This is a genomic window from Fluviispira multicolorata (assembly GCF_009208585.1).
In the GTDB taxonomy this organism is placed as follows: Bacteria; Bdellovibrionota_B; Oligoflexia; order Silvanigrellales; family Silvanigrellaceae; genus Silvanigrella; species Silvanigrella multicolorata.
This window is the reverse complement of sequence record NZ_WFLN01000005.1, coordinates 1-57,671: the sequence shown is the minus strand read 5'-3', so window position 1 is coordinate 57,671 and position 57,671 is coordinate 1. Positions and strand designations below refer to the sequence as shown.

The window sequence follows — 57,671 nt, the reverse complement described above, 5'->3', positions numbered from 1 at the left end:
GAAGAGAAAAATGAAAATGAAAAATCTGCAGTTCATAATAAGGATGAAAAGAAATAATGCCAACAGGAAGTCAAGAGCAGACATCAATAATTAAATTACTTATAAAAATAATTGTTAATAACTTTTGGCTCAAAGTATTGTCCGTCGTTTTTGCAATCGTTTTATTTTCCATAGTAAGAACAGATAAAGATATGAGTTTTGAAAAGGTTGCAAAAATTAAACTTGTTACCTCTCCAAGTATGATTATTTTAGGAGCTTCAGAAAGAACGGTAGATGTTACTATAAAACACCATAATTCCCTTTTTTCTGTAACACCTACAGATACAGAGCTCACGGGCGAAATTGATATACTCAGTGAAACACCCGGACGCGTTCGCGTTAAAATCACAAAGGATAGTTTTCCAAATTTACCAAAACATTATGCTGTCTTTATTGATCGTCCTTTTATAGATGTTGACATTGATAAATTACAAGAAAAAATTATTCCTATTCAAGCAGTATTAAAAGGAGAGCCACAAGCAGGTCTTACAATTGATAAAGTGACGGTTTCTCCCGATCAAATTAAAGTAACAGGTGCTCGCCAAGAATTAATAAGAACTCAAGGACTTTTCACAATTCCAATAATTATTGAAGGAATTAAAAATACTCTTTCGACTGAAGCAAATATTGAACTCGAAGAAAACTCTTCATTAACTGCAGCTGAAAAAAATGTTCGTGTGACAGTTTCTTTATCTCCCCGAAAATACAATCGAACATTTAGATCTGTACCTATTGAGTTTAAAGGACATTCAAAAAATATTATTTCAAAATTACAAATCAGACCAAGAGCTGTGGATATTGAAGTTTCTGGGAAAAAAGATATCTTAAAAAACCTAGATCCATCAGATGTAAGAGTTTTTCTCGATACATCCGATCTAGAAACAGGCTGGCAGGACAAGCGGATTATATTAAAAATTCCAGATAATATAACTCTTGTTAAAATGAATCCAGATACAATCTCAGTTCATCTTAATCCTTGAAGGTTTAATTTTCTATGGCTAAATATTTCGGAACAGACGGCATAAGAGGCGAAGCCAATTTTGGAGTAATGACACCCAAAAATATTTTGAGAATTGCGCAATCTTTTGGTATTGCCCTCAAAAAAAGAACGGACCGTCCTAAAGTCCTTATTGGTAAAGACACGCGCGTGAGCGGCTATATGATTGAAGGGCTCTTTTCCTCAGGACTTTGTAGTGTAGGTGTTGATGTGCTTTTTGTCGGCCCTCTCCCCACACCCGGCATTGCATATTTAACCAGAGGAATGCGAGCTGATGCAGGAGTGATGATTTCAGCAAGTCATAATCCATATCACGATAATGGAATCAAGCTCTTTGATCACAATGGATTTAAACTTCCAGATTCAGACGAAGAATTCATAGAAAACCTTATAGACAGTGATGATCTCGAAAAATATTTAGTCTCATCCGACAATATGGGGCGTGCCAAACGTATTGATGATGCCATTGGACAATATGCCGTATTTTTAAAAGAACGATTCCCAAAAAGTTTAAAACTCGATGGAAAAAGAATTGTACTCGACTGCGCACATGGAGCCGGCTATAAAGTTGCTCCGAAAGTTTTTAGTGAACTGGGTGCTGAAGTTATTTGTTTAAATGATGAACCAAATGGATTTAATATTAATTTTGAAAGTGGAGCGATGCATCCTGAAAAATTAAAACAAGAGGTTCTAAATCTACGAGCAGATATTGGATTTGCTCTGGATGGTGACGCAGATAGACTTATTGTTGTTGATGAAAAAGGAAACATTTTAGATGGAGATCACATTTTAGCAATGTGTGCTCTTGAAATGAAATCTCAAAACCAATTAAAAAACAATGCTGTTTGTGTTACCATAATGAGTAATAAAGGTTTTGATATTGCAATGCAAAATGCTGGAATACAGGTTTATAGAACAAACGTTGGTGACCGTAACGTCGTAGAAGAAATGCAAAATCGCAAACTTGTTTTAGGAGGTGAACAATCAGGCCATCTTCTTTTCTTGGATTCAAGCACAACAGGAGATGCCATCATTGCTTGCTTAAAAGTACTCGAAATGATGTGTCATACTGGGAAAAGTATTTCTGAACTCACTTCTGTTATGCAAAAACTCCCGCAAATTACGCGCAATGTTAAAGTATCAGCGAAACCCCCTTTTCAATCACTGCATGCAACAAATTCATTGGTGAAAGAATTTGAAAAGGAACTTGGTGATTCTGGAAGAATTTTATTGAGGTACAGTGGAACAGAACCTCTTGCTCGCATCACTCTGGAAGGTCCTGAACTTTCACGACTCCAAACAATTGCTTTGGAAATAGAACAGGAGCTTCTCAAAGAAATAGGATAAACAAATACAATGAGCTATCTTGGATTAAGTTCAAATATCCTAGCAAAGAATACTAAGCTCAATCGTTTTATTCGACTTAACTTACTAAAATATATTGTTCGCCCCGTTAGAAAAGTCGAAGATCATGACGTAATAAAATCCACTGAAATCCAATTAGATAAAAGTATATCTATTGCATTTAAAAAATATTTAAATGCAATTGGATTTCAGTCAAAAAAAATTCCAACTCAATTTGGAGAAATGCACTACTACGATAGCGCTCCAAATTCTAATTTAACACCATTAATATTTATTCATGGCCTAGGAAGCAGTGCTCAAAGCTGGTGGATATTAGCTCAAATGCTCGAAAATAAAAGACGCATTATAATGCCAGATCTTTTTCATATGGCTGGTTTTAGTAAAGCAAATAATCCTGTAATGGATTTTTTGGAACATTCTAAATCAATTGTCGAATTAATTAAAACAATTACAAATGAAAAAGTTGATATCTGCGGATTGAGTTTGGGTGGTTGGATTTCTCTTCATATTTCTGCAACAGAAAAGGAGCTTATTAATAAAGTTATTTTAATGAATCCGGCAGGATTAAAAATTAATCTTTTTGCTTTAAGAGATACTTTAACATATTTAAGCTGGACAAAATTTCAAACTCTTTATCCAGGTATTATGAAAGCTTTTCCTTATACAGGAGCACTTTTTTTAAGTAAAACTGCTAAAAGAGCCCTATTTAGAAATTTAAAAAGTGAACATGTTAAAGATCTCCTAAAACTTTCAAAACCAGAGCATTTTATGGACAATTTTCTATCTAAAATTAAATGTCCTGTGTTACTTTTATGGGGTAGAGAAGATCAACTTTTATCCAATCAAATACCTTATGTTCTAACTGAAAAAATACCAAATATAAAAGCTCTTTGGGTAGAAAAATGTGCGCATGTACTCTCCTTAGAAGCGCCTATAAATTGTTACCTTGAAATAAATCATTTCTTAAATTTATTTGGAATTAGAGACAATCCATTCACTAAGACTTTGCTTTCTGTTTCCAAACCTTATCCCACAAACCCCATAGAAATAAAAGAGAATAATCATGATTATTGATAAGAATTTTTCTCCTATTATGGAACAAGTCTTTGCTGGTCGCGGTTTTTCAAAAGATGAAACAGAAGCTCTCGTACATAGTATGATCGATGGAACTTTATCAGAAGTGAGAGTTGCAGCTGTCTTAACTGGCTTTCGCTTTATAACTTTAACTGAAGAAATAATTATTGCCATTTTAAGTGCAATTCGTGAAAAAAATCCGGTAACTGAGTCAAATTCACTCGAAAATGTTGTCGATTGCGGAGGGACAGGCGGAGACCACACTTCAACTGTAAATATTTCTACAACAGCTGCAATTGTAGCTGCAGGAGCTGGGGCAAACGTTGCAAAATTTGCGGGGAAAAGCATCTCAAGTAAATCTGGAAGCAGTGATGTTTTAAAAATGTTAGATTTAACACCTGCAAATTCATTAAAAGATGCTTGTGATAATATAAAAAAATATAATATCGCATTTCTTCCGTCAAATTCATATTATCCAAACTTAAAACATCTTGCACATATACGAAAAACTCTTGGTTTTAAAACTATAGTTGACCTAGTATATCCGTTAGCAAATCCAATTAAATTAACAGGCCAACTTGTTGGTGTGTATAGCAAAGACTCTCTTCCTCTTATAATCAACTGCCTCAAAAAATTGGGAAGGAGAAGAGCTATTGTTGCGCATGGAGAAGATGGATTGGACGAGATCTCTGTATGCAGTGCAACCTATATTTCTAAACTTGAAAATGGAAAAATAACCCATGAAGTTCTAAAGCCAACTGAACTTGGTTTTAAAATTCATAAGATAAAAGATCTCGTTGGAAAAGATATTGAGTATAATACAAAAGTTTTAATAGATGTTCTTAAGAATGACGCACACCCAGCTGTCATGGATGCCGTAACAATAAATTCAGCTGCTACTCTTTGGTGTGCTGAAAAATGCAATTCCATTTCCGAAGGAATTGAACTCGCTAAATTATCAATTACCTCTGGAAATGCACTAAGTACTCTTGAAAAATGGAAAAATCATAAATAAAATATTGGAATTCATATGCTTGATTTCTTTCTGTCTCAGCAAAATAATTTAACCAATTTAAAAGAAAAAAATATTTCTCTTGAATTAATAAAAGAGCAGTGCGAAATAAATTATTTCAAAAAAGAAAATTTAAGTTCCTTCTCTCAAGCAATGAAAAGTTCTTGTAAAAGAAAAAATATCCCACATATCATACTTGATCAAGAATTTCGTACTCTTTTCAGTGCAAATAATAACATAAAATTTGATGCTATTGAAGAAAATATATTCTCACTTTTCACTTCAGAACTTTCAAGTCATTGGAAAGATCTTATGATTTGTAAAAGCGAAGAAAGTTTTGTTATTCGAAGCGGATTTTATACAAATGAATACGAAATTTATGAATCTATTCTCTTCGGATTTAATGGTATGATGCTCTATTGTAAAGGACTTGATAAGTTTAAAATTCAATATTTTACCGAAATTGGCCGTGATTTTCATTTCTCAATTTTTTTTATAATCCAAAATAAAACAGAACTACAAACTGTCCTAGAAACAGATGCTCCCTATTTTGCTATTTCTGGCTTTAATCCACTCAGCTTTTCTCCTGACTATAATTTATTATTAAATATTTCTAATTTAATACCAAAAACAGCAGAAATTATTGCTTATATTGGAAAATATGAAGACGATAAAATTAAAATTCTACAAGACATTGGATATGAATATATTATTCATAATTATTAGGACACTAAAAAATACGGCACTATTTATTTTAAATAAAGTTTATTAATTTTATCCACAGTGCCATCATCCTTCATTTCTTTGATTGAAAAATTTAGCTTATTAATGATATTTTGATCTGTATTTAAATTGAATGCAATATAAAGCTCTGTCTTTTTTATTACGTATAATACTTTTAGATTATCTACTTTTTCTACTTTTGCAAGCCAAAACCCTAATTTAGACTCGGTCGCCCACATATCAATGTGACCTTCCTTTAATTTCACTGCATTGAGTCTATCTTTTGGGGTCAATATAATATTTTTTCCTATTGTAAAACCACTTTTCATAAAGTGCTGATAAAGAGCATCTCCATTATAAACACCTATTAAATAATTTTTTGCATCTTCAAATTGATTTATTTTAATTTTTGAACCTTTTAGGGCAATTAAAACCCAATTGTCTTCTGCAATTGGACCTACCCACTTAAATTGCATTTCTCTTTCCGGAGTTTTTACTGCTGAAAAAACCCCGGTGTCCTTTTGCTTTAATGTCATTTGAAAAGCTGTTACCCAAGGATACATTTCAAGGGAATACTCAATATTGGCCCTTTTAAAAGCTTCACGTAGAATATCAGTTGCAATACCTGTAATTTTGCCATTTTCAGTCATATTGAATGGAGGATAGTCTTCAGTGGTTAATATAATTTTTTCTTGAGCCAAGCTTGAAACTTGAATAGCAAAAAGGAATGAAATAATAAGAAGTTGAGTTATATATACTTTTATTTTTCCTAAAAAAATATTACTATTTTTATAAAAAATAAATCTAACTTTTAAGCATTTCATACTACCTCCCAAAATGACAAACACTTCTATAACAACCAGTTTACATTTAACTTGAATTTCATCACTATAATAATTTGACAGTGTTTGGGAAGTATTGAAGTCATCGATCAAAAGGTATTTTTATCACTTTCTCTTAATAAGTTGAAAAATTTGAGTCAAATAAAATATTCGTTTTAGAAAAAAATTTATTTAACGATTGAATAAAAAAATATTTTTATAAATTAATTTTCATATTAATATTAATTTCGTTTAAAAAATGACGATCATGAGATATTACAATTAAAACTCCAGTGTATTTATTTAAGCTTTCTGTTAGAATTTCAATTGACTCAATGTCTAAATTATTTGTTGGTTCATCCAAAATTAATATATCTGGTGAATTACTTGCCGCTAATAGGCAAGCAATTGCAAGACGCAATCTTTCTCCTCCACTTAAAAACTTTACTTTTGCATAAATATCATCACCATAAAACAAAAATCTTCCTGCCCGAATACGCAATTCATACTCTTTCATTTCAATGGGAGCAAAATATTTTAAATTTTCTAAAATACTAAGATCATCATTAACTATTGAGCATTTTTGATCAAGAATTGCAATATTTTTAGAACCAATTTTAATCTCTCCAACAGTAGGAATTATATTTTGCACAATAATATTTATTAAAGTTGTTTTTCCTGAACCATTTTTCCCTGAAATAGATACTCTTTTATTACCAATAATGTTAAAATTTAAATTATTCTCCCATAAAAAATTCTTTTGATCTGAAAATTTATAATTCAAATTTTTGCAAATGATCATTTCCTTTAAGAGTTCTCGATCATGACTCACAATTAAAAATGCATTTTTAGATGATTTAATTGAATTAAAAAACTGTTTTTTACTTTCAGTATCTAAGTTGTTAGTTGGCTCATCTAGTAAAATGAGATCAGGATTTTCAAGTAGGAGGCGCGCAAAAAGAACTCTCATAAGCTCACCTCCACTTAAAGAAGTCACAAGACGATTTAAATTTAACTTAAATAGATTAAGGGAGTCTAAAATGCTTTGAATCTTAAATTTATAGTCCCAATCATCACTAATTTCTATTAAATCTTCAATATTCGCTGTACCTTGATCTGCTTTACTAAGTGCATTTAATTTCTTATATGCATTTAGTGTTTCTACAATCGTATTTTTAGAAAAATCACTTAATTTCTGTGGTAAATAGGATACTTTTCCTTCAATAATAATTGTTCCTGCTGTTGGCTTAATTTCTCCAAATATAATACGCAATAAAGAAGTTTTTCCCAACCCATTCCTTCCAATAATTCCAACTTTCTCTTTACCCAATTGAAAAGTAAAATTTTTAAATAACAAAGTTCCATCCGGCAATTCCAAAGAAATGCCGTGCGCCGAAATTAAAGAAGACATTAAAAGACTCCTATTGAAAATATATATAAATTTTTTAGTAGTTATTGATAGTTACAAAGAAATGAATTAAATATTCATGACACCCTTAATGAATAGAAGTTAAAACCTGCGCTAGGGTATTTGATAATCTTAAAAATGTCAAGATTATAGACTTTATCATTGCACTCCCTCATGAAGTGAATGCTATTTTTTTGACATCTATCTCATCTAATCCTAAAAAAAGTTAATATAAATTTCAATTTCAAAAAATATTTATATATATAAATGAAAATTAATATTTTTATTTATATTATTTTAAATAACAACCAAGAAAAAGGAACTTAGATGTTAAATCAAATCAATATATTTAGAAATATTTCTAAAGAATTTGAGATGTCAGAAGATGATCAAAATAATTTAGAAAAAATTATTTTTTCTTATAAGAATGAATTTAATAATAGTAAATTTAACACGCACGCGTATTTTTCTGAAAATGATCTTAATAGTGATGAATTTGATCCTCATATTATTGATAAAAAAAAATCTATAGAAGAGGTTATCAATTTTTTAAAAATATTTATTGATAAAAGCGGGGTAAATCAACTTTCATCCAACGCTTTTGGACATATTCCAGGTGGAAATTTATACCCCGCAGTACTAGGGGACTACATAGCATCCTTTACAAATAAATTTTCAAGCGTTTATTTTTCTGCTCCTGGTGCTGTAAAATTAGAAAATACTTTAATAAAATGGATTGCAAAATTAATTGGCTTTCCTGAAACTGCGGGGGGAGTATTGACCTCTGGTGGATCCATGGCAAATCTCATCGCACTTACCAGCGCAAGAGAAAGCATTGCCTTAAAAAGCAGAGATTATGAAAGGACAGTTGTTTACGTAACAAATAAAACACATCATTCTATCTTTAAATCGTTAAAAACAATTGGACTTGGCGAAGCACATATTCGTCAAATTAATATTGATAATAAATATCGAATGTGTCCTAATCATTTACAATCTGAAATTGAAAAAGATAAAAATAAAAATCTCATTCCTTGGCTTATTGTGGCATCGGCAGGAAGCACCGATATTGGCTCAGTTGATCCCATTGATGAAATATCAAATATTTCAAACAAATTCAATTTATGGTTGCATATCGATGCAGCTTATGGTGGTTTTTTTATTCTAACAGAAAAAGGAAAACAGCTATTTAAGAACATAAGTTCAGCAAATTCAATTACTCTAGATCCTCATAAAAGTTTCTATATGCCCTATGGCCTTGGTATCATTGTAGTCAAAGATCAACAAAATTTATTAAATACTTTTTCTTCCCAAGCAAGTTATATGCGAGATTGTAAATCAATAAATGAGTGTCCTTCTCCAGCAGACCTATCGCCAGAACTCACTCGAAACTTTCGAAGTCTCAGGCTGTGGCTCCCTTTAAAAATATTCGGGATTGAACCCTTTAAAGCTGCATTAGAAGAGAAACTATTATTAGCCCAATATTTGTACTCAGAATTAAAAAAAATAAATAGAATGGAAGTATTATGTGAACCCGAACTCACCATTGTTGTTTTTCGTTTTCAACCAGAAAATTCCGAAAAAATAAATGACTTTAACGAAATGCTTATGCAAAAAATACAAAAGGATGGCCGCATATTTTTATCTTCAACAAATATTAATAACGATATATATTTACGAATAGCATGTCTCTCATTTCGCACTCACATTGAAAATATAGATTTTTCTCTTAAAATTATTTTTGAAAAAATAGAAGAAATCATAATGAATTCATTATGAATTCATTATGATTTCATTATGATTTCATTATGAATTCATAACAAAAAAGGCTTCACTTAACTGAAGCCTTTTTTAAATTAGTCTTTTTAAATAAATAAAATTAACTCCGCGTTAAAAACTCTTTTAAAGCCTTAGCGCCTTCTGTAACCATTTCAGTGCTGCAGCTAAATGCAAAACGAATCCCATTGGCACAGCTTTCACCAAAGCAATCACCAGGTGCACTGCCAATTCCACATTCTACTAAAAAGTCAGAAAGTTGTGACACAGATTTAATTTTTAGTCTTTCAAGAAGAATAGGTTCAACATCACACCATAAATAGAACGCACCTTGTGGTTTAAATGGAACAAGACCTGGAATTGCTGACGCTGCATTATAAATAATTTCACGACGAATTTTATATTCAGAAAGCATATAATTTAAATGATCACGTGGACCAGTAACAGCAGCTAAGGCGCCCCATTGAGAAATACTATTTATACCGTTAACAGTACATCGTAACAATTTAGGAATGCGTTCCTTTAGCAATGGATTTGTCGTTACAATATATCCAACTCTGAGTCCGCTCATTGCATGAGTTTTTGAGAAGGAATATAATGAAACTGCTTTGTCATAACCTTGTAACCCACTTGCTGGGGAGTAATGTTCTCCTTCATACACAAGATCTTCATAAGCTTCATCTGCAACAAGCCAGAGTCCACGTTCAGCAGCAAGATTTGCTATTTTTTTAAGCTCTTCTTTTGGAACAATTGCACCAGATGGATTTTGTGGAGAGTTAACAAAAATTGCTTTCGTTTTTGGGGTGATTTTATTCAAAATATCTTCATATGAATATTGATAATTTTTTTCTCTTGTTAATGGAACAGATACAGTCACACCACCTGCAAGACGAATATTATCACCAATTTCAGTCCAAAGAGGTTCTGGTACAATAACTTCATCACCTTGAGTAAGCATACACTGAAATACAACAAATAAAGCATGCATTGCCCCATTTGTAATATAAATATCATTTTCTGTTACTTTAATATTATTTTGAAAATGTAATTTTTGCGCCAAAGCTTTGCGCAAATCAGGAATTCCATCATTTGGAATATAATGAGTTTTACCATCTTTTAGAGCTTTGTTTATTGCTTCTGTAATATGAGGTGCGATCGAAAAACTAGGATCGCCTGATTCAAGACGGTAAACTTTTTTTCCGCCCGCTTGAAGTTTGAGAAGATGTTCACGTATTTGCACAATTTTACCAAAACTGATCGAGTCAAGACGGTTCATTATAATACCCCTGAATTTCACGTAAAAAACACACTAGAACATCGCAAAGACAACCAGATCATTGATAAAAAGTCAAGAATTTTACAAGAAGATTGTAAACTGATGTAAAAACAATTCTTTATTTTAATCTCTTAAAAAAAAGAGCTATAAATTAAAACAATTTTAATTAATTTTAAAAAAATTAAAATAAGTTATTGATATTATTTGTATTAAAATATTTTTTTATTTTTTACTCAATTTACTTATTAAGTTCCTGAAAATACCCACGATACCTTCCTCATAGGTCACGGAAACCTCATGGATAACAGAGGAATGGCCTATAAGTTCGCAAAGTACCAAGGTTGGTGCTGCGAACGGTCGTTTGTGTATCAAAAACACAAATTTAGGACCATCAAGGAGGAAAAGTCATGGGACTTCGCATAAGAACCAACGTAGAATCTCTATCTGCACAACGATTTCTATCAAATAATAATTCGGATATGAATTCCAGTATGGAAAAATTATCATCAGGATTAAGAATTAATAAATCTTCTGATGATGCTGCTGGACTTGCAATTTCTGAAGGATTAAGAGCAAAAACAAGAGGATTAATGCAAGCAAAACGAAATGCCAATGATGGTGTTTCACTTGTTCAAGTTGCAGAAGGTGGTCTTAACGAAACAAGTAATATTTTAATTAGAATGAGAGAACTCGCTGTTCAGTCTGCTTCTGATACGGTTGGACCACAAGAAAGAGGATTTCTTGATAAAGAATATCAAAACTTAATGGAAGAAATTGATCGTATATCAGAAACAACTGAATTTAATGGACGTAAATTACTAGGGCCACAATCATCTGAAAATGGAGTTATTTTACAAGTAGGCTATAACGGAACAGCAAATGACATTTTAAAATTACAATTAGGAGATGCACCAGAAGGTATTACAAGTGAAACATTAGGTTTAAAAGAATCAACTCTTGGTGGTGATGATAGAGAAGTAATTGCAGAAAATTTAAATAAAATTGATGCTGGGCTTTATATGGTTGCAAATACGCGTGCAACTCTTGGTGCAACACAATCTCGTCTCAACAGTGCGATCAGTAATATTTCAGTATCAACAGAAAATATGATGGCTGCAAATAGCCGCATACGCGATGCAGATTTCGCTGAAGAAACAGCAAAAATGACCCAAAGTCGCATTTTAAGCCAAGCTGGTTTAGCTGTTCTTTCACAAGCAAATCAACGCCCAGAAATGGCTTTATCACTTCTTCGCTAAATTTTTAAAAATTTAACAAAAGGAATAATGCCATGGGTTTAAGAATTAAATCAAATGTAGAAAGCTTAATTGCTCAAAGAAGACTTAATGAAAACGAAGCTCAATTAAGTGACAGTATAGAAAAATTATCTTCTGGATTAAGAATTAATAAATCCTCTGATGATGCTGCAGGTCTTGCAATATCTGAAACAATGCGCGCTAAAATTCGCGGTTTTGCACAAGCAAAAAGAAATGCATCGGACGGCATATCTTTTTTACAAACAGGTGAAGGCGGATTAAGCGAACTTAATAATTTAATTATTCGAATGAGAGAGTTAACAACACAAGCTGCAAGCGATACGGTGAGTTCAACCGAAAGAAGTTATCTTAACAAAGAATTTCAAGAACTTGGTTCCGAAATAAATAGAATTAAAGATCAAACAGAATTTAATGGAAGAAGTCTTTTTTCTCAGGATGAAAAAAATGATATTGCAATACAAGTTGGTGTCAATTTTAGAAAAGCAAATGGCGAAACGAATAATGAAAATGAAGTAATAAAACTTAAGTTTGAAGACATAAGTGATTTAAATGAATCTCTATCAAACCTTAAAGATTTAAATATTGAAGGTGAATCGGGCAATGAAATTGGTGGTGGAGATACTGAAAATATATTTTCTAATTTAGATGACTCTATGCTAAAGATTACAAAGGCTCGTGCAACTTTTGGAGCTTTGCAAAGCCGACTTAACTCTACGATAACATCAATAGATGTAGGGAGTGAAAACTTGAGTGCAGCACAATCTCGCATAAGAGATGTAGATTATGGATCAGAAAGTGCGCGCTTTATGCAAAGTAAAATACTTGTTACGGCAGGCACCGCTGTACTTGCTCAAGCGAATCAACTTCCAGAACACATATTGCACCTCATAGGGTAGCGGAGAAAAAATGAATGGCTTTGGAAATTAAACAGGGACTTAAAACCTCCCAAAAAATTTCTCTTTCAACAGAATTAAAAAACTCTATTACTGTTTTGACTCTAGGAAGAATTGAATTAGAAAAATTTGTTAATAATGAATTAGAAAAAAACCCTTGCCTTGAAGACGCTTCGTTTTCAAATGAAGTTGAACAAAGGAATCATTATGAAGAGTTAAAGCTTGCTTTACAAAAATCCTTTAATCAAAGTGATTTTCTTGAAAAGTTTAATGATATTAAAAGTTCTGAAAATATTTCTTCGTCTAATCAGAGAAGAGAATTTGCTGATAACTCGAGTACATCTTCTATTCATGATTTTCTTGAAAATCAAATGTCAACTTTACGCTTAAGTCCTTATGAAAAAGAATGTATAAATATTGTTTTACAATATATGGATGACAATGGTTTTATCAATACAGACATAAAAGTAATTTCTGAAAATCATGCCATTCATTTTGATGATCTTATTTTTGCACTTGAAAACATTCAAAAATGCGAACCAGTGGGTGTGGGTGCACGGAGTCTACAAGAATCACTTTTATTACAATATAAAAAGCTTGAAAAAAAATCTAAAATTGTCGAAAAATTACTTGCTGATTATTGGGAAGAATTTCAGAAACAGAATTTTCAAAAAATAGCTAAAAATGAAAAAACCACATTAGAAGAAATAAAAGATGCATTTCGTTTTATAAAATCAAATTTAGATCCAAGACCAGCTCGGCAATTTGGCTCTCAAACAAATCAGATTATTATACCAGATGTTTTTGTATACAAACGAGAAAGTCAGTGGATTTGCAGTCTAAATGAAAATGATTTACCACGCCTAAAGCTTTCAAAAAAATATACTAAACTTATCAAAGAAATTAAAGAAAATATTGGCAAAAAAAATGATAAAGAAACTTACAAATATATTTCTGAAAATATTAAATCTGCAAAATGGCTCGTAAGATCTCTGGCTGAACGTGACAAAACTATTTTAAAAGTCGTTGATACGATCATTAAGTACCAATCTCGTTTTTTTGAATATGGAGTTGATTTTCTCACGCCAATGACCTTAAAAGTTATTGCACAAGAGTTAAATCTTCATGAAAGTACTATCTCTAGAGCAACTTCAGGAAAGTATTTATATTCCCCGAGAGGTATTTTTGAATTAAAATATTTTTTTAATGCATCAGTCGAAAATAATTTTGGTAAAGAGTATACAAATGAAGCGGTAAAACAACAGGTTGCCGAGTTTATTAAAAATGAAAATAAAAACAAGCCCTTATCTGATCAGGAAATTGCAGAAAAAATACATAAAGAAAAAAACATAAAAATCGCTCGCCGAACAGTCTCTAAATATAGAGAATCTTTAGGAATTTCATCATCCTCAAAAAGAATTCAAAAGTTCTGACTGATTAGCCAAAATTCATTGACATTCGTTTTATTTAATGCTACCTTTCGGCAAGATAATAAACAGTAAATATCGTTTATTATCTTGCTGTAGTCATATTTATTTTGGCGGGTAATTTCCGAATATTTTTTAATGTCCTACCCTTATCCCTATGAGGAGGTTACATGCGAGTAGACGTGCAGTTTATAAATTTCCCTAAATCTAAACTAATTAGATTATTAGTAGAAGAAAAAATTCAAGATTGTATAGAAAAATTTTCATCAAATACAACTTCAGTAAGAGCTTTTTTCAGTGTTGATGGCATCGAACACCATGTTAAAATTTCTGTTATTGCAGGAAAAATGAGTACATGTGTCAATGCAAGTGCAACAGATATTGCACATTCAATAGACAAAGTTATTACTAAACTTGAATCTTCATTAAGAAAAGCTTCAAAAAAAGTAAGACATAAGCGTGCTGAGTTTTCATCTGTTAGTGAAATGTCTGACTATAGTGCAACAAATTTAAGGCTACACAAAATTAGAAGTAAAAATAATGAAAATATTTTTGATAAATATGAGACACTTTATGTCTCTGACTTTGAAGATCACGTTCGCAAAGTGAGCTAGAAATTTTAAAAGTGCTTGGTTTTAAGAAGTGCTTCTTTGAGCATCTCGTCTCTCCCACATTGGAAAGAAACTCTTTCTTTCCAATGTGGGAATTTCTTTTACAAATTTTAAAATCTTTTCATTGACTTCATAATTTAATACTTCTTAATGAATAGTGGGCTCAATTTTCCCTCCCATCCCCTTTTTTTTAAAATTAAAAATCATATAATATAATTTAGCTGTAAGACTTCAGATTGACAGAATTGAAATTTTTACCTATCAACAAAACGACTTCTTCGAGGTCACCTATCTTAAGCTCTTCTTCGTTAAGCAGGTGAATTAAACATGGCAAGTGAATTTCTCCGCAATTTAATTAAAGATCAAAATACCTCTCTTCACCTGGAAGCACGCTCTAAACAAGACGTTATTAAAGAAATAGCTTATAAAATTTCGCAGATAAAAAAAAATCTTAAGGAAGACGAAATTTTTGAGGGGCTTCAAGAACGTGAAGCAAAAGCAAGTACAGGAGTTGATCTTGGCGTTGCAATTCCCCACACAAGCCTTAATAAAATTTCAGAAACTGAACTCTATTTTTTTCTTTCTCCTCACGGAATAGAATTTAGCTCAATTGACTCTGAGCTTTCTTATTTATTTTTTGTAATATTATCACCTAAAACACCTAAAAAACCACATATTTCTTCGCTTAAAATCATGGCAGACATTTGCCGCACAATGAGAGTTGATAATGTACGATTCAAAATGAAAGCTGCCAAAGATCTAAATGAAATATTACAGATATTGGAGAGCCCATGAATGATATACTTTTAACTGATTCTCAAAATAAAAAAAAATTAGTCATTGTAACTGGCTTAGCTGGATCTGGAAAAACAATTGCAATCCACGCACTGGAAGACCTAGGTTATTATTGTATAGACAATTTACCTTCAGTTCTTTTAAAATCTTTTACTGATTCTATAAAATCAGAAAAAATTAAATACCCTCATATTGCACTTGCCCTTGACTCTCGCGATAAAGATATTCCAAATACATTTCAAGAAAACTATGAAGTATTATCAGAATTATGTCATTTGCAAATTCTGTATTTAAAAGCTTCAGACGATGTTGTCATTAAAAGATTTCGTGAAACGAGAAGACAACATCCTTTAAATACAAATGAACCTCGGTTGAGTTTAATTGAGGCAATAAATCTTGATATCGTTACTTTAGAACCAATAAAAAATCTTGCAAATCGCATATTAGACACTTCAAATATGTCTACACAAAATTTAAAAAGATTTCTACACAATCATTTTGCATTATCAGATCTTAAAAAACATCTCTTACTTAATATCGTTTCATTCGGATTTAAATATAACTCACCAAATGATCTCGACACCATTTTTGATGTTCGCTGTTTTAAAAATCCTCATTATGAGTCTCATTTACGCGAGTTAACAGGACTTGATCCCTCTGTCAAAAATTATGTTTTTTCTGACAATCGTGTGCAACCTTTTATAGATAAAGTTGTTGATCTCATTCAATTTCTGTATCCTCTATATCTGGATGAAGGAAAACATTACTTTTCAATTGGCATTGGCTGCACAGGAGGAAAACACCGAAGCGTAGCCATTTCTGAAGAACTCGCTCGGATATTCCGCGAGACTCTCCCTTTCGTAAATGTTGAACATCGCCATGCCGAACTTGAGTAAATCGCTCCTTCCCCCTTGACCAAGACTGTCAGCCGATACAACTTATGGGTATGGTTCTTAAACGTTTTGAGCCAATAATTAGAAAGGGAATCCCATGTCCGACTTAGTATCAAAAATTACAGATAAAAACTTTCAAACCGAAGTGCTTGAAAGCAAAATTCCAGTTCTTGTAGACTTTTGGGCTGATTGGTGTGGTCCATGCCTTGCGCTCGCACCAATTCTTGAACAAATAGCTGATGAGCACAAAGATAAAATCAAAGTTTGCAAAGTAAATGTTGAAGAAAATCCACAACTTGCGGCAAAATTTAACATTCGTAACATTCCATTTCTTGCTTTTGTAAAAGATGGACAAAAAGTTGCAGAGCTTGTTGGCAACCAACCTAAAAAAGTCATTTTAAACCAAATTGAAGCCCTTCATAACAGTGAATCTCATTAATTATTAAAATGAATTTACAAAAAAATCGGTTTAAAAATGAAGATATTTTGCTGAAAATTCTTTCTACAGAATTCAGTTCTAAAGACGAATTTTCAGCATTTATAGCTATTGATGAAGTCGGTCGTGGCTGTGTTGCAGGCTCGGTCGTTAGCTGCGCAAGCTTATGGATTTTAAAAGACAGATTAAAGCAATATTCCTTTAAAAAACAAGAATGGCTTTCTGAAATTAAAGACAGTAAAAAAATCTCAGAGAAAAAAAGAAAAGCTTGTTTTCAAAAAATTATTTATGAATATAATTATTCTTTTGAATCTATACCTGTGGAATGTAATTTTCCTAATAATCCAGAAGAAATATTTATTTCAAAAAATAAGAAACACATTTATTTAGATCAATATGAAAATATTGGTAAAGATTTTGAAAGAAAAAGCTCCGCAGCGTTTGAATGCATTTCATTCGCCTTAGGAGAAGTCACCGCAAATGAAATCGATAATTATAATATCTGGAACTCAGTGCAACTGGCCGCAGCACGCGCACTCATTCTATTGAATGAAAGAACGCATTTAAATGAGACTGTTAAAAACTCTATATTATCTTCTGCAGTGATCTTAATGGATGGTAATCATTCTATAAAACTTCCATTAAAATTTATAAATAATTTACAAATAACGGTCATTAAAGCAGACGATCTTTTTGTAAGCGTAGGGTTTTCAAGTATTATTGCTAAAGTTTATCGAGATACTTGTATGGAAAAACAGGACTTTCAATACCCTACTTATGGTTTTTCTAATCATAAGGGCTACGGCACTCCAAAACATCTCAGTCTCATACAACAGATCGGTATTAGCCCAATCCATCGCACAAGCTTTCTAAAAAACTACCTATCTTCCACACTTTTCTAAAGAATTGAGTACAGACTCCGATATCTTCAAAGAAGGTAGAACATATCAATTTCATATAAATAATTGATATTTAAGGGGTTTTTAGTGGTAAAGCAAAGCGCAAATTCAATTAAAATTGATGTCTCATACGAGCTTTATAGAGAGCTAGCAGGAGAAATATGCGCTCCTATTGATGACACGGATCTCACACTTGATTTGAGATACGAGCTATATACAAGCAAATTGACTTATTTATATAATATTCAAGAACAATGTTTCCGTTGTATCAACTCAGACAAAGAATCAGATACCTACACAAAAGAAGACCTTTCAATCATTCAAGATGCCATTGAGATTACAAAAGAATTTTTAAGACAAACGATTCGTGAAGCGCTCAATAACAGTCTAAATTCAGCAGAAAAGAAGGCCCTTCATGCTACCAGAAATTCACAACATTCTTGAAGTGTTTGAACGTATGTCGCTTGATAATAAAGCCTATCTAACCTTTTCCAACGAAGAGAATATGCAGGTTTGCATTTCGTATCACAAGCAAACAGATCAAAGAAATTGGTCCATTTGGTTCTCTCTCAATGAAGAAGCTTCAAGACAAACAATATCAGTGAATCATCTGCAATCTGTATTAAAAGCCTTTAAAGTACAAGAGGAGTTCTTTATTCAAGAGCTTTCTGGACTTTTGTTACTACAGGCTGCGTTTGCAGATGAGTTTATTCGGCAAATGACTGAACTTTTTGGTAAAGAAAAAATCCAAAAAAGCATTTTAGCTACACAAAACTTTATGGATGAATTGTCTATACAAATGAGAAAGTATATTATTGAACAAGATATTGAGAACGCTGCTAAAAGCAAAAATAAAAAAACTTTTAAAATAGTAAAGTAAAAAATATGAATACGGAAAAAAAATCAGAAAGATATAATAATATTGATTTATGGGAAACAAAAGATATTCTCCAAGCAATATTAGAATCTCAATTAAATGCAGTATCCGTTATTGAAAATGTCATAGAAGAAATTGATCTTGTTGTTACTAAATCCATTCCCTTGTTAAAAGCTGGGGGCAGACTTATTTTTGCTGGCGCAGGGACTTCTGGACGCATTGCAGCACAGGAGTGTTCTGAGCTTTTCCCAACATTTTCTTGGCCAAAAGATAAAACAATGTTCTTGCTTGCTGGAGGCCCTAAAGCACTTACTGAAGCAGTTGAAAATGCCGAAGATAATATTGAAAATGGAGAAAAAGAAGCAAAAAAAATTAAAGTAAATCGAAAAGATATTATTATTTGTTTAGCAGCCAGCGGAAGAACTCCATTTACTCTTGGAGTTTTGCGCGAAGCAAATTTAGCAGGAGCTTTAACCATTGGTATTTCCTCAACTGCAAACACACCCCTCCTAAATGAAGCCCTTATTAAACTTTTTATTGATACCGGAGCTGAAGTCATCACAGGCTCTACTCGTATGAAAGCAGGCACAGCGCAAAAGATTTTATTAAACATGATAACAACAACAATTATGATACGCTTACATCATGTATATGATTCTTATATGGTTGACTTGAATGCAACAAATGCAAAACTCATTAAAAGAAGCGTTAATATGGTTTCAGATATCTGTAAAGTTGATAATGAAACAGCGCTTGCGGCAATTGAAAAATGCAAGGGAAATGCAAAGTTAGCCTGTGTTTTTATTAAATATAAAAATTTAAAAACTGCAGAGAAATTATTAAAAGAAAATGATGGAAATTTAAGAAAGTGTTTAGATAAGTAAATTTTATTTAATTACAAATAAATAATTAAAAATTATCGATTTACAACTATTAAAAAAATAAAATTTTTTATTTCTTCTAAAAAATTAATCTAAATAACATAATTTAATAGAGTACCATTCCATTATTCATAGTATATTATCATAAAATTAAGTAAAAAATACAAAAAAATTACTTGATTTTAAATTTTATCTATGGCAACTAAAAATATTATAGGAGTATTATGAAAAAAAAATTTTTAATTCTATTAAGTACTATCATGTTACCAAGCTTATCTTCAAACGCAATTGAAGTAAACTTTGATTTTGCTCTTGGAACCGCATTTGTCGCACGTATTTGCCAAATTGACATGGATACTGCAACCAACGGAAGTCGCAATTGCTCTACTACTCTAGGAGTAGGAAGCACCTATTCAATTAAAAATAAGCAAATAGGAAATACATTTTGTGTATCAATCCTTCGATGGCCAATTCTTATTCCAGTTTTAGATGAATATTATTTTAGGTTTGATAAAAATGAAGATTCCATATTCTATATTTGGGGTGCTTCACTTAATCCCAAATTCAAATATTCCGATTCTATTGCAATGTATGGGAATAGGCTTGTATATGCTCCGAGGGACTATTGCTCATTTATTCCAAGCTTTGATCAAAGCAATAATTAGTTAAAAAAATTATCTGAAAAGGAATGTAAAAACATGCCAAATTTAAGAAAATATTTATTTGTCCTATCGATATTAGTTAGCTCAAATCTTTACGCGAATGAAATTGAAAAGAGGTTCGTATACTGCGTATCTAAAAATGATATATCCTTTTGGTATTGGGTAATGAATCCAAATGGAAGTTATCTTGAAGTAAATGGTATTCAAAGCTTTGGTATTTGTTCACCTTATATTTTTTTCCCTAAAGCAAGACTTGAAAAAAACTTCTTTTTTATAGATGACAATAATTATGAAGTGATTGAAAAAATTTGCGGTGATAATTATTACGCACAGCCAGGAGAAGCAAGAAGTGATTCTTGGTATCGGTTTGCAAAAGGAAATCCAAAATTAAATAATTTTACAGTAATGCCTGGTTATCAGCTTTGCAAAAATAATCTCCCCTTTAATTTAGTAGTATTAAGAGATAATTAGTCGCTATGCTCAGTTGAAAATCTTTTGAAATTTAATTTATCAATTTTAAAATCTCTTCTCTAATCACCTCTTTTGCATATTGAGGAGCTGTCTCAATTAACCATTTTTCAACTTTTTCTTTTATAAACTCTTCTACTTCTTTAGTTGGAGAAAGAAATTCTTTTGTTGGAATATTATCATCAATACCTAATATGAAGTTAACTTTATTAATAAAAGTTGCACCATCAAATGGTTTTTCTATAAAGTTAACGTAACCATCTGCTTGAATATGCGAAATATTATCGCCATTTTCATACATTAGTAATATACTTTCATGGCTCCAATTTTTCTTTTTTATATTGATTTTTTCATCTGTAAATAATTTATCAATATGTGACACAATCAAATCAAAAATATCATCTTTTAGACATAACTCAAATTTTTCTCTACTTTCTACGAAATGAATATCATAAACATCAATATTTGAAAATAGTATCCGAAATGCTCTCTGCAGCGCAGGGCTATTTTCAAAAAAAAGTATTTTTTTCATACACACCCTTACCTTGTCTTTATTAAATTTGCTTTCTCAGTAATGATATTTTATTTTGAATCCTTGCTCAATTATGAAAGAAGGGGTTAAATTCCTCCAGTGGTTTTCCGTGCCACATCTTTGGCATATCAAGATAAAACTTTATTTTTGTCTTGCTTTGAATGAAATTAAAAATGAAGAGTGAACTATGAAATCTTCTGTATATGCTGGATCCTTTGACCCATGGACTTTTGGTCATCAATTTGTACTCGATTCTGCTCTTGAGGTTTTTGATTGCGTACATGTTATCTCAGCAATCAACCCAGCTAAACAAAGCTTGTTAAAACCTGAAGTCAGGGCAAGAGTTATCGCTCATTCTATTGATCCTTTTTCAGACTGGTGGGCACTCGATCCACCCTTTCATATAGGTGATAGAGTCATAGTCAATTCCCAAGAAGGACTCGTAGCTGACTATGCAAAAGAAAATGAAATTGAACACCTTATTCGTGGCCTTCGCTCAACCACCGATTTCGAGGCTGAGTTTAATCTTTACTTTTCAAACCAAGCGATTAACCCAAAAATTCAAACATGGGCTATCATGTGCCCGCCAAGGCTTCTGCATTGTTCTTCAACCTACGTAAAAACAGTCGTTGGAAAACCTCACGTTAAATCGGTGGGATCGAAATTTGTTGCACAGGCGTTGATGCTCAATTGGGTGCGCGTCTTAGGTCAAATTTTTGATCTCATTGAAGTGTGTTCTACCCATCGCTTTGACGTAGATGCATCTAATTTAAGTGAAACGGATCTTTCAGAGTGCTTACAACTTCTATTCTCTTCACTTGTTCATCGCATTGTGCGCATTTCTCGATCTGTCATGGTGAAAACTTCAAAATTAGTTGATTCTTTTTTAAAACAAAATGGTGCACGCTTAAAAGATGAAATTAAAGAAAAAAAGATATATCCCAAAAATGAAGTCAATCAATTGTGGGCAATTTTATCATACTGTATTGAACAAGATGCTATTTTTCCCTCAGATGTAGATTCAGGAGTTGCATACGTTCTTTCTTTAGCAAAAAATTTAGGAAGAACTTCTGTAAAACTATTTAATGAAGTAGATGTCACACTTGCATATGAAAATATTAAAAAATAATATTTAAAGGATTGATCCATGGATATTCTTGCAACAGATTTCTTAGACGCCTTTCAAGAATTAGATGACTCACAAATATTAATTAAAGAAACAGTGCAAAAATTTGTAAAAAATAATTTTTTACCAAATATCACTGATAATTTTGAGAAAGGTCATTTCCCAAAAGAATTAATTAAGGAAATGGGAAAATTAGGTTTACTTGGTTCCAATTTACATGGCTATGGCTGCGCAGGTCTCGATGAAATTTCTTATGGAATCATCATGAAAGAACTTGAGCGGGGTGATAGCGGCTTACGTAGTTTTGCAAGCGTACAAAGCAGTCTTGCTATGTACGCTATTTATGCATTTGGTTCAGAAGAACAAAAAAAATATTTTTTACCTAAAATGGCTGCAGGAGAATGCATTGGCTGTTTTGGTTTGACCGAACCTGATTTTGGTTCAGATCCTGCTGGCATGAAAACATTTGCAAAAAAAGAGGGTGAACATTGGGTCATAAATGGCTCAAAAACATGGATAACAAACGCTCCCATTGCAGATATTGCTATTGTTTGGGCACAAACAGAAAATGGTATACGGGGCTTTTTAGTCGAAAAAGGAGCTAAAGGATTTTCAACCCCTGAGATCCACCATAAATTAAGTCTTAGAGCATCTAAAACAGGATCTCTTTTTTTCGACAATTGCAAAATCCCAAAAGAGAATATACTTGAAAAAACAGTCGGAATAAAGAATGCACTTATGTGTTTAAATCAAGCACGATTTGGTATTGTTTTTGGTGTGCTTGGAGCAGCAGAAGATTGTTTAAATGAAGCTCTAAATTACACTAAAGAACGTATTATGTTTAAAAAACCATTGGCATCATTCCAACTCATTCAAAGAAAATTAGCAATTATGTCAACAGAAATAGCAAAAGGGAATTTAGTTGCTCTTCAACTTGCAAAACTCAAACAAAATAAAAAAATAAAACCTGCTCAAATTAGTATGGGCAAACAAAATAACGTACAAATTGCGCTCGACTGTGCTAGAACAACGCGTGACATTTTAGGAGCGAACGGAATCAGTGGAGAATACCGTTGCATGCGCCATATGTGCAATTTAGAATCAGTTTATACATATGAAGGTACCAACGATATTCATCTACTGATTGTAGGACAACAGCTCACAGGAATTGCTGCCTTTGAGTAAAGGATTTTGTATTTATGCAATTAATTGATACCCATTGCCATCTTGTTTCAGATAAACTCAAAAATAATTTACCAGAAATAATTGAACGAGCAAAAGCATGTGGGGTGCAAAAAATAATAAATATTGCATATGATCCTGCAACTATAACTCTTGCACAAGAACAGATCAAAACTTCAGAAATTTTATATGCAACATTAGGTATTCAACCACACGATGCAAGTCAATTTACAATTGAAGAAGCAGAAAAAATTCGCCCCATTGCTCTAAACAATCAAAAAATTGTAGGAATAGGTGAAATTGGACTTGATGGACATTACACCCTATCCCCAATGGGCAAACAAATAGAATGTTTTGAATACTTTTTACAAATGGCACTCGAATTAAATTTACCTATAGTTGTTCATATGAGAGAAACACATACAGATGTTTATTCAAGAATAAAACAATTTGCAAAGAAAGGCTTAAAAGGTGTAATTCACTGCTTTACAGGAACATTGAGCGAGGCCAAAGATTATCTTGCAGAAGATTTTTATTTATCTTTCTCTGGAATTGTTACTTTTAAAAACGCAATCGATTTACAAGAAGTTGCTAAATATATTCCTGAAAATAGAATCTTAATTGAAACAGACAGTCCTTATTTATCGCCTGTTCCTTTAAGAGGAAAAACCAATGAACCATCACATATTCTTCACACCTGCGAGTTTATTGCTAAGTTAAGAAATATTAATTCTGAAAATTTCGCAAAAGTAACAGCACACAATGCTGAAACTCTTTTTTATAGACTGCGCTCACCTGACTAAGGTTTTTTAATTATGTCAGAAAAAAATGGAAAACTTCCAACAGATGAATTGCTGCCTGCTCTTATAGCTGATTTTCAATTAGAAAACTCTTTGATAGTTCAAGCAACACCTGGGGCAGGAAAAACAACTCGAATTCCAGTAGCACTTATTAATGTAACAAAAAAAACAATTCTTGTGCTTGAGCCACGTCGCCTAGCGGCACGTCTTTCCGCAGAAAGAGTTGCTCACGAAATTGGCGAGCAGTGTGGAGAAACAATAGGCTACCATGTTCGTTATGATAAATGCGAATCAGCAAGAACTCGAGTAAAATACATAACCGAAGGAATTTTTTCTAGACTCATACTAGAAGATCCTGAACTTAAAGATATTTCTTGCGTTATTATTGATGAATTTCATGAACGACATGTCCATACTGATATTGCTCTCATGCTTGTAAATTTATTGCAAAAAAGCATTCGTCCCGATTTAAAACTTATTATTATGTCTGCAACTCTTGATACTTTTGGCTTACAAAATTACTTGCCAAATGCGAAAGTTCATTCCTCTCTCGGAAGAACTTTTCCAATTGAAATTGAACATCTAGAAGCCAATTTATTACATAAAAAGCTTCCCAATTTAATTTATGATGCAATAGAAAGTTTATTAAATAATCCAAAATATTCAGGTGATATTCTTGTCTTTTTAAGTGGTGCGTACGAAATCCAAAAAACACATGAAAATATTAAAAATCTCGCAAATAAATACAATGCAATTATTTTCCAACTCAAGGCAGATCTCTCTCCAGTAGAACAACAAAAAGTCTTTAGAACATCTGAAAAAAGAAAAATTATTTTATCGACAAATGTGGCGGAAACCTCTGTCACAATCGAAGGAGTCACAGGAGTGATTGATTGCGGTCTAGCAAAAATAGCGGGGCATGCAAGTTGGAGCGGTTTGCCAACTTTAGACACACTGCCCATCAGTCAATCCTCCTGCATTCAACGTTCAGGACGAGCAGGTCGCACCCAAGCAGGTATTGCAAAACGATTATATACCTCATTTGATTTTCAAATGCGCCCTACTTTTCAAAAACCAGAAATTCAGAGAGTCGATCTCACGCAAACACTGCTTGAAATGAAAATTATTGAAAAAAAACTGAAATTAAAAAATACAAACACTCATTTTTCATTTCCATGGTTTGACGCTCCACCTCAAAATATTCTGCACTCCTGCTCAGCATTATTACAATTTCTAAATGCTTTCGACGAGAATAATAATATCACAAAAATAGGTATTGAAATTGCTCAATACCCCTTGCACCCAAGGCTCGGACGAATTTTATATGAGGCTCATTCAAAAAATATTTTCTCTCAAGCTATTGTTATCGTTTCTCTAATAAATGAGGGATCCATTTTAAAAAGAGGCATACAAGCACCTGACGTTGGAGAATCCGATCTTTATTTTCAATTTAATTTAATAAAGAATTATGTTTTAAAAAATGAATATTCCCTGTTTGAGAAAAGCATAATAGAGACTCAGTCTCTAAAAAGAGTGGAAACGCATATTAGACACCTCTGTCAGCAAAACAAAATAAAATTTACAGATTGCTTTAAACCGGTGAGTATTGATGATTTAAGCTATATAATTTTAATGGGATATCCAGATAGAGTTTGTCAAATTAGAAAACAAAATAAAGTGAATTTATCTGGCAAAAAAGAACTAAATTTATGCCTTGGTGGTGGAGCATTTTTGTCACAATCAAGCGTTGTGCAAGATTCCGAGTTTTTAATTGCAATAGATGCCGAAGAGTCAACTCAAGCTTTATCCCAAGCAAATTCTACTCAAATAAGAATTTGCCACGGAATTAATCCTGAAATTCTTATTGCAGCTCCTGCCTATTTCATTCAAGAAAGTGAAGATTATATTTGGGATGAAAATGCTCAAAGAGTTCGCTCATCAAAAAAAACTCTTTACGGAAAACTCACTTTAGAAGAAATCCCCATTAGACAACACACAAATAAACATGAAGAAATACTATTAAAAGAACTGGCTTCTGCTTGGCCTAAACCGTTTGAAGATGACAATGCACTTCGATATTTAACAAAACGCATTGGACTTGCAAAATTAGCTGATCTTACGATATATACACCAAATTTTTCAGATGAAGATTTTAAACTTTTATTATGCCATATATGTGAAAATAAAAAAAGTTTTGATGAAATTTTAGATAAAGATCTTGAAGATTATTTAGATGAACTGTTACCGTACGAAACAAAAAAGCTATTAAATGAATTTTTTCCTAGCCATATTGTCATTGGCAAAGGACGAAAAGTAAAAATAAACTATGAAGAGGATAAGCCTCCTTGGGTAGCTTCACGTCTACAAGATTTTTTTGGTACTTTACAGACTCCGCGAATTTGTAAAGAATCAATTCCTTTAGTTGTGCATTTGCTAGCTCCAAATATGCAAGCAGTGCAAGTAACAACCGATTTAGCAGGATTCTGGGCAAGAGGTTACTTAGAAATTAAAAAAGAATTATCCCGTAAATATCCTCGACACTCTTGGCCAGATGATCCAAAAACGGCTGAACCTCCAGAGTATGTAATGAGAAGAAAAAGAAAATGATATTAAAATAGTTTATTTTATTTTTCTGATAAAATACTATCCCAAACCGCTATAGTAATAGTATTTCTCTATTAATTACCTATTTAAAAACTATTTTAATTTATGGAGCAAGTGTATTTCCATCAATTTTAATATGAGGTATGTAACCATTATAAGTTATATCGCCGAGATATCCAGCTTTTCCAGTAAAAGATAATCCTTTAGAGCTAGTTGTAAAATTCCTTAAGGTAAAATAGTCAACGTTTGCAGCTTCATTGCTAAACACAATCCAATATTTTCCAGGTTGCAACAATACTATACTTTCTCCTTTAAAAAAGGCATTCAGTTTATCATTATCACTATAAGGTATGTAAGCACTTACTTTATCGGTTAAAGTTCCAAGCGTAACAACGCTCCCTATTTGATTATTTTTATCTTGATAAATACGAAATTTAGCTGTAGGAAGTTGACTGAAACCATTGACAGAGTTTTGATCAACATCTAACTCCACCGAGTTAATAATAACAATATTATCAATGGAAAATTGATAAGCAGATAAAACATTTATTCTAAATATATTACTTGAATCTGGATTTATATTTAAATTGTTAAACAATGTACTTGCATTTAAATTCTGGAAAAAAACTACTATGAAAAAAATAGAGAAAACTTTAATAAATTTTAACATAAAAATATCCTCCAAAAATGAATTATGAATCTATATTATTTTATACCATGTCTGATTAAAGAACTCAAAGAAATGCTAAATGATATTTTATTTTTAAAATTCAGGTTTTATTGTCGATAATTTAGACAGACTTGCTATGAAAAATATAAATATTTCATCGAAAAAAAATATTCGTATATTCATTTATAAAAACTCAACCAAACCAATTAATTTTTCTCATCACGAAAATGCTCAACTTCAAAATCCATTTCAATTTCTTCAACAAGCTTATCAAGACCTTTTTTTGTTCCATCTGCAATTACAAGAACCGTATCATCCCCTGCAACCGTCCCCATTAATGAGTCATAACGTTTTTTTAATATTTCATTTGTTCCATGTACAATATTTTGATCAAGCTGAAAAGCCAATGAATTCGCATGACCGGGGAGTGTATGTAAAATTAAAATATTGGGGGGTGAGACTTTTATTTCGAGAATTGGAATAAATGTTTTAATTTCTGAATTTAATATTTTGTAACAATTTTGCACTTTCACTACACCTAATTTTTTTAATCTTCTGGATAAAGTAGATTGAGGTATAGATAGCCCGAGTCTTTTTAACTTTGCGACAAGTTCCTGCTGATGGGCAATTTTTTCCGATCGAATTAAATTCAATATCACTTCATCATCTTTTTTATCTGTATTTCTCATAGTTTAAACTTTCTATCCAAACAGTGACACCTGCAATCATTTAGTTAAACATTTCTCAAATTAAAAGAAAAGAAAAACTCCAAATACAACTCATCAGTAAATTAAATTAAATAATATTGAATACTTATATAAATTCTTATCTATTTTTATTATTTTTTTCATAAAAACTTGCACTTATCCCAAAATTTCGGTAGTAAATAAAAATCCATTCAAATGGATTTTTATTCATTTAGCACTGATACGCTTCCTTTTACTGAAAGTTACTTTTTAAATATTGAATGTAAACTATAGAAATAAAAAGGATTTAATTATGAAAACAAATTCATCCCCCGTCTGGGGAGGAAGATTTAAAAAACCTCTCGCTCAAAAGACCGTCAAATTTAATGAATCTATCTCGTTTGATAAAAAACTGGCACAGTTTGATATTTTAGGCAGTCAAGCTCATGCAGAAATGCTAGCAAAACAAGGTATTATTTCAGAATTTGAGTCGCATGCAATCATAAATGGATTAAAAAAAATAAGTAAAAAAATAAATTCAAATAAAATAGAGTTCAGTGAAGAAGCAGAAGATATTCATATGAATATTGAGTTATTCCTTATAAAAGAAATCGGAGATACAGCAAAGAAATTACACACCGGTAGAAGTCGGAACGATCAAGTAGCTCTCGATTTAAGACTCTATGTAAAACATGAAATTCAAAATATCCAAAACCTTTTAAATAATTTAAATATATCGATTGAACACATTGCATATTTTCATAAAGAAACAATTCTTCCTGGCTATACTCATCTACAAAAAGCTCAACCTATTACACTTGAAAAATATTTAAAAGCTTATCAAAGTATGTTTCTAAGAGACACAACAAGGCTAAATGATTGTTTAGTAAGAATGGACTACTCTCCTCTTGGGGCTGGAGCTTTAGCTGGCACATCTCTCCCCATTGATAGAGAATTTACAGCAAAAAAACTTGGTTTTAATGGAGTGATTGAAAACTCTATTGATGCTGTCAGTGATAGAGACTTTATTATTGAATTCATTAGTGCAGCAAGCATTATAATTACTCATCTATCAAGATTTTCAGAAGATATGATCATTTGGGCAACAGAAGAATTTAATTTTATTAAATTAGATGATGCTTATGCAACTGGCTCTTCACTCATGCCAAATAAAAAAAATCCTGACATTCCAGAGCTTATTAGAGGAAAAACAGGAAGAATATTTGGAAATCTAATGGGCATTTTAACAGTTATGAAAGCATTACCACTCGGCTACAATAAAGATCTTCAAGAGGATAAAGAAGGATTATTCGATACAGTTGAAACAATTAAAAATTGTCTTGATATTTTTAATGATTTTTTAAATAGCATTACTTTTCAAACAGATAATATGAAAATTTCTGCTACAAATAGCTATATTTGGTCAACACATTTACTTGAGCAACTCGTAAAACAAGGAATAGCATTTCGTATCGCTCACGAAATAATTGGCAATTTAGTCATTTATTGTCTCGATAACAATAAATACTTTAGTCAACTCACAAAAGAAGAATGTGATAAGATATCACCCCATATATTTTCTTCGATCAAACTAATTCACTAAGAAAGAGAACAAAATGATCATTTCAAAGTTCAAATCTTCAAAAATTGCTTTTTTTCTTTCCTTTTTAAGTTTCTCTTTTTCAGATCATTCAGTCGCTAATGAAGAAGAAAATAAAGAAATTGGTATTTTAAAAGTTTGTACATCAGGTGGATTTATTCCTTTTTCTGTTTATACTAAAGATGGTTGGGAAGGTTTTGATATCGATCTTGCAGAAAATTTTTCCGCCTTTTTAAAAACTAAACTTGAAGTTATTAACTATAGCTTTGATGGCATTATTCCTGCTCTTATCACTAAAAAATGTGATCTTATTTTTTCGGGAATGACTATTACAGATGAAAGAAAAAAAACTGTATTATTTAGTGACCCCTATTTCAAAGATGGCTTAAGTTTTATGTATCTTAAAAACAATGCAAAAATTGAAAATATTAATGACATTGCAGAACTCAACCATAAAAAATATAAAATAGGTGTAAAAGTAGGCTATACAAGTGATTTCTATGTAGGTAAAAATCTAAAAAATGCAACAGTTTTAAAATTCAACGAAACCTCAGACATTATAAATGCCTTAAGAAGTAAGAAAATAGATATAATTGTTACAGATTCTAATCATTCAAATATTTTAGTGAAAAAATTTCCGACAATTATGGACTCTAAAAAAACGGATGTTCAAGAAGAGTACTTTGGTGTAGCAGCTCGCAATGATTCTGCAATCTTAATTGATAAATTTAATACCTTTTTAGCTCAGTGGAAAAAGGACGGAGAATACGACAAGAGTTATAATAAATACTTTTAATCCAACTTATTTATTAAAAATTACAACGCAAAAATGACACTAATATTTTAAATATCACTCTCACAAAGTAAACTTATAAAAGAGTCTTCTTTTTGGGGAAAAAACATGAAAAAATCCGATAGACTTGTCATCACGGCTTCATCACTCGGAACTGTTTTTGAATGGTATGATTTTTATTTGTATGGAAGTCTTGCTGTTTTTTTTGGTACTTTATTCTTTCCTAAAGGCAATGACACTGCTGCTTTTCTGGCAAGTTTAGCCACTTTTGGTGCTGGCTTTGCTGTGAGACCCTTTGGTGCACTTATTTTTGGAAGAATTGGTGACCTTGTTGGTAGAAAATACACCTTTTTAATTACAATTATTGTGATGGGACTTTCCACTGCATTTGTGGGCTTACTGCCAACATATGAGGACATTGGAATTTTAGCACCCATTCTTTTAACATTTTTGCGCTTGGCGCAAGGCCTTGCTTTAGGAGGAGAATATGGCGGAGCGGCTACCTTTGTTGCAGAGCACTCTGAACCAGACAAACGAGGATCAAGCACAAGTTGGATTCAAACCACAGCCACCCTAGGCTTTCTATTATCTCTTGGAGTCATATTAACATGTCGCCTTTATTTTGGAGAAAATGAATTTAAGGCGTGGGGATGGAGAATTCCATTTTTAGTGTCAGTAATACTTTTACTTATTTCTGTTTATATTAGATTAAAGTTACACGAATCACCTCTCTTTCTAAAAATGCAGAGCGCTGGGAAGTTATCAAAATCCCCTTTAAAAGAAAGTTTTGCAAAATTTCAAAACTTAAAAATTGTACTTTTAGCCCTGTTTGGTGCAACGGCTGGTCAGGGAGTCATTTGGTATACGGGTCAATTTTATGCTTTATTTTTTCTACAAAATACTTTAAAAATTGATTTTCAATATTCATATATATTAATTTCAGCATCTTTAATTATTGCAACTCCTTTTTTTATTATATTTGGTAAATTATCCGATAAAATAGGTAGAAAAAAGGTAATGATGACAGGCTGTCTCACTGCTGCATTGGCATTTATACCTATATTTAAAGGTTTAACTCAATTTGGCAATCCTGCATTAAGTGCGGCCGTACAATCTTCCCCAATCGTTATATATTCAAATAATTGCCAAAAAGATTGTAAAGACCTTAAAGATTATTTATCTAAAAAAGGATATAATTATGCATATCAAGCTATCTCTCAAGAAGGATTAATGACAAGAATAGGCAGTATAGAAGTTAAAAATTTTGATACTGTAGTATTTGATACAGTTCTAGCTCAAGCGGGATATCCAGCAAAAGCAAATATAAATGAAATTAATTTCCCAATGGTTATTTTATTACTCACAATATTAGTTTTATTTGTTACCATGATCTATGGTCCCATTGCAGCATTTCTTGTTGAATTATTTCCAACTCAAATTCGCTATACATCTATGTCTCTACCATACCATATAGGCAATGGCTGGTTTGGCGGCTTTCTACCTCTAATAGCTGCCAGTGTTGTTGTGCAGACGGGAAATATATATGCGGGACTTTATTATCCCATTGCAATTGCATTGATGACCTTTATCATTGGCACCTTATTTATTAAAGAGACCAAAGATAATGAATTAGATAGACATTAAATTTTAAATTTAAATGTTTATGAAACAATCCTGATATTTTCGGCTTCAGGTCCTCTGGAGCCGTTTCTTATTTTAAATTCAACCTTCTGACCTTCTACTAAGACTTTATAACCCGCTTCTTCAAGAGTGGTATGCTCAACAAAAATATCACTCCCAACATTACTTCTTTGAATAAAACCAATTCCTTTAGATTCTAAAAACCATCTAACTATCCCACATTGATATTCATCATTGTTTGATGACATATGAGCCCCCTAAAAATAAATTACTTTAAACTAATTGGTCTCTTAAAATACTTGAGAATAAATAACCTGTCAAGGTAACAAAGTATAATAATTAAAATATTATATATTTGAATTTTTTTATTTAAAAATGATATTTAATTAGTTTTTTATTAAAACGATCGATAATAATTTTTTTAGTATGGTTCCACTCATTTTGTATTACACTGTAATAAGCTGAGTTTCTTAAACGACCATCAGACATAATCATGTGGTTTCTAAATAAGCCTTCTTTAACAAACCCAAGTTTTTCCATAGCTAATTTAGAAGCAGTATTTAAATCATCCGATTTAAATTCAACTCGATTTAAATTCAGCACTTCAAATAAATATTGCAATAATAATAATTTTACTTCAACATTATATCCCAATTTTTGATAATCAAACCCAAAAAAAGTTGAACCTATTTCAAGTCTTTTATCGGTTAAAGATACATTCGAAAACGAAGTTGAACCGACTGCTCTTCCTGATTTATTTTCTAATATCAGCAGATGAAAAGATTTATTATGAGCTCTTCTCTCCAAAGATTCACTTATAAAATCTTTACATGTCCTAAAATTAATTGGAAAATACTCAAACAATTTCGGGCTAAATACTTCTGAAAGGAGCCCTTCATCTTCTAGCATAAGAGGTCGTATGAAAACAAGTTGTCCATTTAATTTACAATTCTCAAACTGCTTTAACATTTTATAACCCCAACTTATTAAGATTTATTCCATTCATTTCAAGAAACTTTTTAGCATTTTCTTGAAGTTTCTGAATTTTAGGATTCTTATTAATTTCTTCCTTTATTTTAGTGGAAAGTTCTTTGGTGCCATTCTTTGTAAATCTTGCTTGAAGCAGTGCCGTGTCAAGAAAAACCTCTGGATTTAAGACTGTGCCACCTAAAGTCATATTCAACACAAAATTACCACTTTCATCTAAAAAATATTTTGCATATTTACTTTGTTGAAGCAACTTTTCTTTAGTTTTTTTACTCGCAGTAAAGATCGCAGTTCCACGCAATGTTTCATCAAGTCCAACGTCACCATTAAGTTTTAGAAGTCCATCATCACCATCTATGCTATTTCGAACTAACAATTTTCCGTCTTTAACTTCAAAATCACCTTTTACATTATTTAAATTCTTTTTTGAAGTTTCATCTTCACTCAAACTTAATTTTTTAAGAGTTGAAGAATCGACTTTTAATGCTCCAAATGATGTGTTAGAAATAAAATTATTAAATTGTTCTCCTGCTAAAGCAAGCAAACTCTTTGTATTTAAAAAGCCATTATAAAAGAAAAACGAGCCTTTTGCATTTAATGTTTTTGATAAATTTGGACGAGTCGTTCCAGTCCCATTGAATAGCATATTTATATCTGTAATACCATCTAATGGACTTTTAACTAAATCAGCTTTTACAAAGTGAGCAATTTCTTCAATTCGTACTTTATTTAATGCAATATTTCCAGAAAAATTTATTGGAGAGGCTCCTAAATCAGACTTTAGAATAGAAGATAAACTCCCAGAAAATGCATTCATATTTAATTTACTTATTGCAAGTGAGTAATGTTTAATTCGAGCCATGAATGAAAAATTATTAAAAATTAAATCATCATATGATAAATTCCCAATGTTAATTTCTGTGCTAAAATCAGAATCTGCTAGCAATCTTTTTTCATTTTCAGATAAACTAAATTCTTCGCTATCCACAGATGAAATCGCTACAGGTTTTTTTTCTTTCTCTTCAATTTTTTTTGTTGGAAGAGGTGGGGTTTTTACTAAAAATGGCTTAACAATATCCCCCAATTTTAAATTTTTACTTTGAACTCTTAATAATCCATTAAGTGGCTTAATTGAGTCTGTGGCTAGAGCTAAAGTTAAATCGGAATCTGCTAACTTTGAAGAAAGATCGATATTTAAGTTGAGTTGATTAGGTTGTGACAATGAACCAAATACTTTTGTTATCATATCAACTGAAGCATTTAAAAGCATTTTTTTATGCTGAGGAAAAACAATTCCCATATCAGAAAGATCAGATGAGTTTAAAAATATTTTTATATCGGAATTTAATTTTTGAAAATTATCTAGTGAGATCGTTGCTCGCCCATTTAAAGTATGAAGTAAGAATTTAAAATCTTCTATCATAATATTTTGTGGCTTTGCAATTCCACCAAAGTTAAGATTGAATGAAGTTTTCCCATTTTTAACAAATGCATCTCTGAAGTTTATATCTAATTTATCTAAACTCAATAGTCCGCTAAAAATTGTGCTCTTCCATTCATTTGAACTCATTTCAGTATTAGCAATAATTTTTAAACTTATTGGACCTTTTACAGAATATTCTTGACTATTAATATCAATATCAGAAAAAATCTCGATCTTTGTATCACGATCTAAACCAATATTAGAAACCAATACATTTAAGTCTTTCACCTTTGCAATCTCACGATCATATGCACCAGATGCACTTGAAAAAACGAAAGTTGCATTATGAATAGAAAGTGTTTTAACAACAACACGCTTAGATAAGGAACTCAGATTTGAATTTATTTCAGATGAAGTGTTCTCGGCGGCATATGCCGATAAATCAGAACTTGAATTATTTGAATTTCTTTTTATTAAATTTGAAAGATTAGTTTTATTCCCATTTTTAACTACAGTTATTTCTGGGTTTTTTATGGCAATTTCACCAATTATTTTCCCCTGTAATAACGGTAATAAATCAATTTTAAATTTTACATCCTTTACTCGAAGTAACTGAGTATTAAAAAAATTTTCATCGGTATTATCTAAAGTAACATTTTGTAAATTCACTCCTAGTCCGGAAAAAATAGTCAGGCGAGCCGATGAAAAATTAACTTTAGCATTTAATCTTTGCTCAACTGCATTCTGAATTTGTGGTTTAAATTTGTTAAAATCAATCATAAAAGGGAGAGCAATTAGAATTAAAAAAATTACTAAAAAAAAGCTTGAAATACCAATTAACCATTTTTTCTGAGTGCTCACAAATTATCCTACCTTACTCATTTATAGTTTTTAAATCATAACATTGCTTTATAAAAGTCGAACAATATTTTGGAATCTGATCAGAAAAAGCCATTCGCAAATGTCCTCTTTTTTCATCATTATGTGCAAAAAAGGCAGACGGAATTTCCATCATTAATGATGCAACCTGTGGATATGGTGCAATACGATCTTTCATACCATGCATCCAAAGTACGGGTATTCTTACTTCCCTCAAAATTCTTCTTTTTTCAAATGTCTCATTCACAAAATTTCGTGCTTGATCAACATAACCTATAGCAGTTCTCATACGTAGGGGAAAAGATTTTCTCATAAAAGAACCTGTTGCAGGAAATAACCCATCAAAACCATAGTAAGTAAACTTATTTAAAAAATCCTTTAGCCAAGCACTTGGATATAAATAATTCCAAACTTCACCTGCTGCTTTTGAATAAGAATTTATATTTAAAGCAGGAGATACAGCAATTACGCCACTGATATTTCGTGCAACATCTGGACGTGTTGCTGCAATGAGAGCAAGAGAAGCACCCATAGAATGACCCATAAGAAAACAGGATGGACCATCACGTTTGGCACTCAGTCCACTGCGTGACTCTTCACCAAATAACCGAAAAAGCAATAAAGGAAGGCTTCGAGTCGCTTGTTGAAAATCAAGCACTGAGGATCCACCAACCCCATGTCCATCCCAATCAAAAGATAAAACGGACATTCCATTTGCATTTAACACTCGAATCCAGTGCAAGAGAGGATATGAACAATCATCACCAAGCCCATGCATCAAAATAATAAGAGATCTTTGAGCGCTTTCAAAATATTTTGGGACAGATAGAAATGCATTCCCGCCTCCCGTTGAAAGGGGAACTTCATAATAAGTTACAGAAACTTCATGAAGTTTATTTAAAGAAAAATGTCTTCGCTCTTCTCCGCCAAACCTATTATAGCTAATCTTATTAAGACGTTCTGCAACCCAAGATTCAATTGGATACATGTTTTTTTATCCTCAAAAAACAGTGTTCACTTAACATGAATTAGATTATAGCCTTGAGATATAATGAAACAAAGCCCTGCGCCATGTTTCTTAACTTTATACATCATAAGGAATTTTTTAAATGGAAATTCAATTTAGCAAGCAATCATCCATGCAAGAAGTTGAAACTCATTATCCTTTTGCACGTGCGCTTCTTCATAGCAAATTTCATGTGGGAGGCTGTGCAAGCTGTGGTTATGAACCAACTGAAACAATTGAAGAAGTTGCAACAAAACACAAGAAAGATGGCATTGCCATGATAGAAGCTTTAAATCAAGGACTTCTTGACATGCAAAAAGCTGAAATCACAGTTGAAGAATTTGCGAACATGTATAAACGCAATGCAAAAATACTTATTATCGATGTGAGAGAAGAGTGGGAGTTTGAAATAGCAAAGATACCTAATTCAACATTACTCACTGAAGAAAATTTTGAAATGACCTGTGAGAACTCTAAAAAAGTAGAATGCGTTGTTGTTGTATGCCACCATGGACTCCGCTCAATGAACGCAACTTTATATTTGCGAGAAAATGGTGTTACGAATGCAAGAAGCTTGCAAGGTGGAATTGATCTTTATAGTTCAAAAATAGATGCATCTATTCCAAGATATTAGAAAATAGGATAGGCTTAAATTCAACGGTTTTTTTGTGAAAGAACTTGAAAATGCCTATTATAGTTCCAACTGTTTATCATTTTGACAATCAAGAAATACAACATTCAAATTATACAAAATTAGCAGTTGATTATTCAAAGAGAACGATTTCTTGTGAATTACTTGAAACAGCTTCAAATATAAAAATCTTTCAAAAAAAATGGTTTTTACAAAGCTATGATAAGAAAAGAACAATCGAATCTGATGTTTCATTACTTGATTTTTCACTTGCACAAAAATTTCCTAATGTTACATGTGAAACTATTTTATTTGATGGATTGCTCTTTAAAAAATTAAAAATATCTAACTCATTTTCAAACTTTGAAAATTGGCCTAATCTTGCGCCAGGTATTCAAAAGTTTTCATTATCCAATATTTTTAATTTTTCAATTTCAAACTATTTTAAGAATAAAGAGGATTTTCAATATTATTTCTGTAAAAGTGCGGCAAAACAAGATGCAGAAAATTTTTTTTGCTCGCTCCTTGATAAAGACACTGGAGGTATTGAAAGAAAAAATAATGAAACTCATAAAATTTTAAATATAATTGGTAGTGAAAAATATAAAATTTTAAATCTAAATATTGGAATAAAACAGAAAAATAAAACTATACAAAGTACGGGAATTCAGTTTATAATTCAAAATGATGACACTCAAAAATTTTCAATCCCGCCAAATATTCGATTTAATTCCACATACAACGGAAAAAATTTAGAATGTTTCAGTAACGAGTATCTATATACACCAAACAATGACAAAATCGTTTGGCAAAAAAACAACAAAGAAATACCAGACTATTATTCCTATTTATTACCTGAAAATTTTATACAGCTTGGAAGCTCATACACATGTACAAACAATAATGGCGAATCTGATAAATTTGAAGTTTCAAGGAAATATTTAGAAATAATAGGATTAAAACAAATTGAAATTTTAGAAAATGAAGAAAATAAAATCATTCACTATGATGCGAATTTATACTTACCTGAGAATGAATATGAATGGAGTTGCAAAAACAGCCTAAATATTAAATGTGAAGTTATTAAAGATCAAAAGGATCAAGCAATAAACTTGAAAATCACTCCGTCAAATATTTTTAAAACATCTGTATTTCCTGAAAAAATTAAACTTTCTCTTACAGTTGATGACGACTTATTTGAAAAAGAAATCATCGTATTTAATTCAAAGAAAAGTCAAGATTCCACTTTAAATATCTCAAATAATATTTCATTTGAGGTCTCTAAAAATGAAAATCAATTTTCTTGTAATCTCGAAGATTCACTCGAAAAATCAGCCATGTATAATATTTATTGGTACCTTGACAATCAAGAAATAACTGCTTTTAGAAATTTAAATAAAATTAGTACTTTTTTAAATGAAAATTATATTACTTGTATTATTGCTGGAAAAGTTTTGAATAGAAGTATTTTGGGAGCAAAATCTTATTTTGCCGAAAATCCCAGCAAAGAAAATCCTTCGTGGCTTAAAGACAGTTACCTTGTAAATATTAATATGCCTAATAAATTTTTCTTATTTACTGAGAATTTTGAGTCGAATATATACGATGTTAATTGTTCAATAATGGATCAAAATAACAATATTATTTTAAACAATGTTTGTGAAAAACAAAAAGATAAGACACATTATCTTATTTTTAATAACCATATTTTAAATGAAATAAGTAATTATTACAAAGCATTTCCACCGATCGACATATTTAATTTACCCGAACTACAACTCAAAATCTCTCTTCACGAAAAAAATAACTTAAGAAATTATTTCAGTCAAATAAAATTTGTTAATCAAAATTTTAAACCAAATATTTTAGCAAGCGGTATCCAAACTCATAAGAATGGGACACAAGAATGCTATATTTTTGTTAAAGATCCTAATAATTTATTTCTTTCCACTGAATTTTATCTTGAAAAAAATCGTATTACAAGATACGCAAGTTCATTAAATGAGCAAAATTTTCAAGAAAATAATTTCATAAGTAAAGAATTTATAGAAAAGCTAAAAAAAGAAAATATATTTTTTTATTCTAGTTCCTTTAAAGAGAAAAAAGCAGAAGACACCTGTATAATAACAGTGAGTAATGGAACAACTGTCGCTCAGGTCAAAACATCAATAAATCAAAATAATTCTGACTTTAAAAAACTTTTAAAAAATCATCAATCAGAAAAATACAAAATTTCTGCGAAAAAAGGAGCTAAAGTAGATTTTGCATTTAATTTTGTAAAAAAGTTGGATATATCAAATGAACCTTTACAAATATCATTCCATCCTAGTAACATAGAATTGCAGAAAAATCCATTTTCTTTACAATATTCTAATCAAAATGAAAAAAAAACACTCTCAATTTATTATGCAAAAAATATAGTTGAAAATAATCTATTTAGCACTTTATTAAAAAATCATTCAGATGAAAAAAGTAATCAAAACCTTTTAAATGAGAACTCTAAAAATGGATCTGAAAATTATTTCAAAAGCAATGAAGAAGAAAATCTTAATTTCTTTCGAGCCCATTTCTTATCTGCATATTTTTCTCTAAATGAATCCAAAGAGCATCAGAGAACAAATTTTATTTGCAAGTCAACTCCAGAAATGACAAATAAATTTAATAATACATATAAATATTCTATTTTAGTAAATGGCGAGAATTATTTACAACTTAAATCTAATAAACCAAGTATTGAATTTGAACTTAATGATCTTAAAGATTCTGATACAGTTATTTGTCAAATACAATTTGATGATAAAATTGAATCAACATCTTATTCAAAGAAAGATAAAGCAAATATTTTATCTTACTGCTATGGAATGGACAAAAATGGCTCTATTTTTTCATTTCAATGTCCTAATTTTAAAAAATTAAACTATTCAATAGATTATTTTAAGGAAGAACTTATAAAAAAAGTTCAATCACAGTTTCATAACACAAACTTTATTTCATACGTTCATATGGTATTATGGACAGAGTCACAAAAAAATAAAATGAGCTTATCTTTTAGAGTCACAGATAGGGAATGAAAAGGAGCATTTAATGATTGATACAAAGCACATAGCCATTGTTCATCCCGCTGGGAAAGTTCGTATAAATGATAAAGAAAGATTAAAAAATATAAATAAGTTTGAAGAAATGGGATTTCTTATTACAGAAATTAAACCTGAACAAGATTCTCTTGATGGGTGTACAAGTTCTCCCATTTTAGAACGCGCTATGCAATTAAGCCACGCACTGACAATGAGAAAATATAAAATTATTTTTGCTGCAAAAGGAGGAGTGGGATGCACGGAACTTATCCCTTTTTTAGAAAATCTACTTCCACCAGTCTTACCATGTAAAACTCTCGTAGGTTTTTCAGATATTTCATTTTTAGGTATATATTTATCCTTACGATACCCAAACTTCAGATATATCCATGGACAAAACGCATTTTCTTCAAATTTATTTACTGGACCAATGCTCGATCAAAAAGTTTTGTTTGATTTACTCAATGAAAAAGAAGCTGCATTTACATTTAATACAAGCTTCTTTCATGAAAAAATAGTTTTCAAAAATCACAAGATAAATGGCGTTTGTATACCGTTAAACCTCAGTTTAGCAGAAAGTCTTTCCTCCCTAAAACATATTGAGCTTCCTGAGCATAATATATTGTTTCTAGAAGATTGTAATGAACATCTCTATAGAATTATTAGAAAAATAGATAGTCTTATCAATTCCAATTTTTTAATAAATACCAAAGCAATCGTTCTTGGAAACTTCACACAATGTCTTGATGCACAAGAAAAGGAGATTGAGAGATCGCACCTGATTAAAATAATTGCTCATAAAACAAGTTTACCAATACTTGATCTCCCCATTTTTGGGCATGATGAATATCGCTTTCCTTTGGTAGCAAAAGCAAAAGTCATTATAAATTTAAATAATTCTGCAGCAACTATTTCAATTACAAATAAGCTTGAAAGCAACGATCGTATTGCAACAAATTTTCCAACAGAATTATATTGTAAAAAGATAAATAATGCTCATGAAAAACTCAGAATACATATGACAGGAATTGGTGGCACAGGTATGGCACAAGTTGCGGGGTTACTTAAATCTGCGGGCTATAAAATTTCAGGAAGCGATAATCCAATTTATCCTCCTATGGATAAAATTATTGCAGATCTTGGTATTCATCCAGAAATAGGTTTTTTAAATGGAACAATTCAGAAGTACAATCCTGATGCAATTGTATTAGCCAATGTTGTTAGCCGTATCAGCGCAAGTTTAAAGAAAAATGATGAACTAGAAGATATTCTAAGAAAAAATATTCCGGTATTAAGCTTTCCTTCTGCTCTTAGAAAATATTTTCTTTCTCAAAGTAGAAATATTATTGTAAGTGGAACCCATGGCAAAACAACTACAAGCAGTTTAATCACACATGTATTAACTGAGTTAAAAGAAAATCCTTCTTTTTTAATTGGAGGAAGGCCAGCTAATTTCGACGCTGGTTTCGCCTTACGCTCAAGGGATTTATTCGTTCTTGAAGGAGATGAATATGATTCAGCGTTTTTTGATAAAGGACCAAAATTTTTACATTATGAACCCAAAATTTCTCTTATAAATAATATTGAATTTGATCATGCTGATATTTATCCAAATGTCGAAGCAATTGAATCTGAATTCCTACGTCTTGCTAAATTAACAAAAGAAAGAAACGGAATTGTTGTTGCTAATCTAGATGACTCAAGATCATTAAAATGCGCTAAAGAATCAAAAGCTCATGTTATTGGTTTTAGTGCCAATAAAAATATAAAAAATCATTTCCCACATTGGTTGCTCAAAGGATATAAAACTTTCTCAGATGGAATAGAAGTAACATGCCTTCAGCCAAATGGAAAAGAATTTAAATTTAAATCTGGAATTTTTGGTCAACACAACGCACTTAATGCCATTGGTGTCTTAGCCGTTTTGCAAGCAAACCAAGTATTAAAAGAAGGAAAGCCTTTAAAAGAGATTGAAAAATATAAGACAAATTTAAAACATCTTAATGAAATTAAAAAAGCAATGAAAAGCTTTAGAGGAGTCAAAAGACGTTTCGAGCTTCTTCAAGAGCGTAATAATATTACTGTATTTGATGATTTTGCCCATCATCCAACCGCTATCGTGACAACGCTTGAAGCATTTCGCAGTTATATGAAAAGTGTTGGTAAAAAAGGTAAACTCATTGCTTGTTTTGATCCGCGCAATGCAACAATGCGTCGAAGAGTTCTACAAGATCAATTGAGTCAAAGCTTTTTTCATGCTGATGAAGTTTTGCTTGGTAAAGTTCCTCAAGATATGAGAATGCAAAAAGATGAAATATTAGATGGGCTTTCTGTTGCTAAAGCCTGTGGTCAAAAAGCTCGGTATTTTGACGACAATGAAAAATTGCTCGCCACTCTAAAACAAGAAGTAAAGCCAGGTGATACCATTGTATTCATGTCGAGTGGATCATTTGATGGAATACCCCATCGGTTTGCAAAAGAGTTCTAGCAAATAGGATTAAAATGCGCTGCTTGAAAAAAGATTCCAGTTTAAAATTAAAATCTATTTACTGTATAGTTTTTTTAATTTTTTATACTTCATGCCAATCACAAAAAACATCTAACGAAACACAGCCTAATGGCGAAGATCAACAGCATACAATTATTCCCTCGTTATCACAATACGCACAAATTCGACTTGCAAAAATAATTCATGATTCTGAAACAGGGCATTTGACAGGATCACAAGCTGATGAGGCTTTTTTACTTGGGAAAAGCCTTGAAGAAAAAGGCCAGTTAGAAACTGCAGAAATACTTTTCCAAATAAATTATCAATTTTCACAAAGTTTGACTGTAGGTTTAAATCTTGTTAATTTAAAAATTCAACTTAGAAAATTAAATGAAGCTCAAGAGATTGCCAATCGTCTAACGGTTTTATATCCTAAATCTTCAGAACCTGAGTTAGCTCTTGCAAGTATTTATCAATTACAAAATAATACGGTTGCTCTCACTAAAAATCTTGAAAAAGCCTATAAAAAATATCCAAATGATGAAGCCATCGTTATTTTCTATTCTTCATATTCAAAAAAGAATTCTAAAAAAGTTTTAGAAGATTTTTTAAAAAGAAATCCACGATCTAACAATGTACTTATAACTATTGCAAAAATTTATTTTCAAGAAAAAAATTATTCAACTGCACTTATATATGCAAAAAAAGCTTTTTCAATTGATCAAGATATTGTTGAAACAATAAATTTATTAGGGAAAATTCATCAAAACAGCAGAGATTATGCTAAAGCTGAAAAATATTTCAAGCTCGCCTTTGATAAAGAAATGGATAATAACTTAAACGCACAAAATTATGTCAATATACTTTTATTCCAAAATAAAACTCAAGAAGCTCTTTCTATTCTTTTAAAACTTGAAAAAAGCTCAGATGAGCAAGTTCCATTTCCTCCAGAATTTACCTTTCAAATTGCAAAAATTTTACTCTTAAATAGAGAATATAAAGATGCAGAGAAAAGATTAAATGAATTACAAAAAATTAATTTTGAAAATGGATCAATTAAATATTATCTTGCAGTCTGCAATGAAAAAACGCGAAATTTTGAAGTAGCTTTGCAATTACTAAATGAAATAAAGGAAGATAATGAATATTACAGTGAAGCTTTAAAAGCAAAAATAATTATTTTAATAAATACGAATCAAAAAGATTTAGCCGAAAAGCAAATTTTTAAATTTACCTTATCAGATAAAAATGTAATTGAAGATACAATTTTTAAATCATCAATTCTTGCTTATTTTAACAAATACTCAGATGCAGTTGATACATTGAATAAATCAATTTCAACAAATTCTGATGCAAAAGAACTTTATTTAAAAAAGGCTGAATATCTTAAATATATAAAGTCTGGAGAATCCTCTCTCCAACTTGCAGAAAAAATTGTATCCCGTTGGCCTAACTATGCAGACGGTTTAAATTTTTTAGGATATACTCTGGTAGAAAAAAATAAAAAACTTGATTTAGCAAAAAAAGTTCTTTTAAAAGCAGTTACTCTTAATCCAAAAAATGGTTTTTATTTAGATTCATTAGGTTGGCTTTATTATCAAAAAAATGATTTTAAAAATGCCTTCAAATATATTTCAGATGCTTTAAAAATAGAGCCAGACGAACCTGTTATTTTATATCATTTAGCATCTGCCCAAATGAAATTAAAATATTTTGAAGACTCATTGAGAACTTTAGAAAGTACTAGCAAAATTTTAGAAGATATGCTTCCTTATCAGCTGGAGTCCGATCCTGAACTGGCTCGAATTCATCAAAGTATAGAAGCAAAAATTATGGAAGCTAAAAAAGCTATTGATATAAATCCAGAAGAAGACTGAAACGGAATCTGCATGACCACAACCTCTTTTATCCTTCCCCATTTGTTTGAAGCGCTATCTAATGAAATCAGAATAGATCGAGTTGATTGGATTATTGTGACAAAGTATGCTGAATCTTGGAAGTTATCAGTCGCCGATGCACTCCTCGATTTAAATTATGTTGACGAATCCACTCTTGCCCGTTGTTTAGCACGTTCACACAATCTTCCCTATATTCCTAGCCAACAACTTAAATATGATTTTTCTGAAGTCAGTCTAGAAAATTTTGATGATTTGATGAGCGTTGGGGCCGCTCCATTATCAGAACATCGCTTAGCTATTTGCAATCCCTATGATGACCATAGAGGATATTTAGATAATAAATTTTGTGAACGAGAAATGATAGTAACAGAACGTTCAGCAATAATAGATGCTCTCAGAAAACATGGACTTAATGAATGGATAGAAGACGAAGAAAAATTATTTGATATTAAACCTCACCTAAAGTAACAATATATTCACCAACACTTGCAAAGCTAATTTTAAAAATAGCTCCCAAATCATTCTTATCAACTAAAAAAGGAATTCTAATTGTTCTTGTAGTTGGAGTAATTGTTCCTTTATTTGCACTGTCTAACCAACCATCATGAATACGTGCAAAACCATATAATTCATCTAAGTGATAAATACGTTCACCGATAAGTTTTCCTTTTTTAACTTCAACCACCTCAACATTTATTTTTTTAGTTCCTTGTGCATGTTTTTTTGCTTCAGAAATAAATGTGGGTAGGTATCCCACATTAGACAAAGTTAGCTCAGCATATTTTAAATTTTTTTCATTAGAATCTATGAGCTTGATTTCTATTTTTGGTTTTGGTGCTAAATCAACAAGTAATGGAAAAAGCTTAACTTGATTTTGAATGACTTCTGAAATTAATTTTTGTGGAGGATTATTAATTCCAAACTGTACAGGAAACTCAGAGATTTCAACCTCACCCAATTGCGAATGATTGTATCCCTTCCATGGGTGCCCAAAAACCATCGAATTATTTTCACTGCGATCGAATTCATAGAATTGACGCCATTCTTTTTTTGACCAATTTTCGTAACGCTTTATAAATGGTCTTTCCTGCCTTCCCAAACGTGCTGGTAAATCCCATAACTCACAAACATAAGCATAAGCTCCATAAGCATGATAAATATATTCTGTAAGTGCTCCGCGTAAAGGCTTTCCAGGAATATAAGTGAATTCCTGGTGACCAGAAACCGCAGGATATTTTGTTAACTCTTCAAGTTTTGTATCGATATTATGAAAAATACTTCTATCAAACATATTCATCTCTGCGTCAGGAACTTTACCAGATGGTCTAATATAAACACCACCAAAAGTATGATAATTCATCCAGAAATAAATATTCGGTATTTTAGCCGAAAAATCTGCGATTGCACGACTTTCATTTTCAGATAAAGGCATTTTTCCACCTTTATTTTCATTAATATTTGCTTCCCAGTCATGCGGAAAATTGCGATTGAGATCGATTTCATTATCTACAAGATTAAAACTAGAGGGAATGTAACTTCCATCAAAATTTATAATTTTACCTTCTGGATAAATATCATAAAATGGACCTGTATCACCCAACTCTCTGTATCGGATTAATTCTGGATACATTTCATCACAAGTCCAAACTCCAGCTTCACTTTTTTTCCGCATATATCCAATACGATTTTTATTTTGGAATAAATCAATATTAATTTTTCTATTTTCTTTTTCAAGTAAACATTCTCTTTGCCAAACACTTCCCAGTTCTTTTAAAGATCTAGAATCACGTGCGTTGCTCCGACTCACTTTGCTATTCGTAAAATAAAGCTCTGCTCCATCAGGACAAATACGAGGGACAAATACATAATTAATATCAAAATATTTCTTTTCGTTTTCATTTAATTTTGCTTGTAAAAATTCTGCTTGTGCTAATACTGCATTGGTACCAATAAGCTCAATTGAGTGCATGTTTGCATCGAACCAAAGGGTAGGTTGTTCAACCTGCTTTCCTTTAGGATAAACTCGAATAGCAATAATTGCTCGTCCTTCAATTGTTTTTGCAATTTCTAGTTTTTCAACATCACATTTTTTTGGAAAATGATTACATAGGAGTTCTATGTCACTCATCATATCTTTATAATTTAAATATTTTTCATGGAAAAGATACTCTGACATAAAAAACTCCTTTTAATTATGCTAATCCTCAATATCAAAATTATGATAAACATTTTGAACATCATCGTGATCTTCTAGTTTTTCAATTAATTCGAGCGCTGTTTTTACCATTTCTCCGGATAAAGTAACAGAATTTTCGGGAATAAGTTCAAGCCCTGCTTTTTCAAATGGAATTTCAGCGGTAATGAGCGCCTCACGAACAGTCGCAAAATTTGTAACTTCTACATAAACTGTTGTGTAGTTATCTTCTGTTATAATATCTTCAGCACCTGCATCAAGTGCTATTTCCATTATTTTTTCTTCATTTACTTTTTCAGAATCTATTACAAATACACCACGCTTTTTAAACATCCAAGCAACGACTCCCATTTCCCCCATATTTCCACCATTTTTTTGGAAAATGCGACGCAATTCAGGATGTGTTCTATTTCTATTATCAGTTAAAACTTCAACCATAATTGCAGATCCTGCTGGTCCATAACCTTCATAAGTGATTTCCTCAAAGGTCATCCCCTTCATTTCACCTGCACCTTTTTTAATAGCACGCTCTATATTGTCTTTAGGCATACTATTATCTCGAGCTTTATTAACAGCGGTTCTTAATGCAGAATTGCTATTAAGATCACTCCCAGCACGTGCAGTGACCATAATTTCACGAGCAAGCTTAGTGAAAAGACGTCCTTTCGCAGCAGCACTTGATGCCATACGACCTGCAATTGTATTATGACGACCCATACAAAATCCCTTTTTAATAAGTTAAAAATATTAATTGAACAATAAATGCAACATTCCGTAAGAGAAATGCACTTTTGAAAGGTTTACCATTTTGCTTACGGAATGCAAAGCGAAGAAACAGAAGGAGAGATAAAGAATTGATTTTTTTATTTATTCTTAACAATTTCTACTTTTTTTGCTTCAATTTTAAACTTATCACATTGATCACCATTCGGTTTAAAATCTTTATCAATTTCACCAGAAATTCTTAAGTCAACATTCTCATCAAATTTTTCAGTTGGCATATCTTTTTTATGTATTTCAACACAAATTTCACCACCATTATTATCAACAATTAAATATTTTTCACTTCTAATTTCTTTAATTATTTTACCAACTATAACAACACTGTCTTTATCTTTTAATTCAAGAGCTGCTTTTATTGTAATTTCCCCATCCGTTTTTTTAGAACTGACAAAATCTGCATTTGCAACAAAAGAAACAACAAGAGTAGAAAGGATAATTGTAAATTTAATAACTGACATTGAACTCCCCTTTAAAAGAAACAGACACCTTGTCTATAATTCAAATAATGTATCAAGCATTTATATAATGTATCAAGCAAGCCACTCTTGCAAGAAGCAAACTCTATGTTTTGCTGCTCTCAAAAATTTGGGGCTCAGAAAATTTTCTGATACTGTACACCCAATAATGAGTGGATTTTTACTTTTAACAACACTGTGAGGATAAAATGGAAAATAATGAAAGCCAAGACAGATATGGCGAAAACAGAAAAAATTCCGGTTCTAAAAATGAACGTGTGGCCGTCGTCGGCGCAGTTCGTTCACCCTTTGTAAAATCCTTTGGTGTCTTTGAAAATGAAACAGCACTTTCTCTTAGCTTACGTGTTGCTACGGAGCTTATTGCAAGAACGGGAGTGCAAGCGTCGGACATTGATGAATGCATTTGGGGAGTCGTGATTCCTCAAACCAAAAATGCTAACCTTGCAAGAGAAATCGTTTTATTTTCAGGCTTACCAACAACAATTGCAGGATTTACTTTAAATAAAGCATGCAATTCTTCATTGCAAACAGCAGAAATTGCAGCCGATCGCATTCGCCTTGGAAAAAATCAGCTTGTACTTGCAGGAGGGGTTGAAGTTCTCTCTGATGTGCCTATTCCTTTTTCAGATGAAGCACGCCGTTTTTTGACAAAAATGTCGAGAGCAAAATCATTTAAAGAAAGACTTTCTTTGATTGGAAGCGTAAATCCTAAATGGTTTTTACCAAAACCACCCGCACTAGCGGAGCCTTTTACAGGTTTAACAATGGGTGATCATGCAGAGATTATGTGTGTAAAAAATAATATTTCCCGTGCACGCCAAGATGAACTTGCCTATAAAAGCCATAATAATGCAGCAAAAGCAACTGAAGCTGGTCATTTAAAAGATGAAGTTATTCCAATTTGGTGCGGAAAAGATAAAACAATTTTTGTAGATAAAGACAATATGATTCGCTCTGAATCAACAGTTGATGCTTTAAGTAAATTAAAACCCGTATTCGACAGAAAAAATGGGACAATCACTGCTGGGAATGCAAGTCCATTGACCGATGGAGCTTCTGGTTTGCTTCTTGCCAGTGAAAGTTATGTAAAAGATAAAAAACTCCCTGTACTCGGATATCTAGTCGATTTTATTACGGTTGGAGTCGATCCAAACGATCAGCTTTTAATAGGTCCTGCATATGCAATTCCAAAACTTTTAAAGAAAAATAATCTGAGTAAAGACGATATTGATGTCTATGAAATTCATGAGGCTTTCGCGGGCCAAGTTTTAAGCTGCCTCGATGCCATGAAAAATGAAAAATTCTGTAAAGAAAAATTAAATATGCCTCCATTTGGAGAGATTCCCGCTGAAAAAATAAATATCCAAGGAGGAGCAATTGCAATTGGTCACCCTTTCGGCGCAACTGGTGCACGATTAATTGGAAATGCTTTAAGAATTGCAAATAGAAAAAATGGAAAATATGCGGTCGTTGCAGTCTGTGCAGCAGGTGGTATGGGAATGGCTGTGTTACTTGAAACAAAGTAACAATATAGGAGTTATTTAATTATGTCCTCTAATTTAGTTTCAAAATCAAAAGTATTTCAATTTAAATTTGAAAATAATATATGTATTATTGATATGAATGATGAAAGCAAAGGTGTAAATAGTTTTACTCTTGAAATGCTTGCAGATATTGATGAAAATATGCCGAAAATACTTTCAAATGAAAAGCTTGAAGGCATCATCATTAAATCTTCAAAATACAACTGTTTTGCAGCAGGCGCAGATATTTCAATTTTTAAAACATTTACAAGTCAAGAAGCAGGAGAGAAAGGAAGCAAAGATCTTCACAGAATAATGAATTATTTTGCAAATGCTAAAGTACCAACAATTGCGGCTATTCACGGCACATGTCTTGGTGGTGGACTGGAACTTGCACTTGCATGTCATTATCGTATTTGCACAACTCATTCTTCAACTCAGCTTGGATTACCAGAGGTTCAACTGGGAATATTACCAGGAGGAGGAGGAACCCAAAGACTTCCACGCGTAATCGGAATCACTCAAGCTCTCGATCTCATTCTCACTGGGAAAAAAGTAGATGGAAAAAAAGCTCTTAAAATTGGATTGGTAGATGATCTTGTCCCAGAGAATCAACTCTATGAAAAAGCTATTGCACTCTGCAAAAAGAAAAAAGGCAATATAAGAAGATTGCCTTCCTCTTTAGGAATTGTGACTTCAATGCAAGGTAACTTCGACATGCAAAAAATTGCTCTCGAAGGAAATCCATTTGGCAGAGCAATGATAACGAAACAAAGCCGTGCGATGGTGATGAAAAGCACAAAAGGGCGTTATCCAGCTCCTTTAAAGGCATTAGAAGCTGTAATGCGTGGTGTGGAGATGCCTATGGAAAAAGGGCTTGCTATTGAAGCAAAGCTGTTTAGTGAGCTTGTTGTCAGCGAAGAGAGTCGAGCACTTGTTCATATCTTTAATATCATGACAGCAGCAAAGAAAAATCCTTATACAAAAGCAGTACAAGAAAATGCAAAAAAAGAATATATTGACGTTCTTTTAAACGGAGATTCCTCAGTGGGAGTTTTAGGTGCTGGCCTAATGGGAAGTGGAATTTCCACTGTGCTTGCTGAAAAAAAAGTTCGTACAGTAATGATTGACAGAGAGTCGGCTGGATTACAGCGCGGCTTAAAATCTGTCAGCAGTTACTTTGAAGAGCGCTTTAAAAAAAGAAGAATCAAATGGTTTGAAAGAGATTCACAAATATACAGAGTGAGTCCTTCAATGGATTTTACAACTCTTAAAACATCTCCCATTGTCATAGAAGCCGTTTTTGAAGATGTAAAAATAAAACATGATGTTTTAAAAAAATGCGAAAATTCAATTGCAAATCCTAATTTTATTTTTGCAACCAACACAAGTAGCCTTCCTATTCATAAAATTGCTGCGGGCGCTAAAAAACCAGAAAATGTTGTTGGCATGCATTTCTTCTCACCTGTTCCAAAAATGCCCTTAGTCGAAATAATTACGACAGATAAAACTTCACACGAAGCTGCATCTGCTGTTTTTGATCTGGCTACAAAAATGGGAAAACAAATTATTGTTGTAAATGATGGTCCAGGATTTTATACGACTCGTATTTTAGCATTCCAAATTGCTGAAGCCTTAAATATTTTAGCAGAAGGCGGAAAAATAGAAGATGTAGACAACGCAATGGAAAAATTTGGCATGCCTGTAGGCCCTATTACATTGCTTGATGAAGTGGGAATTGATGTTGGTGAACATATTATTCAAGTTTTATTTGAAGCTTTTTCTGAAAGACTTAAAGTACCAAATGAAATAGAAAATATTGCAAAAGAAGATCGTAAAGGTAGAAAAAATAATAAGGGATTTTATTGTTATGTAGACAATAAAAAAGACAAGCCTGATTCTTCCATTTATAAACACTTCAATATGGAAAGAATTAATTTTGATCACCAAGAAATTGCAGATCGTTGTATGTATGTTTTTTTAAATGAAGCGGCGCGTTGTCTCGATGAAAAAATAATTAAGTCTGAAGATGAAGGTGATTTAGGCGCAATATTTGGCCTCGGATTTCCTCCATTTTTAGGTGGCCCTTTTCATTATGCAAAAGTGCTTGGAAAAAAGAATGTAAAAGAAAAATTAAAAGAATTAGCTCAAAAACATGGAAAACGTTTTGAACCCGCAGCCTATTGGAATTTTTAATGCATGAGCTGCTTGACAGTAATTCATTTAATCTTTACTGTTCAAATCGAATACGAAGCAACTGAGGGAAATATGACTAACACGACTCATAATAAGAAAAATAAAATAAGCGAAAACAAACTAAATATTTCTACTATTGTCCTAGCTGTCATTATTATTGTGCTCGTAGTCCTACTCCCACTCAGCGAGGGCTTTGTATAAAGTTATTCAGACAAAATAACTAACTATAAACCCCCGCAGCTCCAAAGCTCGGGGGTTTTTCAGTTCCAATTAAAAGAGAAAATAAAATGGAAAAAATCACTGGTGCAGCCATGCTGCTCAAGTCGTTACTTTGTCAAAAAACGGAATTGATATTTGGTTACCCTGGTGGAGCAATTATGCCGATATATGACGCTCTATTTAGTTATAATAAAAAAATTCGGCATATATTAACAAGACACGAGCAAGGCGCAATTCATTCCGCGCAAGGTTACTCTAGAGTAACAGGCAAAACAGGAGTTTGTTTTGCAACTTCAGGACCAGGAGCAACTAATTTGATTACTGGTATTTGCGATGCCATGCTCGATTCCACTCCTGTAGTTTGTATAACAGGACAAGTACCAAGTAATTTATTAGGCACAGATGCATTTCAAGAAGCAAATATTATTTCAATGACAACTTCAATTACAAAATGGAACTATCAAATTACAAAAGCAAACGAAATTCCATTTGTCATTGCAAAAGCTTTTTACATTGCAATGACCGGTAGACCGGGGCCCGTCTTAATAGATATAACAAAAGATGCACAATTTGAATTAACAGAATATGAAGAGAAATTATTTTCTTTTGAAAACCTAATAAAGATAAATAATAGTGGTTATTTAAATAACATTTCTCTTGCAATAAATTTAATAAATAAAGCAAAAAAACCTTATTTATTAGTAGGACATGGTGTTACAATTGCAAAAGCTGAAGACGAAATATTAAAATTTACAAACAAAACGAGAATACCAGTTGCAAGCACTCTTTTAGGATTATCTGCATTTCCATGCAATCACCCCTTATATGTGGGCATGCTTGGCATGCATGGTAATTATGGAGCTAATATTCTTACAAATGAAGCTGATTTAATAATTGCAGTTGGCATGCGATTCGATGACAGAGTCACAGGAAATCTAAAATCATATGCCAAGCAAGCTAAAATCATCCACATCGACATCGATCCTTCAGAAATAAATAAAAATGTTATATGCACTGTTCCATTAGTTGGAGATGCAAAAGAAATTTTACAAATTCTTATAAATGGAGTTGAAAAAAATAATCATGACAATTGGCTCAAAAAATTTAGAGAGTGTGATGATATTGAATATCAAGAAGTGATTAAAAAAGATCTTGAAAAATCAGATGAAAAAGAAATAAAAATGGCGGAAGTGATAAATCTTTTGTCAGAAAAAACAAATGGAAAATCAATATTAGTAACGGACGTTGGACAGCATCAAATGATTGCTGCGCGTTATTATAAATTTACTAATAATAATTCGCATATTACTTCAGGTGGCTTGGGCACAATGGGCTTTGCATTGCCTGCAGCCATTGGAGCAAAACTAGGGGCAGAAGAAAGGGAGGTGATTGCAATCATTGGTGATGGTGGATTTCAAATGAATATCCAAGAATTGGGTGTTGTTATGCAAGAAAATATTCCATTAAAAATAATTGTTTTAAATAATAGTTTTTTAGGAATGGTGCGTCAATGGCAAGAATTATTTTTTGAAAATAGAATTTCGAGCACTGAAATGCACAATCCAAACTTTATTAAAATAATTGAAGGATATGGAATCCGTGCAAATAAAGCGGAAAATCATACAGAACTCAATGATTATTTAGATGAACTACTCGCTTCCAAAGAATCTTATTTTTTAGAGGTTAAGGTTATAAAAAATGAAAATGTTTTTCCTATGATCCCTGCTGGAGCAGGTGTGAGTGATGTTCGCTTTTCTTAACAGGAGACTTCATGAATTCGACTTACGTTATATCAATCATTGCAGAAAATACTTTAGATATTTTTCAAAGATTATCGGTCGTCTTTTCTCGAAATCGTCTTTTTATAAATCAATTTAATTTTGAAGCATCAAAACAAAATTTAAACTCTCATTTTTATATTGAAATAAGTACAGATGAAATAAAAATGGAACGAGTCGTTAAACAGTTAAAAAAAATAATTGAACTTTCAGATATCAAAGCTGTTCATAAAAATCATTTTAATACCAATAATAAGGATGTTTACTTATGTCAAAATTAAAATTTTCTTTTACCGAAGAAACTGTTTTTACACGTGAAGAATTTTCTCTTGAAAAAGCAAAAAATGTTTTAAAAGACGAAGTCATTGCAGTTATTGGCTATGGAGTACAAGGCCCAGCCCAAGCACTTAATTTAAAGGACAATGGTTTTAATGTCATCATTGGACAAAGAAAGAACTCTTCCTCATGGGATAAAGCAATTGAAGATGGCTGGGAACCGGGAAAAAATTTATTTTCAATTGAAGAAGCTTGTAAAAAAGGATCCTTTATCAGTTACCTTTTGTCCGATGCGGCACAAATGCAAATGTGGAATATCGTACGTGAATATCTTACTCCAGGTAAAACACTTTGTTTTTCACATGGATTTTCTGTGACATATTCTGACAAAACAGGAGTTATCCCTCCTCAAGGAATTGATGTTGTTCTCGTTGCACCTAAAGGTTCTGGGCGAAGTGTAAGAACACTTTTTAAAGAAGGCAAAGGAATCAATTCTAGCTACGCCATTCACCAAGATGCTTCTAAGCATGCCGAAGAAAAAGCTCTCGCATATGGAATTGGGGTCGGCTCTGGCTATTTATTTCAAACAAACTTTAAACATGAAGTTTATAGTGACCTTTGCGGTGAACGTGGTGTTTTAATGGGAGCATTGGCAGGAATTATTGCAGCACAATACGAAGTCTTACGAGAAAATGGGCACTCTCCAAGCGAAGCATTTAACGAAACAGTCGAAGAATTAACACAAAGTCTTGTTCCTTTAATTTCTGAAAATGGAATGGATTGGATGTTTAAAAATTGCTCAACCACAGCACAAAGAGGGGCTCTTGACTGGATGCCACGCTTTAAAAAAGCAACTCTTCCCGTTTTTAATTCACTCTATAAAAGTGTAGCAAGTGGCGAGGAAGCACGCATTGTTATTTCTGCAAATAGCAAACCCGATTATAAGGAATGCTTAGAAAAAGAACTCGATCGTTTACACAATGAAGAAATTTGGCAGGTTGGTAAAACTGTAAGAAAACTTCGTCCTTAATCATTTTTAAAAAACTGGCAAAAAGAGTAGAGAAGTTTTTAATACTTATTATAGATTTCTCTAAACTCTCTTATTTTTCATTTATTAAAGTAACAGAATAGAATATTGATGATGAAATTAAATAAATTTAGCTCTCGCATTACTGAACCTGCTTCTCATGGCGCAGCCCAAGCTATGCTCTACGGAACAGGAATGACAGATGAAGATTTTAAAAAGGCACAAGTGGGCATTGCCAGCATGTGGTACGAAGGTAACACATGCAATATGCATCTTTTAGATTTGTCCGAACACGTTAAGAAAGGGGTTGAAGATGCCGGTCTTGTCGGAATGCGTTTTAACACCATAGGTGTGAGTGATGGTATTTCCATGGGCACCGATGGAATGAGTTTTTCATTACAGTCTCGTGACTTAATTGCAGATTCGATTGAAACAATTATGTCTGCACAGTGGTACGATGGCTGTATTGCAATTCCTGGCTGTGATAAAAATATGCCAGGTTGTCTTATTGCTCTCGGGAGACTCAATCGCTCAGGCTTCATTGTTTACGGTGGTACCATTCAACCTGGAAGATTAAATAATAAAGATATTGATATCGTTTCTGCCTTTCAATGCTATGGAGAATATTTAGCTGGAAAAATCAGTGACGAAGAAAGAAAAAAAGTTTTAAAAAAAGCATGTCCAGGAGCAGGCGCTTGCGGTGGAATGTACACTGCAAACACAATGGCCAGTGCTATCGAAGCTTTGGGTATGAGTTTACCTTATAGTTCTTCAACTCCTGCAATAGATAATTTAAAAGTGCAAGAGTGTTTTCAAAGTGGCGCTGCTATACGCAATCTCCTTGAAAATGACATTAAACCTTCTGACATTATGACCCGCAAAGCCTTTGAAAATGCCATGGTGCTCATCACTGTACTAGGAGGATCAACCAATGCTGTTTTGCATTTAATAGCTGTAGCCAATTCTGTTGGAATAAAATTAACTCTTGATGATTTTCAAGAAATAAGTAACAGGGTTCCTTTATTAGCAGATTTTAAGCCCAGTGGTAAATACACAATGGCTGACTTGCAAAAAGAAGGCGGTACACCAGCTGTTATGAAAATGTTACTTGAAAATAATTTATTGCATGGAGATTGCTTAACAGCTACAGGAAATACCCTTGCAGAAAACTTAAGCAAAGTACCAGGTCTTGCCCCTGAGCAAAAAATTATTCATCCTTTAAGTGACCCCATAAAAAAAACAGGTCACTTACAAATTCTTAAAGGAAATTTAGCACCAGAAGGTTCAGTCGCTAAAGTAACAGGAAAAGAAGGCCTGCGCTTTAGAGGAAAAGCAAGTGTCTTTAATTCTGAAGAAGACATGCTTGCAGCTCTGGAAAATAATAAAATATTTAAAGGTGATGTTGTGGTCATTCGCTACGAAGGTCCTAAAGGTGGACCAGGTATGCCCGAAATGCTTAGCCCCACATCTGCTATTATGGGGGCAGGACTTGGCAATAATGTTGCCCTTATTACCGACGGTCGTTTTTCAGGAGGATCTCATGGTTTTATAATTGGACATATTGCTCCCGAAGCGCAAGTGGGTGGTCCAATCGCTCTGGTCGAAAATAATGATTTTATATTAATTGATATAGAAACCAATACAATTCACTTAGAAGTCTCAGATGCTGAATTAAATATTCGAAAAGAACGCTGGGTCATGCCACCCTATAAAGTAACAAAAGGCACTTTATTTAAATATATCAAAAATGTCTCTTCTGCAAGTTTAGGATGCATTACTGATGGAGAATAAGCTTCCCATTTTAATTAAAATTAATTCCTTCACCCATTTTGCCAAAAAGCAATTATTTTAGCAGTAGAAAATCATACATCTGCTGCATTTATTTATAGTTAAAAAATACTTAAAATTTAAAACTATAGTTATTTTAATCTAAATGTATAAAATTAAATTTTATGATTAACACTCGCTTTTATTAATTACTTTCTGTTAATGTGATTTTCAATATGTTTTTACTTTATGATGGATGCTATTTTTTATCTCATAAATGGAGTTTATATGAATTTAACAAAAGCCTATGCAGCTCTCGATGCAAAATCAAAATTACAAATGCATAAAATTGAACGAAGAGAAGTTGGAGCAAAAGATATTCTCATTGAAATTGAATATTGTGGAGTGTGTCATTCTGATATTCACTCTGCTCGCAATGAATGGGGCGGAACCATTTATCCAATAGTGCCTGGCCATGAAATTGCAGGAAAAGTTATAAAAATAGGATCACAGGTGACTCAATTTAAAATTGGTGATCAAGTCGGCGTAGGCTGCTTCATTGATTCCTGTCGAACTTGTCCTGCTTGCAAGGAAGGAGTGGAGCAATATTGCGATGCTGGATTTATTGGCACATATAATGGTATTGACAAGCAAACAAATAAACAAACATTTGGAGGTTATTCGTGAACTTCTCGCCCCTAAAGGGAGCGAGCTTCTGAAGTCATAGGAATCAGCGGATTAGATTGCTCTAATTTCGTCTTACTTATTCCTCGTCCAGCTTTACTTCGGCTAGTCCCTAGCCTAG

Annotated in this window: 53 protein-coding genes (1 of these 53 running past the window's edge); 40 read left to right on the top strand and 13 right to left on the bottom strand. The window is 32.1% G+C overall.

Annotated elements, in window-relative coordinates:
* The 6 genes in view from cdaA to GCL57_RS03835 are tightly spaced (at most 15 nt apart) and all read left to right on the top strand, a layout consistent with a single transcriptional unit that may run on beyond the window.
* Positions 1 to 57: the final stretch of a diadenylate cyclase CdaA gene (gene cdaA, locus GCL57_RS03860; RefSeq protein WP_152211961.1), read on the top strand. The gene continues 1,332 nt to the left of window position 1, outside the view; 57 of the gene's 1,389 nt are visible here — the last part of the coding sequence; its start codon lies off the left edge, out of view; it ends in the stop codon at positions 55 to 57.
* A complete protein-coding gene (locus tag GCL57_RS03855) occupies positions 57 to 1,019 on the top strand; it encodes a CdaR family protein (protein ID WP_152211960.1) in 963 nt (320 codons plus the stop codon). The genes cdaA and GCL57_RS03855 overlap by 1 nt, the downstream gene beginning before the upstream one ends.
* Positions 1,020 to 1,033: 14 nt before the next feature.
* A complete protein-coding gene (glmM, locus tag GCL57_RS03850) occupies positions 1,034 to 2,383 on the top strand; it encodes a phosphoglucosamine mutase (RefSeq protein ID WP_152211959.1) in 1,350 nt (449 codons plus the stop codon).
* Between the two features lie 9 nt (positions 2,384 to 2,392).
* A complete protein-coding gene (locus GCL57_RS03845; protein WP_152211958.1) occupies positions 2,393 to 3,475 on the top strand; it encodes an alpha/beta fold hydrolase in 1,083 nt (360 codons plus the stop codon).
* Complete coding sequence (gene trpD / locus GCL57_RS03840) at positions 3,465 to 4,490, top strand: anthranilate phosphoribosyltransferase (RefSeq protein ID WP_152211957.1); 1,026 nt, start codon at positions 3,465 to 3,467, stop codon at positions 4,488 to 4,490. Before GCL57_RS03845 ends, trpD begins: the two co-directional genes overlap by 11 nt.
* Before the next feature lie 15 nt (positions 4,491 to 4,505).
* On the top strand, positions 4,506 to 5,213 hold the full coding sequence (locus tag GCL57_RS03835; RefSeq protein WP_152211956.1) for a beta/alpha barrel domain-containing protein: 708 nt from the start codon (positions 4,506 to 4,508) through the stop codon (positions 5,211 to 5,213).
* Between the two features lie 23 nt (positions 5,214 to 5,236).
* Here GCL57_RS03835 and GCL57_RS03830 read toward each other — a convergent pair whose 3' ends face one another.
* Together GCL57_RS03830 and GCL57_RS03825 are read right to left on the bottom strand one after the other, a co-directional pair.
* Positions 5,237 to 6,034 (bottom strand): substrate-binding periplasmic protein, encoded by a 798-nt coding sequence (locus tag GCL57_RS03830; protein WP_152211955.1) that lies wholly within the window; start codon positions 6,032 to 6,034, stop codon positions 5,237 to 5,239.
* A gap of 214 nt (positions 6,035 to 6,248) precedes the next feature.
* A complete protein-coding gene (locus GCL57_RS03825; RefSeq protein WP_152211954.1) occupies positions 6,249 to 7,442 on the bottom strand; it encodes an ABC-F family ATP-binding cassette domain-containing protein in 1,194 nt (397 codons plus the stop codon).
* A 324-nt stretch (positions 7,443 to 7,766) separates the two neighbouring features.
* Between GCL57_RS03825 and GCL57_RS03820 the strand changes: the two genes are divergently transcribed.
* The gene (locus GCL57_RS03820; RefSeq protein WP_152211953.1) at positions 7,767 to 9,218 is read left to right on the top strand and encodes a pyridoxal phosphate-dependent decarboxylase family protein; all 1,452 of its coding nucleotides are present in this window, start codon (positions 7,767 to 7,769) and stop codon (positions 9,216 to 9,218) included.
* Between the two features lie 100 nt (positions 9,219 to 9,318).
* Here the strand turns inward: GCL57_RS03820 and GCL57_RS03815 are convergent, their stop codons facing one another.
* Positions 9,319 to 10,491 carry a pyridoxal phosphate-dependent aminotransferase gene (locus tag GCL57_RS03815; protein WP_152211952.1) on the bottom strand — a complete coding sequence of 391 codons (1,173 nt, stop codon included), beginning with the start codon at positions 10,489 to 10,491 and terminating at the stop codon, positions 9,319 to 9,321.
* A 407-nt stretch (positions 10,492 to 10,898) separates the two neighbouring features.
* Between GCL57_RS03815 and GCL57_RS03810 the strand changes: the two genes are divergently transcribed.
* From GCL57_RS03810 to GCL57_RS03745, 13 genes are all read left to right on the top strand, one after another.
* Complete coding sequence (locus tag GCL57_RS03810; protein ID WP_152211951.1) at positions 10,899 to 11,747, top strand: flagellin N-terminal helical domain-containing protein; 849 nt, start codon at positions 10,899 to 10,901, stop codon at positions 11,745 to 11,747.
* 32 nt (positions 11,748 to 11,779) lie between these two features.
* Positions 11,780 to 12,661, top strand: coding sequence for a flagellin N-terminal helical domain-containing protein (locus GCL57_RS03805; protein ID WP_152211950.1), 882 nt, complete (start codon positions 11,780 to 11,782; stop codon positions 12,659 to 12,661).
* A 14-nt stretch (positions 12,662 to 12,675) separates the two neighbouring features.
* A complete protein-coding gene (rpoN, locus tag GCL57_RS03800; protein WP_152211949.1) occupies positions 12,676 to 14,091 on the top strand; it encodes an RNA polymerase factor sigma-54 in 1,416 nt (471 codons plus the stop codon).
* 164 nt (positions 14,092 to 14,255) lie between these two features.
* Positions 14,256 to 14,699, top strand: a complete 444-nt coding sequence (locus GCL57_RS03795; protein WP_152211948.1) for an HPF/RaiA family ribosome-associated protein — start codon at positions 14,256 to 14,258, stop codon at positions 14,697 to 14,699.
* A gap of 324 nt (positions 14,700 to 15,023) precedes the next feature.
* Positions 15,024 to 15,491 carry a PTS sugar transporter subunit IIA gene (locus GCL57_RS03785; RefSeq protein ID WP_152211947.1) on the top strand — a complete coding sequence of 156 codons (468 nt, stop codon included), beginning with the start codon at positions 15,024 to 15,026 and terminating at the stop codon, positions 15,489 to 15,491.
* Entirely contained in the window at positions 15,488 to 16,387 is a 900-nt protein-coding gene (rapZ, locus tag GCL57_RS03780) for an RNase adapter RapZ (RefSeq protein ID WP_152211946.1), read from the top strand. Before GCL57_RS03785 ends, rapZ begins: the two co-directional genes overlap by 4 nt.
* A 94-nt stretch (positions 16,388 to 16,481) precedes the next feature.
* The gene (gene trxA / locus GCL57_RS03775) at positions 16,482 to 16,823 is read left to right on the top strand and encodes a thioredoxin (protein ID WP_152211945.1); all 342 of its coding nucleotides are present in this window, start codon (positions 16,482 to 16,484) and stop codon (positions 16,821 to 16,823) included.
* A 47-nt stretch (positions 16,824 to 16,870) separates the two neighbouring features.
* Positions 16,871 to 17,722: a ribonuclease HII gene (locus tag GCL57_RS03770; RefSeq protein ID WP_161597583.1), complete on the top strand. Its 852-nt coding sequence runs from the start codon at positions 16,871 to 16,873 to the stop codon at positions 17,720 to 17,722.
* 84 nt (positions 17,723 to 17,806) lie between these two features.
* Positions 17,807 to 18,163 carry a hypothetical protein gene (locus tag GCL57_RS03765; protein ID WP_152211943.1) on the top strand — a complete coding sequence of 119 codons (357 nt, stop codon included), beginning with the start codon at positions 17,807 to 17,809 and terminating at the stop codon, positions 18,161 to 18,163.
* Complete coding sequence (locus tag GCL57_RS03760; protein WP_152211942.1) at positions 18,135 to 18,599, top strand: hypothetical protein; 465 nt, start codon at positions 18,135 to 18,137, stop codon at positions 18,597 to 18,599. Before GCL57_RS03765 ends, GCL57_RS03760 begins: the two co-directional genes overlap by 29 nt.
* 5 nt (positions 18,600 to 18,604) lie before the next feature.
* Positions 18,605 to 19,480 (top strand): N-acetylmuramic acid 6-phosphate etherase, encoded by an 876-nt coding sequence (locus tag GCL57_RS03755; RefSeq protein ID WP_152211941.1) that lies wholly within the window; start codon positions 18,605 to 18,607, stop codon positions 19,478 to 19,480.
* A 221-nt stretch (positions 19,481 to 19,701) separates the two neighbouring features.
* Positions 19,702 to 20,142, top strand: coding sequence for a hypothetical protein (locus tag GCL57_RS03750; protein ID WP_152211940.1), 441 nt, complete (start codon positions 19,702 to 19,704; stop codon positions 20,140 to 20,142).
* Between the two features lie 33 nt (positions 20,143 to 20,175).
* Positions 20,176 to 20,610 (top strand): hypothetical protein, encoded by a 435-nt coding sequence (locus tag GCL57_RS03745; protein WP_152211939.1) that lies wholly within the window; start codon positions 20,176 to 20,178, stop codon positions 20,608 to 20,610.
* Positions 20,611 to 20,641: 31 nt separating this feature from the next.
* On the opposite strand, the gene GCL57_RS03740 is transcribed toward GCL57_RS03745, so the two are convergent.
* Positions 20,642 to 21,139 carry a DNA-binding transcriptional response regulator gene (locus GCL57_RS03740; protein WP_152211938.1) on the bottom strand — a complete coding sequence of 166 codons (498 nt, stop codon included), beginning with the start codon at positions 21,137 to 21,139 and terminating at the stop codon, positions 20,642 to 20,644.
* Between the two features lie 187 nt (positions 21,140 to 21,326).
* Here GCL57_RS03740 and coaD point away from each other — a divergent pair, with 187 nt between their 5' ends.
* Genes coaD through hrpB form a run of 4 tightly spaced genes read left to right on the top strand, consistent with a single transcriptional unit; the run spans position 21,327 to position 26,854 of the window.
* Entirely contained in the window at positions 21,327 to 22,268 is a 942-nt protein-coding gene (coaD, locus tag GCL57_RS03735) for a pantetheine-phosphate adenylyltransferase (protein WP_152211937.1), read from the top strand.
* Positions 22,269 to 22,286: 18 nt separating this feature from the next.
* Positions 22,287 to 23,450, top strand: a complete 1,164-nt coding sequence (locus GCL57_RS03730) for an acyl-CoA dehydrogenase family protein (protein WP_152211936.1) — start codon at positions 22,287 to 22,289, stop codon at positions 23,448 to 23,450.
* A gap of 14 nt (positions 23,451 to 23,464) precedes the next feature.
* Positions 23,465 to 24,250 (top strand): TatD family hydrolase, encoded by a 786-nt coding sequence (locus GCL57_RS03725; RefSeq protein ID WP_152211935.1) that lies wholly within the window; start codon positions 23,465 to 23,467, stop codon positions 24,248 to 24,250.
* A gap of 12 nt (positions 24,251 to 24,262) precedes the next feature.
* Complete coding sequence (gene hrpB / locus GCL57_RS03720) at positions 24,263 to 26,854, top strand: ATP-dependent helicase HrpB (protein WP_152211934.1); 2,592 nt, start codon at positions 24,263 to 24,265, stop codon at positions 26,852 to 26,854.
* Between the two features lie 100 nt (positions 26,855 to 26,954).
* Here hrpB and GCL57_RS03715 read toward each other — a convergent pair whose 3' ends face one another.
* Entirely contained in the window at positions 26,955 to 27,521 is a 567-nt protein-coding gene (locus tag GCL57_RS03715) for a hypothetical protein (RefSeq protein ID WP_152211933.1), read from the bottom strand.
* 206 nt (positions 27,522 to 27,727) lie between these two features.
* Complete coding sequence (locus GCL57_RS03710) at positions 27,728 to 28,210, bottom strand: arginine repressor (RefSeq protein WP_152211932.1); 483 nt, start codon at positions 28,208 to 28,210, stop codon at positions 27,728 to 27,730.
* A gap of 310 nt (positions 28,211 to 28,520) precedes the next feature.
* Here GCL57_RS03710 and argH point away from each other — a divergent pair, with 310 nt between their 5' ends.
* From argH to GCL57_RS03695, 3 genes are all read left to right on the top strand, one after another.
* A complete protein-coding gene (gene argH / locus GCL57_RS03705; protein WP_152211931.1) occupies positions 28,521 to 29,810 on the top strand; it encodes an argininosuccinate lyase in 1,290 nt (429 codons plus the stop codon).
* Between the two features lie 13 nt (positions 29,811 to 29,823).
* On the top strand, positions 29,824 to 30,603 hold the full coding sequence (locus tag GCL57_RS03700) for a substrate-binding periplasmic protein (RefSeq protein ID WP_152211930.1): 780 nt from the start codon (positions 29,824 to 29,826) through the stop codon (positions 30,601 to 30,603).
* A 105-nt stretch (positions 30,604 to 30,708) separates the two neighbouring features.
* Entirely contained in the window at positions 30,709 to 32,244 is a 1,536-nt protein-coding gene (locus tag GCL57_RS03695; RefSeq protein WP_152211929.1) for an MFS transporter, read from the top strand.
* A gap of 17 nt (positions 32,245 to 32,261) precedes the next feature.
* On the opposite strand, the gene GCL57_RS03690 is transcribed toward GCL57_RS03695, so the two are convergent.
* The 4 genes from GCL57_RS03690 to GCL57_RS03675 all read right to left on the bottom strand — a co-directional run bounded on the left by GCL57_RS03690 (position 32,262) and on the right by GCL57_RS03675 (position 36,518).
* Positions 32,262 to 32,489 carry a cold-shock protein gene (locus GCL57_RS03690; protein ID WP_152211928.1) on the bottom strand — a complete coding sequence of 76 codons (228 nt, stop codon included), beginning with the start codon at positions 32,487 to 32,489 and terminating at the stop codon, positions 32,262 to 32,264.
* 121 nt (positions 32,490 to 32,610) lie between these two features.
* Positions 32,611 to 33,210, bottom strand: a complete 600-nt coding sequence (locus GCL57_RS03685) for a GNAT family N-acetyltransferase (RefSeq protein ID WP_152211927.1) — start codon at positions 33,208 to 33,210, stop codon at positions 32,611 to 32,613.
* A 1-nt stretch (position 33,211) separates the two neighbouring features.
* On the bottom strand, positions 33,212 to 35,512 hold the full coding sequence (locus GCL57_RS03680; protein ID WP_152211926.1) for an AsmA family protein: 2,301 nt from the start codon (positions 35,510 to 35,512) through the stop codon (positions 33,212 to 33,214).
* Between the two features lie 13 nt (positions 35,513 to 35,525).
* The gene (locus GCL57_RS03675; protein ID WP_152211925.1) at positions 35,526 to 36,518 is read right to left on the bottom strand and encodes an alpha/beta hydrolase; all 993 of its coding nucleotides are present in this window, start codon (positions 36,516 to 36,518) and stop codon (positions 35,526 to 35,528) included.
* Positions 36,519 to 36,639: 121 nt separating this feature from the next.
* On the opposite strand from GCL57_RS03675, the gene GCL57_RS03670 reads away from it, so the two are divergent.
* The 5 genes from GCL57_RS03670 to GCL57_RS03650 are packed head-to-tail and all read left to right on the top strand — an operon-like array spanning position 36,640 to position 45,095.
* Entirely contained in the window at positions 36,640 to 37,170 is a 531-nt protein-coding gene (locus GCL57_RS03670) for a rhodanese-like domain-containing protein (protein WP_152211924.1), read from the top strand.
* A gap of 50 nt (positions 37,171 to 37,220) precedes the next feature.
* Positions 37,221 to 40,238 (top strand): hypothetical protein, encoded by a 3,018-nt coding sequence (locus GCL57_RS03665; protein ID WP_152211923.1) that lies wholly within the window; start codon positions 37,221 to 37,223, stop codon positions 40,236 to 40,238.
* 13 nt (positions 40,239 to 40,251) lie between these two features.
* Positions 40,252 to 42,729, top strand: coding sequence for a Mur ligase family protein (locus GCL57_RS03660; RefSeq protein WP_152211922.1), 2,478 nt, complete (start codon positions 40,252 to 40,254; stop codon positions 42,727 to 42,729).
* A 14-nt stretch (positions 42,730 to 42,743) separates the two neighbouring features.
* Positions 42,744 to 44,606: a tetratricopeptide repeat protein gene (locus GCL57_RS03655; protein WP_152211921.1), complete on the top strand. Its 1,863-nt coding sequence runs from the start codon at positions 42,744 to 42,746 to the stop codon at positions 44,604 to 44,606.
* A 12-nt stretch (positions 44,607 to 44,618) separates the two neighbouring features.
* On the top strand, positions 44,619 to 45,095 hold the full coding sequence (locus GCL57_RS03650) for a hypothetical protein (RefSeq protein WP_152211920.1): 477 nt from the start codon (positions 44,619 to 44,621) through the stop codon (positions 45,093 to 45,095).
* Here the strand turns inward: GCL57_RS03650 and GCL57_RS03645 are convergent.
* From GCL57_RS03645 to GCL57_RS03635, 3 genes are all read right to left on the bottom strand, one after another.
* Entirely contained in the window at positions 45,076 to 46,803 is a 1,728-nt protein-coding gene (locus GCL57_RS03645) for a M14 family metallopeptidase (protein WP_152211919.1), read from the bottom strand. The two genes, GCL57_RS03650 and GCL57_RS03645, sit on opposite strands and share 20 nt — an antisense overlap.
* Before the next feature lie 21 nt (positions 46,804 to 46,824).
* Positions 46,825 to 47,538, bottom strand: coding sequence for a YebC/PmpR family DNA-binding transcriptional regulator (locus GCL57_RS03640; protein WP_152211918.1), 714 nt, complete (start codon positions 47,536 to 47,538; stop codon positions 46,825 to 46,827).
* Between the two features lie 146 nt (positions 47,539 to 47,684).
* On the bottom strand, positions 47,685 to 48,062 hold the full coding sequence (locus GCL57_RS03635) for a NirD/YgiW/YdeI family stress tolerance protein (protein ID WP_152211917.1): 378 nt from the start codon (positions 48,060 to 48,062) through the stop codon (positions 47,685 to 47,687).
* A gap of 206 nt (positions 48,063 to 48,268) precedes the next feature.
* Here GCL57_RS03635 and GCL57_RS03630 point away from each other — a divergent pair, with 206 nt between their 5' ends.
* The 8 genes from GCL57_RS03630 (at position 48,269) to GCL57_RS15050 (ending at position 57,553) form a co-directional block, all read left to right on the top strand.
* Positions 48,269 to 49,606 (top strand): thiolase family protein, encoded by a 1,338-nt coding sequence (locus GCL57_RS03630; protein ID WP_152211916.1) that lies wholly within the window; start codon positions 48,269 to 48,271, stop codon positions 49,604 to 49,606.
* Positions 49,607 to 49,627: 21 nt separating this feature from the next.
* On the top strand, positions 49,628 to 51,799 hold the full coding sequence (locus GCL57_RS03625; RefSeq protein ID WP_152211915.1) for a 3-hydroxyacyl-CoA dehydrogenase NAD-binding domain-containing protein: 2,172 nt from the start codon (positions 49,628 to 49,630) through the stop codon (positions 51,797 to 51,799).
* Positions 51,800 to 51,802: 3 nt separating this feature from the next.
* Positions 51,803 to 52,000, top strand: coding sequence for a hypothetical protein (locus GCL57_RS03620; RefSeq protein ID WP_152211914.1), 198 nt, complete (start codon positions 51,803 to 51,805; stop codon positions 51,998 to 52,000).
* Between the two features lie 86 nt (positions 52,001 to 52,086).
* Complete coding sequence (gene ilvB, locus GCL57_RS03615; RefSeq protein WP_152211913.1) at positions 52,087 to 53,778, top strand: biosynthetic-type acetolactate synthase large subunit; 1,692 nt, start codon at positions 52,087 to 52,089, stop codon at positions 53,776 to 53,778.
* Between the two features lie 11 nt (positions 53,779 to 53,789).
* Positions 53,790 to 54,077, top strand: a complete 288-nt coding sequence (locus GCL57_RS03610) for an ACT domain-containing protein (protein ID WP_152211912.1) — start codon at positions 53,790 to 53,792, stop codon at positions 54,075 to 54,077.
* Complete coding sequence (ilvC, locus tag GCL57_RS03605; protein ID WP_152211911.1) at positions 54,065 to 55,102, top strand: ketol-acid reductoisomerase; 1,038 nt, start codon at positions 54,065 to 54,067, stop codon at positions 55,100 to 55,102. The genes GCL57_RS03610 and ilvC overlap by 13 nt, the downstream gene beginning before the upstream one ends.
* A gap of 105 nt (positions 55,103 to 55,207) precedes the next feature.
* A complete protein-coding gene (gene ilvD, locus GCL57_RS03600; RefSeq protein ID WP_152211910.1) occupies positions 55,208 to 56,890 on the top strand; it encodes a dihydroxy-acid dehydratase in 1,683 nt (560 codons plus the stop codon).
* Between the two features lie 264 nt (positions 56,891 to 57,154).
* A complete protein-coding gene (locus GCL57_RS15050) occupies positions 57,155 to 57,553 on the top strand; it encodes an alcohol dehydrogenase catalytic domain-containing protein (RefSeq protein WP_152211909.1) in 399 nt (132 codons plus the stop codon).
* The last annotated feature ends 118 nt before the right edge of the window (positions 57,554 to 57,671 follow it).

Coding starts and splice junctions, on each gene's coding strand:
- GCL57_RS03855 (WP_152211960.1), top strand. CDS start 57: ATGCCAACAGGAAGTCAAGAGCAGACATCAATAATTAAATTACTTATA.
- glmM (WP_152211959.1), top strand. CDS start 1,034: ATGGCTAAATATTTCGGAACAGACGGCATAAGAGGCGAAGCCAATTTT.
- GCL57_RS03845 (WP_152211958.1), top strand. CDS start 2,393: ATGAGCTATCTTGGATTAAGTTCAAATATCCTAGCAAAGAATACTAAG.
- trpD (WP_152211957.1), top strand. CDS start 3,465: ATGATTATTGATAAGAATTTTTCTCCTATTATGGAACAAGTCTTTGCT.
- GCL57_RS03835 (WP_152211956.1), top strand. CDS start 4,506: ATGCTTGATTTCTTTCTGTCTCAGCAAAATAATTTAACCAATTTAAAA.
- GCL57_RS03830 (WP_152211955.1), bottom strand. CDS start 6,034: ATGAAATGCTTAAAAGTTAGATTTATTTTTTATAAAAATAGTAATATT.
- GCL57_RS03825 (WP_152211954.1), bottom strand. CDS start 7,442: ATGTCTTCTTTAATTTCGGCGCACGGCATTTCTTTGGAATTGCCGGAT.
- GCL57_RS03820 (WP_152211953.1), top strand. CDS start 7,767: ATGTTAAATCAAATCAATATATTTAGAAATATTTCTAAAGAATTTGAG.
- GCL57_RS03815 (WP_152211952.1), bottom strand. CDS start 10,491: ATGAACCGTCTTGACTCGATCAGTTTTGGTAAAATTGTGCAAATACGT.
- GCL57_RS03810 (WP_152211951.1), top strand. CDS start 10,899: ATGGGACTTCGCATAAGAACCAACGTAGAATCTCTATCTGCACAACGA.
- GCL57_RS03805 (WP_152211950.1), top strand. CDS start 11,780: ATGGGTTTAAGAATTAAATCAAATGTAGAAAGCTTAATTGCTCAAAGA.
- rpoN (WP_152211949.1), top strand. CDS start 12,676: ATGGCTTTGGAAATTAAACAGGGACTTAAAACCTCCCAAAAAATTTCT.
- GCL57_RS03795 (WP_152211948.1), top strand. CDS start 14,256: ATGCGAGTAGACGTGCAGTTTATAAATTTCCCTAAATCTAAACTAATT.
- GCL57_RS03785 (WP_152211947.1), top strand. CDS start 15,024: ATGGCAAGTGAATTTCTCCGCAATTTAATTAAAGATCAAAATACCTCT.
- rapZ (WP_152211946.1), top strand. CDS start 15,488: ATGAATGATATACTTTTAACTGATTCTCAAAATAAAAAAAAATTAGTC.
- trxA (WP_152211945.1), top strand. CDS start 16,482: ATGTCCGACTTAGTATCAAAAATTACAGATAAAAACTTTCAAACCGAA.
- GCL57_RS03760 (WP_152211942.1), top strand. CDS start 18,135: ATGCTACCAGAAATTCACAACATTCTTGAAGTGTTTGAACGTATGTCG.
- GCL57_RS03755 (WP_152211941.1), top strand. CDS start 18,605: ATGAATACGGAAAAAAAATCAGAAAGATATAATAATATTGATTTATGG.
- GCL57_RS03750 (WP_152211940.1), top strand. CDS start 19,702: ATGAAAAAAAAATTTTTAATTCTATTAAGTACTATCATGTTACCAAGC.
- GCL57_RS03745 (WP_152211939.1), top strand. CDS start 20,176: ATGCCAAATTTAAGAAAATATTTATTTGTCCTATCGATATTAGTTAGC.
- GCL57_RS03740 (WP_152211938.1), bottom strand. CDS start 21,139: ATGAAAAAAATACTTTTTTTTGAAAATAGCCCTGCGCTGCAGAGAGCA.
- coaD (WP_152211937.1), top strand. CDS start 21,327: ATGAAATCTTCTGTATATGCTGGATCCTTTGACCCATGGACTTTTGGT.
- GCL57_RS03730 (WP_152211936.1), top strand. CDS start 22,287: ATGGATATTCTTGCAACAGATTTCTTAGACGCCTTTCAAGAATTAGAT.
- GCL57_RS03725 (WP_152211935.1), top strand. CDS start 23,465: ATGCAATTAATTGATACCCATTGCCATCTTGTTTCAGATAAACTCAAA.
- hrpB (WP_152211934.1), top strand. CDS start 24,263: ATGTCAGAAAAAAATGGAAAACTTCCAACAGATGAATTGCTGCCTGCT.
- GCL57_RS03715 (WP_152211933.1), bottom strand. CDS start 27,521: ATGTTAAAATTTATTAAAGTTTTCTCTATTTTTTTCATAGTAGTTTTT.
- GCL57_RS03710 (WP_152211932.1), bottom strand. CDS start 28,210: ATGAGAAATACAGATAAAAAAGATGATGAAGTGATATTGAATTTAATT.
- argH (WP_152211931.1), top strand. CDS start 28,521: ATGAAAACAAATTCATCCCCCGTCTGGGGAGGAAGATTTAAAAAACCT.
- GCL57_RS03700 (WP_152211930.1), top strand. CDS start 29,824: ATGATCATTTCAAAGTTCAAATCTTCAAAAATTGCTTTTTTTCTTTCC.
- GCL57_RS03695 (WP_152211929.1), top strand. CDS start 30,709: ATGAAAAAATCCGATAGACTTGTCATCACGGCTTCATCACTCGGAACT.
- GCL57_RS03690 (WP_152211928.1), bottom strand. CDS start 32,489: ATGTCATCAAACAATGATGAATATCAATGTGGGATAGTTAGATGGTTT.
- GCL57_RS03685 (WP_152211927.1), bottom strand. CDS start 33,210: ATGTTAAAGCAGTTTGAGAATTGTAAATTAAATGGACAACTTGTTTTC.
- GCL57_RS03675 (WP_152211925.1), bottom strand. CDS start 36,518: ATGTATCCAATTGAATCTTGGGTTGCAGAACGTCTTAATAAGATTAGC.
- GCL57_RS03670 (WP_152211924.1), top strand. CDS start 36,640: ATGGAAATTCAATTTAGCAAGCAATCATCCATGCAAGAAGTTGAAACT.
- GCL57_RS03665 (WP_152211923.1), top strand. CDS start 37,221: ATGCCTATTATAGTTCCAACTGTTTATCATTTTGACAATCAAGAAATA.
- GCL57_RS03660 (WP_152211922.1), top strand. CDS start 40,252: ATGATTGATACAAAGCACATAGCCATTGTTCATCCCGCTGGGAAAGTT.
- GCL57_RS03655 (WP_152211921.1), top strand. CDS start 42,744: ATGCGCTGCTTGAAAAAAGATTCCAGTTTAAAATTAAAATCTATTTAC.
- GCL57_RS03650 (WP_152211920.1), top strand. CDS start 44,619: ATGACCACAACCTCTTTTATCCTTCCCCATTTGTTTGAAGCGCTATCT.
- GCL57_RS03645 (WP_152211919.1), bottom strand. CDS start 46,803: ATGTCAGAGTATCTTTTCCATGAAAAATATTTAAATTATAAAGATATG.
- GCL57_RS03640 (WP_152211918.1), bottom strand. CDS start 47,538: ATGGGTCGTCATAATACAATTGCAGGTCGTATGGCATCAAGTGCTGCT.
- GCL57_RS03635 (WP_152211917.1), bottom strand. CDS start 48,062: ATGTCAGTTATTAAATTTACAATTATCCTTTCTACTCTTGTTGTTTCT.
- GCL57_RS03630 (WP_152211916.1), top strand. CDS start 48,269: ATGGAAAATAATGAAAGCCAAGACAGATATGGCGAAAACAGAAAAAAT.
- GCL57_RS03625 (WP_152211915.1), top strand. CDS start 49,628: ATGTCCTCTAATTTAGTTTCAAAATCAAAAGTATTTCAATTTAAATTT.
- GCL57_RS03620 (WP_152211914.1), top strand. CDS start 51,803: ATGAGCTGCTTGACAGTAATTCATTTAATCTTTACTGTTCAAATCGAA.
- ilvB (WP_152211913.1), top strand. CDS start 52,087: ATGGAAAAAATCACTGGTGCAGCCATGCTGCTCAAGTCGTTACTTTGT.
- GCL57_RS03610 (WP_152211912.1), top strand. CDS start 53,790: ATGAATTCGACTTACGTTATATCAATCATTGCAGAAAATACTTTAGAT.
- ilvC (WP_152211911.1), top strand. CDS start 54,065: ATGTCAAAATTAAAATTTTCTTTTACCGAAGAAACTGTTTTTACACGT.
- GCL57_RS15050 (WP_152211909.1), top strand. CDS start 57,155: ATGAATTTAACAAAAGCCTATGCAGCTCTCGATGCAAAATCAAAATTA.